Origin of the sequence: Serratia sp. FDAARGOS_506 (assembly GCF_003812745.1) — a bacterium.
Taxonomy (GTDB): domain Bacteria; phylum Pseudomonadota; class Gammaproteobacteria; order Enterobacterales; family Enterobacteriaceae; genus Serratia.
In genome coordinates this window covers 4,508,160-4,562,537 of sequence record NZ_CP033831.1, presented here as the reverse complement: position 1 = coordinate 4,562,537, position 54,378 = coordinate 4,508,160, and the positions used below count along the sequence as shown (strand labels likewise).

The following is a 54,378-nucleotide window of genomic DNA, read 5'->3' as shown; positions in this document are numbered from 1 at the left end:
GCGAAACGCTGTTTGCCGGAGTGCACGGCGCGCTGCTGGACGTCGCTGCCACGCTCGAGGGCCTGCGGCCGCAGCCCAGCGCCGGATCGCTGTGCGTCTCTGTCACGCATTCTTTCGCGGCGCTGTGGCTGGTGCCGCGCCTGGGGCGTTTTTACCAGGCGTACCCGCACTATCTGGTGCGATTGGAGGCCTGCGCCGAGGTGATCGATCTGCAGCAGGACGCCAGCGTGGACGTGGCGGTGCGCTACAGCCGCGCGCAGTATCCCGCGTTGCATCAGACGGCACGGCTGGAGGAAAGCTTTGGTGTCTACGCGGCGCCGGGGCTGGCCGCCGCCGAGCCGGAAAATCCGGTGCTGATTACCGTCAAGTGGGGGGATTCGGCGCTGTACGACAGCGGTTGGCGCGACTGGTGCCGGGCCGCCGGCGTGGATTGGTGGCAGCGCCATGCGGCGATGCGCAGCTACCATGAGGAGCATTACGCCCTGCAGGCGGCGGTGGCCGGTCAGGGGTTGGTGCTCGCCAGTTCGGTGATGGTGTCCGATATGGTGGACAACGGTCTGTTGGTCGCGTACCGGCCGGAGGTGCGCGTGCCGGGCGCTGCGTACAGCGTGCTGTGCACGCCGGGGCGCGAGCGGCATCCGCCGGTCAAGGCGTTTCTCGCCTGGCTGCAGCGGGAACTGCCGTATGGCACGAAATAAAAGTTTTACCGCCCTAAGGTGTGGGAATATCAGCGAACTTTTGTTTTAACTTCACTGCGAGAACCTATCATGAGCCAGCCAAGAACCTCCGATTACCCGATTGATGCGCAATTTATCGAGCGCTGGTCGCCGCGCGCGATGGCCAACGACGCCATCGACGATCAAACGCTGCTGAGCTTTTTTGAAGCGGCGCGCTGGTCGCCATCGGCCTACAACATTCAGCCGTGGCGCTTTGCCTACAGCAAGCACGGTTCCGACAGCTGGGAGAACTACCTGGAGTTCCTGATCGACTTCAACCGCGGCTGGGCGCAGCACGCCTCGGCGCTGGTGGTGATCGTCTCCAAAACCACCAGCCTGAACGGCGAACGGTGGGTGGACAACCCGACCCACGCGTTCGATACCGGCGCCGCCTGGGCCAGCCTGGCGCATCAGGCGCACCTGAAAGGCTGGTTGACTCACTGCATGAGCGGCATCCACCACGACAAGATCAAAGCGGCGCTGCAGCTGCCGGACGACTATGCGGTGCACGCCATGGTGGCGATCGGTAAACCGGGCGACAAGGCCCGCCTGCCGGATTTCCTGCAGGAAAAAGAGGCGCCGTCGGGCCGACTGCCGCTGGGCAAGACCGTCAGCGAAGGGCTGAATTTCACGCTGTGATTGCCCGCTTTCCCTCAGGCCCGCTTGGCGGGCCTTTTTTATGCGGCGAGTAAAACTTAGGGAGTATGTTCTCGTTCGCTTATTCGCTGTATATTTTGTTATATAGCGATGGCGTGATGAGGAGGAAACCGTGGGTGACCATTTTGGCAAAGGGCTGTTGGCGGGGCTAAAAGCGGAGAACCTGAAGCCGGAGACGGAGCTGTCGCGCTTTTGCTCCGACTACAAGCGCGGCTTTGTGCTCGGCTATGCGCACCATTTGGCGCAGCGCTGCGGCGACGAAAACCGGGCGGCGTTCGAAGCCGGGCAGCTTAGCCGCGCCTATGGCCTCGGCAGTGAGCCGATGAGCGAGTTCTTTTCCGGCGGCGACAGCCGGCTGGCGGAGAAGTTTTTCCGCGCCGGCTATAACCGGCCGACGCAGGGCTAGCACGGGCGGAGCGTCAGGCGGCGCTCAGCACCGCTACCATATACACGCACGGTTGGTCGCTCTGGTTTTCAAAGCGGCAGTCCGCCGGCGGGCCGAGCTCCAGGCAGTCTCCCTCGGCCATGTCATGGCGTGCGTTACCCTCGACAAAGACCAACTCGCCGGATAAGACCCAGATCAACTGGCGCTTGAAGGCATACACCGAAGCCGGCATCGGGATCGTCGCGCCGGCCGGCAGTTCGATACGCACCAGATCGAGCGGCAGATCGGTGCGCGGCGAAACGTGGAGCCGCACGTAGCCACTCTCCGGATCGACCCATACCGGCTGATCTTCCCGGCGCAGCAGCCGGCCTTCCTGCGTTTCCGCCCGGGCGATCAGCTTGGACATGCTGAGGCCGAACGCCCCCGCCAGCCTGCCCAGCAGCATCGCCGTCGGGCTGCTCTCGCCGCGCTCGATTTTGTGCACCATCGCTCGTGAAACGCCCGCCTGCTCGGCCAGATCGGACAGCGACCAGTGGCGCGCCTCGCGTTCAATGCGGATGCGTGCGCCGATCAGCTGATTTAGATTGTCTAATTTAATATTCATATCGTAGTATTATAGTGGACAATTGGCCGGGGTAAACCATGATTATACGAAATGCGACGCTCAACGATAGCGCGGCGATTGCCGCCATCTATAACGACGCGGTGTTGAACAGCACCGCCATCTGGAATGAACAAACCGTGGATGCGGCCAACCGCGCGGCGTGGATCGGCGAACGGCAGGCGGCGGGCTACCCGGTGCTGGTAGCGGTGAACGGCGCGGACGAGGCGATCGGCTATGCGTCGTTCGGCGACTGGCGCGCCTGGGACGGCTATCGCCATACCGTAGAACACTCGGTGTATGTCCATCAGGCGCATCGCGGTGAAGGGATTGGCAAAGCGCTGTTGATCGCCTTGATCGCACGGGCGCGGGAGATCGGCAAGCACGTGATGGTGGCCGGTATCGAATCCGGTAATCAGGCCTCCATTCAGCTGCATTTGGCGCTGGGGTTCCGCGAGGTGGGGCGCATGGAGCAAGTGGGCGCCAAATTCGGCCAATGGCTGGATCTGACTTTCCTGCAGCTGACGCTGGACGAGCGGGCGGCGCCGCCGGCGCGCTGATCCCGGGAGACAGGGCGATGAATATGCTATTGCTGCTGGTAGCGGCGGGAATGGGGCTGGTGGTGCAGAATCTGCTGATGGTGCGCATTACCGAAAGCGTCTCGACCATCCTTATCACGCTGGTGATCAACTCCAGCGTCGGTTTGCTGCTGCTGGTGGGGTTGCTGCTGGCCAAAAACGGCCTCGGCGCGGTGGCGGAAGTGACCGGCGCCGCCAGGTGGTGGATGTTGTTGCCGGGGCTGCTGGGATCGCTGTTCGTGTTCGCCGGCATTCTGGGTTACCAAAAACTGGGCGCGGCGACCACCATTTCGATCCTGGTCGCCAGCCAACTGTGCATGGGGCTGCTGGTGGACGTCTACCGCGCCGGCCCGGCGGCGCTGCGCGAGAATCTGCCGGCGCTGTTCGGCGCTCTGCTGCTGGTGGCGGGCGCTTATCTGGTGGCGAAACGCAGCTTTTGAGGGCGGCTGAAATGCAAAAAGCCCGCTCGGGTTTCCCTGAGCGGGCTTCTCTAAATTTGGCTCCTCTGACTGGACTCGAACCAGTGACATACGGATTAACAGTCCGCCGTTCTACCGACTGAACTACAGAGGAATCGTGTGAACGGGGCGAATAATAGCGGGGCGGTTGCGGCTTGTAAAGCGTGAAAACGCCCGATGCGTTCGTTTGCTGCAAGATTGCCCAACCTGCTGCTTTTTCTCGCTTTTGTCGCTTATCCCGCGCGCAGCGCCGGCGGATTGCCCGTTGTTCGGGGCCGTTGCCTGCCGATGGTGCAACGGCTGCCCTGCGCGGTGGCGCGCGCCGCCCGGCGAACGGCCGTTGATCGCCGTGTATCCCGCCTCTGTGGCCGTTTACCGACTCTGGCCCGGATCTTGCTGCGCTTGAATGACCGGATTTCGGCATTCTCAATTTAGCGGCTCGCTGGAGGCACTATGAATTTCAGACGTCTGAAGTACTTCGTGAAAATCGTCGATATCGGCAGCCTGACTCAGGCGGCGGAGGTGTTGCACATCGCCCAGCCGGCGCTCAGCCAGCAGTTGGCAACGTTGGAAGGGGAGCTGAAGCAACAGCTGCTGATCCGCACCAAGCGCGGCGTTCAGCCGACCGAGGCCGGCAACATTCTGTATGCCCACGCGCAGACCATTCTGCGCCAGTGCGAGCAGGCGCAGAGCGCGGTCAACAGCGCCGGGCAGGCGATGAGCGGCCAGGTTTCTCTCGGTCTGGCGTCGGGCAGCACTGCGGCGCAGCTGGCGCTGCCGTTGCTGCAGAGTCTGCGCGATCAGCAGCCGGGTATTCTGCTCAGCCTGCATGAAAACAGCGGCGCGGCGCTGGCCGGCCAGGTGGCCAACCAGACGTTGGACATGGCGATGGTCTACGGCGCTAAAATGCCCGCCGGTCTGCACGCCGTTGCGCTGATGCGGGAAGATCTCTATCTGGTGGCGACGCGCGCGGTGCCGCATCCCGGCAACAGCGTCGAGTTGCTGGACGTGGCGCGGCTTAACCTGTTCATGCCGCGCGAGGGGGATGCGGTGCGCAACCAACTGGAAGAGGCGATGGCGCTACGTAAATTGGCGATTAACGTGGTGGGGGAGATTGAGTCCTCGGGCGCGTTGAGCGCCGCGATCGCCGGCGGTCTAGGGGCGACCGTGCTGCCGGAGTCGGTGGCGCGCGCGATGATCGGCCCAGCGAAGGCCTGGATGGTGCGCATCAATGCGCCGACGATGTCGGTGCCGCTGTCGCTGTGCATGTCGAGCGAGCAGGCGCTCTCCGCTCCGGCGCTGCTGGTGAAAGACATGCTGCTGTCGATCGCCGGCGGCCGCAGCCAGGAGAAACGCGCGCTGGCGCTGGTGCGTTGAGGATAAAAATTACTGGTCAATTAAGCTTGATCGGCAATTTTTATCCCACCTGAGTGCGTTGTGTGCAGCTTTAATCGGCAGTTGGTGATGTGGGTCAGGGCCAACTCCCGAATTTCTGCCATCGGGAAAGTTTGATGTTAACTGCTTAAAAGACAATGAAAATGGCGGGGTGAGCACGATGTTTGGCGCCCTTGAAGACGCCGAGCGCAGGCATAGCGCATTAGGCGAAACCGCCATGGACGGCGGTTTCAGGTGAGACAGGCAGGGACGCCTGTCGCAGCCGGCCTCAATGCGCTATGGCGGAGGGAGGACAAATCTGCCGGGAGCAGATTTGAACGCTGCTTGCAGCGGCCCCGAAGGGGCGAGGCCCAGGGATGGGCTGAGTAACGTTGGCAAAGCCAACCGTCTGATTGGGCAAAGGCGCGGGTTGCAAGGGGCCGCGCTTACGGCCCCTTGTTCGGTCGAGGCACATGAGTTTCATGGCGCAACTTTTATTTATCGACCGAAACTCCACGAACAACTTCATAAGAACGCTAACTGGCAAACATTACGCCGCAGCGGGCCTGATATCCATTACCGGAACGGCGGCTCGTTGAAGGTGCGCAGCTTGCGCGAGTGCAGGCGATCGCCCTCGGCGCGCAGCAGGTCGATGGCGCAGATGCCGATCTGCAGGTGCTCGGAGATCGCCCCTTCATAGAAGCGGTTGGCCTGGCCCGGCAGTTTTATTTCGCCGTGCAGCGGTTTGTCGGAGACGCACAGCAGCGTGCCGTACGGCACCCGGAAGCGGTATCCCTGGGCCGCGATGGTAGCGCTCTCCATGTCGACCGCCACCGCGCGGCTGAGGTTGAAACGCCGCGCCGAAGCGGAATAGCGCAGCTCCCAGTTGCGATCGTCGGTGGTGACCACGGTGCCGGTGCGCAGGCGCTGTTTGACCTCTTCGCCGGGCATGCCGCTGACCATCTTGGTGGCGTCGTACAGGGCGCGCTGCACCTCGGCGATGCTCGGGATCGGGATATCCGGCGGCAGCACCGCATCCAGCACGTGATCGTCGCGCAGATAGGCGTGGGCCAGCACATAATCGCCGATCGACTGGCTTTCGCGCAGGCCGCCGCAGTGGCCGATCATCAGCCAGGCGCTCGGGCGCAGCACCGCCAGGTGATCGCAGATGGTTTTGGCGTTGGACGGGCCGACGCCGATGTTGATCAGCGTGATGCCCTGGCCAGTGCGCGAAATCAGGTGATAGGCCGGCATCTGGTGGTTTTTCCACGCCAGATCGGACACCGCCTGTTCGGGGGCGCTGGTTTCCGGCGTGATGTAGGTGCCGCCGGCGCTGGAGAGCGCGATGTACGGGCTGGCCGGATCGGCGATCTGGGCACAGGCCCAGCGCACGAACTCATCTACATAGCGGGTGTAGTTGGTGAACAGCACGAACGGCTGGAAGTGCTCCACCGGCGTACCGGTGTAGTGCCGCAGCCGCGCCAGCGAGAAATCCGCGCGCAGCGCATCGAAATGCGACAGCGGGAAATGGTTATCGGTGGTGTGGTACAGGCCGTCGGCGGTTTCGTCACCGATCTGCGCCAGCTCGGTGGTGGGGAAATGCTGCGCGATGCCGGCGCTCATCGAGCGATCGAGCGCCAGGCTGGAGCCGTCGATCACGTAAGGGAACGGGATCTCCTGCTGCGAAGGTGCCACTTCGATATGGGCGGCGTAATCGTGCTCCAGCATCGCCAGCTGTTCGGCCAGATAGTGGCGGAACAGCTGTGGACGGGTCACGGTGGTGCTGTAGCTGCCGGGATGGGTGAAGCGGCCGAAGGCGCGGGTTTTGCTCGGGCCGGATTGCTGCCCGTCCCAGCTGACGCGCAGTTCGGGATACACGAACAGCCCGGCGGCGCGCGCCTGCGCATCCGGCAGCGTGCCGTGGCTGATAAAGTCGCTGACCGCCTGACGCAGCGCGTCTACCGCGGCGTCATACAGGGCTTCCAGTTGATCGAGTGCCTGATCGGCGCTGAGGCCGCTGCGAGGTGGGGCATAGCTCATACTTTCTCCTTGGATGTCCCGGCTCTGTGGCGGGGTTGCGGCGTTTTACCGTCACAGGTTAGCCGAAGAAGGGCGTAAAAGCTTGGTCGAAATGACGGGCGCGGCAAAGAAAATACCGTGCCCGTGAGGGCGCGGGGATCAGGAGGCGGGGTCGGCCGCCTCGACCTTCAGCGAGACCAGGCCGATGCCCAGCTTCTTCGGCGTGAAACCGCCGCTGGCGCTCTCTTTCGGCTCGGTGGGGGCCGGCGGGGTTATGCTGATCTTCTGCGCGCCGCGCGGGTTGTCGAAGCGCAGGGTGACGGTGCTGTCCTGTTCGCCGAGCGACACGAAGCGCTCTTCGTCGCCGACGCGCACCGAAATCGGTTCGCCGACGTTATTGCCGTAGGCGCGGGCGCGCAGCACCAGATCGAAGGTGTGCGGCAGCGGATCGACGTAATCGATGTCGACTGCCGGCGCCAGGTTGGCGTCGGACCAGCGGCCCCACTCCTCGACGCCGGAAACGCCGGTGATGGCCTTCACCTGTTCCGGCATGCCGGGCAGCATGAACTCAATGCTGTCCGCCCGGTACTTCATCGCCGCGTCGTCCACCTGCAGGCGGGCGACGGCGTTTTGATAATCGGCGACGCTGTCGGCCGCCGGGGCGGTAAAGCCCACCTTGCCGCGGAAGCGTTCGCCGCTGGCCTGTACGATCTGCGGCGGTGAGGCCAGGGTGCCGGAGGCCACGCAGATGTCGGTGCTCAGCGCCAGCTGCGGCGCCCAGACCCGGCCGATCTCGTAGCATTTATCGACCCAGACGAATTTCTCCCCCGCGCCCAGCCCGGCCAGCTGTTTGCGCAGCGGGGTGGAAAGGTAGACGTTGAACATCGGTTCGATGCGGTTATCGCCCACCCGCAGAATGAACGGCACCTTGTAGGTGACACCGGAGAAGCTGAAGCTGCGCTGGCGCGTATCGACGCTGTAGTCGCTGATGCGGTTCGGCAGGCCCCACTGGTTGATCACCGCCGGTTTCCAGCCGTTGATCTTCTCTTCGATGTTCAGGAACACCGTAGACAGCGACGGCGCCGACAGGCTGCTGCGGCCAAGGCCGATGTAGTTGTCGCCGCCCATCACGTCCAGCACCGTGGCGCCGTTATCCAGCGTGCTGCGCTTCTCGTTGCGCTGTTCCGCCAGCGGCCGGGTGCCGTCGATGATGAAGAACAGATTGCGGCGCTTCTGTTTGGTCAGGATATCGTAGGCGGTGTTGTTCATCGCCAGATGATCGGAGGACACCACGATCACGGTATTGCTGAAATAGGGCGAGCGTTTGATCTTGTCGATCAACGCGGCGATGTGTTGCTGGCTGCAGGCCACCGCGCTCAGCGAGCGGTTTTCTTTATTCTGCCAGGCGTAACTTTTCTTGCTGCAGCCGGCGGAGATAAAGCCGTCCGGGTGATGGGTGTCGACGGTCAGGGTAAACAGCGAGAAGGGTTGGCGCTGCTTGGACAGCTCGACGAACTTGCCGTACACCACGTCCAACACGCTGTCGTCGTACCAGCCCCAGTCGTTTTTGTAGCTCGGATCGGCGACCTGTTCGCGCAGCTCTTTGAAGCCGTAAACGTAGTCGAAGCCGTGGGATTTCAGGAAGGTGTCTTTACCGGCGAACGCCAGCTCGGCGCCCTGATAGAAATAGTTGCTGTAGCCGGCGGCCTTCAGCACGTCGCCCAGGCAGACGTTCTCCGGGTAGAAGGTGGAGACCGCGCTGGAGGCGTTGCCGTCGAAGGGCGCGAACAGCGGAATGCCGCACTGCGAGGCGACCATGCCGGCGATGGTGTAACCGGTGCCCGGCAACTGCTGGGTGTTGCTGAAATCGATACTGTCTGCGCGCAGGGCGTTCAGCTCGTCGGCCAGGCCGGGAAACAGCTCGGTATCGAAGTAGGTGCGCTCCAGGCTCTCGGCATAGATGTACACCAGGTTCGGCCGCTTGCCCTGTACGGTCTTTTTCGGCGCTTTGTAGTAGGTGGTGAAATCGGCGGTATCGCCGACGATCTGGCTCTTGACCAGCAGCGAGATGTCCTGAAACGCCGGGGTGGTGCCGACCGAAAACAGCGCCAGCAGTACGGCGACGACGCTGTAGGCCACGCTGCTGCCTTTGGCCTTGCGGCGCAGCAGGCTGCGGGCCAGCACTGCGAAGATGAGCCCCAAGGCCGCCAGCAGGCCGATAAACGGCAGCACGTATTTGCTGATGCCCGCGCCTTTGAGGCTGCTGGTGACGGTGTAGATCACCGCATCGGTGATGCCGTCGCCGGTGAAGTAGTTGCTGGCGATCAGGATGACGTTCAGCACCAGATAGCTGCCGAGCAGCGTCAGCAAAATGGCGAACCACCAGCGGTTGGCGGCGGCCCGGGTGCGATAAATCAAAATTGACGCCAAAAAGAGAACAAACGAAACGACTGCTAATACCATCCGCCAAACCTTGTCTGATTGAAATAAAACCGTTGCTGCCCTGGTTTGCGCCGCCGAGCGTGCCGCAGCGCGAAAAGTGAAGGGTATAGCCTATTGCCGGCGGCGGAACAACGCGCGATCTCCCGCTACGGCCGACGAGCGGCGGCTATTGTACATTTTTATGACAATAGTGTGACGTTAATCACGCCGACGGCGGCCTCGGCGGCGAAAGCTTGCTGGTCGGAGGTTTCGCTCTACGCTTAATGAGCGCCACGACGGTGCGCCCATCAGCCATTCAGGAGGAAATATGCAGACGATTCCCGCCGCGGTACTCGACGATCTGGCCCCGCAAGGCGTGTTGCGCGCGGCGATCAACTACGGCAATCCGGTGCTGGCGCAGGCCGGGACCGGTGGCAAACCGCAAGGCGCTTCGGTGGAGCTGGCCGCCGCGCTGGCCCAGGAGTTGGGCGTGGCGCTCGAACTGGTCACCTATGACGCGGCGGGCAAGGTGTTCGCCGATCTGGACAGCGGCGCCTGGAACCTGGCGTTTATGGCCATCGAGCCGGTGCGCGCGGCGCAGATCGCCTTCAGTGAGCCGTACGTGATCATCGAGGGGACTTATCTGGTGGCGAACGACGCGCCTTACTTTGAGGTGGCGCAACTCGACAGGCCGGAGGTGCGCATAGCGGTCGGCCAGGGGGCGGCGTACGATCTGTTTTTATCGCGCACGCTGCAGCAGGCGCAGCTGGTGCGGGCGGCAACTTCCGCCGAGGCGATCGCGCTGTTTTTCGAACGCGGGCTGGAGGCAGCGGCCGGCGTGCGCCAGCCACTGCAGGCTGCTGCGGCCGCCCATCCCGGCTACCGGGTGCTGGAGGGACATTTCACCGCCATCCGCCAGGCGATGGCGGTGCCGCGGCAAAAAACGCAGGGCGCCGCCTACGTGAACGATTTTATCGAGCGCTGCAAAGCCAACGGGTTGGTGAAGGCGGCCTTGCAGCGCAGCGGCCAGGGCGAGGTGACGGTGGCGCCGCCGGCCGCCTCGGCGTGATCAGTTCAGCTCCACCGCGTACTGTTCTACCGGGGTGATTTTCTTGATCAGCTTGTTATCGAACAGGAACTGTTCGTAAGCCTGGTAGCGGGCCCGATCCAGCTTCGCCGGATCGCGCGCGAACAGCGGCAGGCTGGCTTGCCACGCCTGCTTGTTCAGCTCGGTATTCAGCTCCGGGTGCGCCTTGGCGAATGCCAGCCAGGTGTCCTGCGGGTGCGCATGCAGGTAGTCGCTGCCTTTCTTCAGCGCGGCGAGGAATTTGCGGATTTTCGGCTCGTTCACCGCATCGCGGTTGGCGACGATGATCAGTTCGTCGTAGGCCGGCACGCCGTAATCTTCGACGTTGAACACCACCGGCGTCTTACCCTGCAGCTTCAGCTCCAGCGCTTCGATGTTGCGGTAGCCGCCGATCACCGCATCGACCTGGCCCGCCAGCAGGGCGCTGGTCAGCTGGAAGTTGACGTTGATGAGCTTGATGTCCTGCGGTTTGAGGTGCTCGTGTTCGACCATGGTGGCCAGCGTCGCTTGTTCGATGCCGCTGACCGAGTAACCCACCGTTTTGCCTTTGAGATCCGCCGGTGAGGTGATGTTTTTATCCAGCGCGATCACCGTATTCAGCGGTGTGTTGATCAGCGTGCCGACCCGCATCAGCGGCAGGCCCTGATCGGCGAAGAAGTGCAGCTGCGGTTGATAGGTGATGGCGAGGTCTGCCTGTTTGGCGGCCACCAGCCGCGGCGGCAGCGCCGGATCGGACGGCGGCACGATCTTGACGTCCAGCCCTTCGGCCTTGAAGGCGCCGATCTGCTCGGCCACCATAATCGGTGCGTGATCGGGGTTGATGTACCAGTCGAGCACCAGCGTCAGCTTTTCGGCCGCGCCGGCCTGGCCGGTGATGGCGGCGCCCAGCAGCAGCCCGCAAACGGTTTGTTTGATCATGGTCGTTCCTTTATCCCTGGTTATGGTTGCAATCATCAGTCGTTTTCCGGCGCCCAGGCGATCAGGCGCCGCAGCAGCGCATCCACCGCAGTCCACAGCAGCACAGTCATCAGCACCAAAATAAACAGCGCGGCGAAGCAGATGTCGGTCTGCATACGCGCGTTGGCGTTAAGCATCACGTAGCCCAGCCCTTCGGCCGAGCCGACCCATTCGCCGATGATGGCGCCGATCGGCGCGACCGCGGCGGCCATGCGCAGGCCGGAACCGAAGGCCGGCAGCGCAGCCATCAGCCGCACGTGCCGCAGCTGCGCCCAGCGCGAAGCGCGCATCGTGCGCGCCAGATCGAGATAGTCGTTGTTGACCCGGCGCAGCCCGTCGAAGAAGGCCGACACTACCGGGAAGAAGATCACCAGTACCGCCATCGCCACCTTGGCGCTCATGCCGAAGCCGAACCACAGCACCAGCAGCGGGGCCAGGGCGAACACCGGTATCGCCTGGCTGGTGAGCACCAGCGGCATCAGCCAGCGCTGCAGGCGCGGCGAGAAGATCATGCACAGCGCAAGCGCGGCGCCGAGCAGTACGCCCAGCGCCAGCCCGCTGACGATTTCCGAAGCGGTGACCAGCGTGTGCCAGGCGAGATAGCTGCGCCCGTCCCATAGCGCCTGCGCCACCGCGCCCGGCGTGGGCAGCAGAAAGGCCGGAATGCCGCTTTGCACCGCCAACCACCACAGCAGCAGCAGGCCGGCAAACACCGTCAGCCCACGCCGCAGGCGGGTAAGCCCACGTTCTTTGGCGATATTCATTGCGCTGCCCTCACCAGCTGTTGGAGCAGTTCGGCCTGGCTTTTCAGCAGGTCGGCGTCATCCGGTGCGCGCGGCGGTTGCCCGCTGATGCGGTGGGTGTCGTCGAGGCCCAGCGGCCAGGGCGACAGCACCAGCAGCCGGTGGCTCAGGCGGCAGGCCTCCATCGGATCGTGGGTGATCAGCAGCACGGTGTTTTGCGCCAGCAGTTCGGCGGCCAGGCTCTGGATCTCGGCGCGGGTAATGGCGTCCAGCGCGGAAAAGGGTTCGTCCATCAGCACGATCGGCTGGCGTTCGTAGAGCGTGCGGGCGATGGCAGCGCGCTGGCGCATCCCGCCGGACAGCGAGGCGGGCAGGCTGCGGCCATGCGCGGCCAGGCCCACGCGCTCCAGCAGGTGTGCCGCCCACGCCCGGTCCGGTGTTTCGCCGCGCAGCCGCGAGCCGAGGGCGACGTTCTCTTCGATGGTCAGCCACGGGTAGAGCAGATCTTTTTGCCCCATATAGGCGATGCGCCCGGCGATCGGCTGGCCGTCGCTGCCGGCTACCGTGCCCGAGGTGGCCCGTTCCAGGCCGGCGATGATCTTCAGCAAACTGGTTTTGCCGGCGCCGCTGGCGCCGAGCAGGGCGACGAAGCTGCCGCCGGCGATGTCGAAGCTCAGCCGATCAAAGACGATTTTCTGACCGAAACGCAGGCTGAGATCCCGCACCTGAATGCCGGGCGGGAGAAGCGGGGAGGTCATGAGGCGTTCAGCCCCATCTGCCAAAAAGCCGATTCCAACTGGGTGGCGGTGGTGAAAATCTGCGCCAGCTCAGTGAGGCGGCTTTGCGCGCCACGCTGATGACCGACGGTCTCGAGCAGCTCGATGGCGGCACGCACGCCGGCCAGATAGCCCTCGTCGCCGTAGTTGCGGATCCAGGAGGCGTAAGGATTGCCCTCCATCTTGGTGGCGGGATCGTGCAGCAGCCGCAGGCCAATTTCGGCATAGCCGGCCACGCAGGGCAGCAGGCCGGCCAGCAGATCGAGGGCGTCGCCGGCATGGCCGATATCCAGCACGTAACGGGTGTAGTTCATGGTCTCCGCCGCTTCCGGCTGGGCGGCGATCTGCGCTTCGCTCAGCCCCCATTCGGCGCAGTAGGCCACGTGCAGCGGCAGTTCGGCGACGATGCCGTTAAGCGAGGCGGTGGCGGCGCGCATCTCCGGCAGGGTACGCAGCTTGCTGACCAGCAGCGCGTAGGCGCGGGCGAAGTGCAGCAGGAACAGGTAGTCCTGGGTCAGGTAGCGGCGAAAAGCGCGTTCGGGCAAGGTGCCGGCGGCGAGCTGCTGCAGAAACGGGTGCTCGACGTAGTCCTGCCAGTGGCTGCCGGCATGTTGGCGCAGCCGGCCGTAAAGACCGTTTTCGAACAGGGTGGTGATGGACATGGGACCTCCTTGAGTCAGTGGAGATCCGGGCACGCTGGGGTATGAACAGGCAACGGGTGAGAGCGTTGTTACCTAACCGTCCCTTCGCTGGCATGACCCAGATCAGGTTCAAAGGGTTCGGCTTGCGCCATCTCAGCCCGTAACAGGACACCCCTCGGAGCTGCTTGTTATACGACATTTGTTTTTTGATTACAATCGCCGGGCGGCGCGGCGGCAATCGGTTCGTTTAGTGCGATCGTGGGCGATTTTACTGGCGCAGAGCGCGCGCTTTTTGTCACTGTAGGCCGATGATTCTGCCTTTGAGGACGATTCCCGATGAAAAAGATTGGTTTTCTCTCGTTCGGCCACTGGTCGCCTTCCGCCCAGTCCGGCACCCGTTCCGCGGCGGATGCGCTGCTGCAGTCCATCGATCTGGCGGTCGCCGCCGAAGATCTGGGGGCGGACGGCGCCTATTTTCGCGTACACCACTTTGCGCGCCAGCTGGGATCGCCGTTCCCGCTGTTGGCCGCCATCGGCGCCAAAACCCAACGTATCGAAATCGGCACCGGCGTGATCGACATGCGCTATGAAAACCCGCTGTACATGGTGGAAGACGCCGGCGCGGCGGATCTGATCGCCGGTGGGCGGCTGCAGCTCGGCATCAGCCGCGGCTCGCCGGAGCAGGTGATCGACGGCTGGCGCTATTTCGGCTATGCCCCGGCCGACGGCGAGAGCGACGCGGACATGGCCCGCCGCCATACCGAAGTGTTCCTGGAAGCGCTGCGCGGTGAAGGGTTCGCCGAACCCAATCCGCAGCCGATGTTCCCGAATCCGCCCGGGCTGCTGCGGCCGGAGCCGTTTTCCGCCGGGCTGCGCGACCGCATCTGGTGGGGTGCCGGTTCGAACGCCACCGCCGTCTGGGCGGCGAAGCTCGGCATGCACCTGCAAAGTTCGACGCTCAAGAACGACGAGACCGGCGAACCTTTCCACATTCAGCAGGCCAAGCAGATCCGCGCCTACCGCGCCGCCTGGCAAGAGGCCGGCCATACGCACGAGCCGCGGGTTTCCGTGAGCCGCAGCATCTTCGCGCTGGTGGATCAGCGGGATCGCAACTACTTCGGCGGCGGTGGCAAGGAGGGCGATCAGCTGGGATATATCGACGCGCAGACCCGGGCGATCTTTGGCCGCAGCTATGCCGCCGAGCCGGACGAGCTGATAAAACAGCTGGCGCAGGACGAGGCCATCGCCGAAGCGGATACGCTGCTGCTGACCGTGCCTAACCAGCTGGGCGTGGAGTACAACGCCCACGTCATCGAATCGATTTTAACCCATGTCGCGCCGGCGCTCGGCTGGCGCTAAACGGAGGAGTGGCATGTCACGCATTTTCATTACCGGCTCGGTAGACGGGCTGGGCCGCGCCGCCGCGCAAACGCTGTTGGACGAAGGGCATCAGGTGATTTTGCATGCGCGTGAGCCCGGCCGTTTGGACGCGGTGCGCGATCTGCTGGATCGCGGCGCGCAGGCCGCGATCGGCGATCTGTCCGATGTGCAGCAGATCCGGCTGCTCGCCGAGCAGGTCAATCGCCTCGGCCGCCCGGACGCGGTGATCCACAACGCCGGTATGTTTACCGGGCCGCAGGTGATGCCGGTGAACGTGATTGCGCCTTACCTGCTGACGGCCCTGATCGAACGCCCCAAGCGCATCGTCTACCTGAGCAGCAGCATGCACTTTGACGGCGTGCCGGAACTGAACGGCGTAGACTGGCTCGGCGGCGCAGCCGGTTCCTATTCGGACAGCAAACTGTTCGTCACCGCGCTGGCCGCCGCCGTGGCGCGCCTGTGGCCCGGCGTCATCAGCAGCGCGGTCGATCCCGGCTGGGTGCCGACCAAAATGGGCGGCGCGGATGCGCCCGACGATCTGGCGTTGGGACATGTGACGCAGGTGTGGTTGGTGACCAGCGATGAGCCGCAGGCCCTGGCGACCGGCGGTTATTGGCACCATCAGCAACGGTTCGATCCCCATGCCGCGGTGCACGACGAGGCGTTTCAAACGGCGCTGCTGGCGCAGTTAGCGCGCGTCAGCGGAGTGAGCCTGCCGCAGGCTTGAATGGCTATTCCTTCCAGGCCCGTCGAGGTTATCGGCGGGCTTTTTTATGCCCGCAGGATGAACCGGCGAGGTTTTTCTTATACAGTGGCTGCATGACCTGTTTTGCTCGTTCTTCCTATTATCGCCATGCATACATTCCTGATTATCGTCCCTGAAGGGGGCATGCTGTTCGAAGCGGCGGGCATCGCCGATATCCTGATGCAGGCCAACCGTCTGAGCCCTGCCGAGGCGCCGCTGTATCAGATCGCGGTCGCCACCACGCAATCCCATCGGGTGATACACGGTCTGTCCGGGCTGAGCCTGTTGGCCGATCATCGCCTGGCGGATCTCGATCCGGCACTGCCGCGCGATACCGTCATCGTCGCCGGCAAAGGGGCGACCGAAGCAGAGGGCGCCCTGGTGGCGGATTGGCTGCGCCGGGCGGCCCCGCAGGCGCGCCGAATCGCCTCGGTCTGCGGCGGGGCTCTGCTGCTGGCCGAGGCCGGATTGCTGGACGGACGGCGGGCGACCACCCACTGGCGGCTGGCGGAAACGCTGCAGGCGCGCTTCCCGCGGGTGCAGGTCGAGAATGGCCCAATCTACGTGCAGGACGGGCCGATCTGGACCTCCGGCGGCGTCAGTTCCGGCTTCGACCTGACGCTGGCGCTGGTGGAAGACGACTATGGTTTCGTGCAGGCGCGCGAAGTGGCTCAGGATCTGGTGATGTTTCTGCGCCGCCCCGGCGGGCAGGCGCAGTTCAGCCGCTACCCGCTCAACCAGGCCAAATCGCCGGGCCCGATCCGCGATCTGCAGTCCTGGATCCTGGAAAACCTCGCCGACGATCTCAGCGTCGAACGGTTGGCCGAACGCGTGGCGATGAGCCCGCGCAACTTTACCCGCGTGTTCACCCGCGAGACGGGCATTTCTCCCGCCAAATTCGTCGAAGAAGGGCGGTTGCATACCGCCAGACAGCGCCTGGAGCAGAGTGCGCAAGGCATAGAGCAGATCGCCCTGGCTACTGGCTTTGGCAACGGCCTTAACCTGCGGCGGGTGTTTGAGCGAAAACTGCAGCTGACCCCGAGCGAATACCGCGAACGCTTTCATGCGCGCAATTTGGCGTAAATTGATTGGTAAGTGTCATTTACGCCGCTTCGGGGCAGGGCTAGAGTTGAGGCAAAGCCCATAACGAGGAGAGCATCATGGTGAGAGTTGGCATTAACGGCTTCGGCAGGATCGGGCGCAACGTACTGCGCGCGGCACTGGGTCGCAGCGATTTTGAAGTGGTGGCGATCAACGATCTGACGGACAGCAAAACGCTGGCGCACCTGCTGAAATACGACACGCTTTCCGGCACCCTGGCGGCCAAGGTGGAAGCCGGCGACAATCAGCTGCTGCTGGACGGCCGGCCGATTCAGGTGTTTTCGCAGCGCGATCCCGCCGAGATCCCCTGGAGCAGCGTGGGCGTGGACGTGGTGATCGAAGCGACGGGCTTCTTTACCGATAAAGCCAAGGCGGAAGTGCACATCACGCACGGCGGTGCCAAGCGGGTGATTATCTCGGCGCCGGCCAAAAACGACGACATCACCATTGTCATGGGGGTTAACGACCAGCTCTACGATCCGGCGCTGCATAAAGTGGTCAGCAACGGCAGCTGCACCACTAACGGGCTGGCGCCCGCCGCGCAGGTGCTGCATCAGGCCTTCGGCATCGAATACGGGCTGATGAACACCACCCACGCCTATACCAACAGCCAGGCGCTGCACGATCAGCCGGAAAAAGATCTGCGCGGCGCGCGGGCGGCGGCGGAGTCGATCGTGCCTTACTCCAGCGGCGCGGCCAAGGCGCTCGGCAAGGTGATCCCGGATCTCGACGGCCGCCTGACCGGTTACTCGCTGCGGGTGCCGGTGCCGGTGGTTTCCATCGTCGATTTGACGGTGACGCTGAAACGCCCGGCGACGGTGGAGGAGATTAACGCCGCTTTCCGCGCGGCGGCGGCGTCCGGCCCGCTGAAAGGGATCCTGGGCTACAGCGATGAACCGCTGGTGTCGAGCGACTATCGGGGCGATGCGCGTTCGTCGATCATCGACGGCCTGTCCACGCTGGTGATCGGCGGTAATCTGGTGAAAGTACTCGCCTGGTATGACAACGAGTGGGGCTTCTCCAACCGCTTGGTCGATCTGGCGCTGCTGATGGAAAAACGCGGGCTGTAAACGCCCAACAGCAAAAAGCCCGCTTAAGTTTCCTTAAGCGGGCTTCTCTAAATATGGCTCCTCTGACTGGACTCGAACCAGTGACATACGGATTAACAGTCCGCCGTTCTACCGACTGAACTACAGAGGAATCGTGTGAACGGGGCGCATGATATCCAGCGGCCCCGGGTGTGTCAACGCTAAATTGCCCCAGGCGGTGCGACTGCTCGGTATCTGAGCAATATACCCGTCAATCAGCCCATTGCGCGTCGTTTTCCGCCTGGGCGCGCAGCAGGCGCGCCAGCGGATCCTGGCGGTAGAAGCGGCAAAAGTGCTGGTACAGCGCCGGGAAGCGTTCGGCCAGCAGCTCGGGGGCGCTGAAGAAATACTCCGACAGCACGGCGAAGCACTCGGCCGCATCGGTGGCGGCGTAGGCATCCATGCTGGCGGCCTCTTCACCGACCATGTCTATCTCGTCCTGCAGGCTTTCCATCGCGGCGTGCAGATCGTGCTCCCAGGCGGCCACCTCGCGCAGCGGGATCGGCGGCACGCCGGTGGCAACGCCGCCGTTGCGCATATCCAGTTTGTGCACCGCTTCGTGGATCACCAGATTGAAACCGGAGAGATCGAAAGAGTCCTGCACGTCTTGCCAGTTGAGCACGATCGGCCCCTGTTCCCAACTCTGGCCCGACTGCACCACCGGCCCCGAGTGCACCAGGCCAATTTCGTCCTGCCATTCGTCTTCCACCACGAACGGCGTGGGGTAGAGCAAGATTTCATTGAAGCCGTCGAGGCATTCTGCGCCGAGCTCCAGCACCGGCAGGGCGAACAGCAGGGCGATGCGCGCCTGCATTTGCGAGGTGAGCTGCAGCCCCTGCAGCGGCACGATGCGCTTTTGCTGCAAGATTTGCCCGGCAACGGCCACCAGCCGCTGCCGCTCCTGCTCATTCAGCGGCGAGAGCAGCGGGATCGCCAACGCGTCCTGCCACTGGGCCTGAGTGTCTGCCTGGGGTTGAGAGGGTTGAGTCGCTTTCCACGGCCATTTAATCATCAGGTTGCTCGTAAACTCATCACTTGAACGTTCAGCGGTATGCTAATGCTGTAAAAATGCCGTAAAAGCGGGCATGATAGCAAGCGTTGTTAGGAGAGATGCCGGAGCGGCTGAACGGACCAGTCTCGAAAACTGGAGTAGGGGCAACTCTACCGGGGGTTCAAATCCCCCTCTCTCCGCCACTATTCAATCACTTACGAATAAATCTTTCAACGATCCCCATCACAGTAAAACCAGCGTTCCTATCGGCTGTCGTCCCTCATTTCCCTGTCCCGACGTTATCAAACCGTCTTTTCGTCTTACTCTTTGTTCTGCAGTGATCGCCACCCCGGTCTGCGCCGCTTTCCCGTTTTTACGCCTCCTGTCACGCGATGCGGTGTTGTACTGTTGCCCGCGGGTAAGGTAATTTGCTGATGGCAATGACGACTGACGCGGGGGCTAACGGGCATGAACGAGAAAATCGACTATCACATCGAGAAATACCATTTCGCGCCGCTGGATGAGGCCCCCAGGCTCGCGCACCAGTGGAGCGAGGTGCTGAACGAGTGCCGCGAGACGCAGGCCGGAGCGGAGGAGCGTCTGCGCATTGCGCTGCTCAACGTGGATTATGTGACCAGTTTTGAATTGCCTTTCCGGTTATTGCTGGTGCGGGCGCCGCAGCTGATCGCCGGAATACGTGAAGAGCTGCCGCTCAGCCAGAAGAATGTGGTGTTCAACGGCAAGCGTTTCGGCTGCGTCTACAGCCTGAAAAGTGATTTGAGCGGCGTGCCGGAGGCCTTTCAGTACAGCCTGTCGACCCGCATTCACCGCCGGGCGGCATCGGGCGTGGACGCGCTGCCATACCGGGAAATCGCCAAGGCGCTCAAGGCGCCGCGTGAGCGGCTCAGGTTGGCGCTCGAGCAAGGGCTGCCGGTAACGGCGCTGGACGGATTGTTCTGGTTCGGCATCCAGCGCATTGCCGCCGAGGTGCGCAGGCTAAGAAAAACCGGCATGGCGATCGTGACGGCGGAAACGGAGATCTTCGACACCCTGACCGGCACGACGCGCAAGGTTCCGGTGTACCGCCTGGCCGAGCGTTAATTGTCGTTTCAGCGGAAAGGAGGTTCATACCAGGAACCTCCTTAATCATGGTACCGCTTACCGATAGGCTTCATTGCGCGCAATCGCGTATTTCCCGCTGCCCAGCAGCAGGATGACGATCCCGCCCATAAAGAACACCAGTTCGTTTTCAATGCCCCAGGCACCGACGTCGGTGACGGTGAACACTTTACCGGTACCCACCATCAGAAACGCCACTACCAGCGTAAAGGCGTAAACCAGCGCGGCGGGGCGGGTGAACAGCCCCAAAATGATCAGTATGGGTGCCAGTATCTCCCCCACATACACGCCATAGGCGATGAAGGCGGGTAGCCCTTGCTCCTGCAACGCGCCGGCGATCCAGCCGACGCCATGCTGAATTTTCGCCACGCCGTGAAACAGCATCAGCCCGCCGAAGGTCAGTCTGAGCGCCAGCTTGCCCGCGTCCGGGCGATCAAAAAGGCGGGTGAATGCCGCATTCAGTGACTTAACCATGGCCTTTCCTCCTGAATAGGAATGATTTTTAATCAATATATCAGCCAGGTGAATGTGAAAGATGTCCTGGATCAGTAAAACGACGGGCTTTACGCTGAATCCTCGGGTGAAGTTTGGCGGGAATTTTGCCCGGCAACGCAGGCTGTCCCCGCGACCAAAATCGCGGTAAAATGCAGCAGTTGACCTTATCGCACGCCATCAGGCCGCCGTACTCGCTATGAAAATGCGCAAACCGCGCCGTCCGCCCGGGCGGTGGATATATTACATCCTGCATGAAGACATGCTGTGGCCCTGCCCGGTCAAATGGGAGTGGGAGAGCGGCTATAACGCCTGGCTGCCGTTTTACTATTCCCCCACGCTGGAGTTCGTTGCCGGCAACCCCGCCCGTGCCACCAAGGTCAGCAACGGTCGGCGCTAAGCGTGCTGCTCGCCTTGCTGCCCGGCATCCGCTCACCTAAGATCATTACATCACCCACAGGTTTCCGGGAGCTCCCATGTCTACTCTGTTTCGCACTTCTTTTTGCGGTGCGGTGGCGTTGCTGCTGCTTGCGGGTTGTCAGCAGACGGCGCATAAGCCGGCGCCGCCGCTGCAGGCGCAGTTGGATCATATCGCTTCGATGCTGGCCGGTGGGCACTTTCTGCGCGTGGACTGCGGGCGCAGCGATGTGCCGGACGATGTAAAACTGCAACGCACCGCGATGCGTGCGGCTCAGCACCGCGGCTGGGATACGCATGCGGCAGGGTATCGGCAGTTGCCGGCGCTCACCCAAGCGCGTTACCTGACTCTGCAGCAGGATAATCAGCTGCTGACGGACAAATGCGCCACGCTCAGCCGCAGTACCGCACGTTTTATCGCGGCGGCGCAGGCCGATCAGGAAGACTACATAGAGTAGCGTTGCGGTGAGCCCTTCGGGCGCTCGCCATGGGCGCCCAAAATTTCTTTGCAGGATAACGATTTATCGATCATCATTTGAAATGATGTTTCACTTTCATCCATCGAGCCCACCTTGAACCTGTATGCCGCACTGCGTCAGCGCGTGGAGAATACGCCCTGGTACGCCAAACGGAAAAGCTACCGCGTGCTGTTCTGGCGCGAGATCACGCCGCTGGCGGTGCCGATCTTTCTGGAGAACGCCTGCGTTCTGTTGATGGGGGTGCTGAGCACCTTTCTGGTGAGTTGGCTTGGCAAAGAGGCGATGGCCGGGGTGGGGCTGGCGGACAGCTTCAACATGGTGATCATCGCCTTTTTCGCCGCGGTAGATCTCGGCACCACCGTGGTGGTGGCCTTCAGCCTCGGTAAGCGAGATCGCCGGCGAGCGCGCGCGGCGGCGCGTCAATCGCTGGTGTTGATGACTGGCGTGGCGTTGCTGTTGGCGGCGGGCATTCATCTGGCGGGCGAGCCTATCATTGATGTGATCGCCGGTGCGGCCTCGCCGGAGGTGAAGGCGCTGGCGCTCTCTTACCTGCAGACTACGGTGTGGAGCTACCCGGCGGCGGCGATTGCGCTGATTGGCAGCGGCGCGTTGCGCGGTGCAGGCAACACCAAGATCCCGCTGCTGATCAACGGCGGTATGAATATTCTCAATATCATCATCAGCAGCATCCTGATTTACGGCATGCTCGGCTGGCACGGGCTGGGCTTCATCGGCGCCGGGCTGGGGCTGACGATTTCCCGCTATATTGGCGCGATCGCCATTCTCTATGTGTTGGCGATCGGTTTTAACCCGGCGCTGCACATCACGCTGAAAAGCTATTTCACGCCGCTGAAAATGAGCATCCTGTGGGAAGTGCTGGGTATCGGTATTCCCGCCAGCGTCGAATCGGTGCTGTTCAACGGCGGCAAGCTGTTGACGCAGATGTTCGTCGCCGGCATGGGCACCAACGTGATCGCCGGTAACTTCATCGCCTTTTCCATCGCTTCGCTGATCAATTTGCCGGGCAACGCGCTGGGCTCGGCCTCGACCATCATCGTTGGCCGGCGACTCGGCAAAGGTGAGATCGGCCAGGCGGAACGGCAGCTGCGTCATATTTTCTGGCTGTCGACCCTCGGGCTGACCGCCATCGCCTGGAGCACGGCGCCGCTGGCCGGGGTATTCGCCGCGTTTTATACCTCTCAGGATGACGTAAAGACGGTAGTGAAAACCCTTATCTGGCTCAACGCCGCCTTTATGCCGATTTGGGCCGCTTCCTGGGTGTTGCCTGCCGGGTTGAAAGGCGCGCGCGACGCCCGCTTCGCCATGTGGGTGACGATGCTGGGCATGTGGGGTTGCCGCGTGGTGGCCGGCTATGTGCTGGGCATCGAACTGGGCATGGGGGTGGTGGGCGTCTGGTTGGGGATGTTCCTCGATTGGGCGGTGCGTGGCGCTTTGTTTTACTGGCGAATGGTCAGCGGGCGCTGGCTGTGGAAATATCCGCGGGTCAAACGCCGGGAGGCCGGGTAACGCCATGCAGAGCGAACCTGGCGAGCCGGCCTCAGTATAAAAGCGTCATCGCGCTGAAGAACAGCAGCGTCAACGCAATGATGATGACGTTTTGCGTGGCTTTGCGTACCAGTTTGCCGGCGCTCAGGCGGCTGTCGATGACGTAAAGCAACGGCACCATCAGCAGCACGTAGGCGAACATCAACATGGCGGTAAAAGGCTGCACATTCATTCCGGCGGCTCCTGTGAGTCGTCATGGCCGATCAGGTGCACCAGCACGGCCTCTGTTTGATGGGGAAGCCCAACGAAGGGCGGATTGCCGGGGGGAGCCGGTTCGAACGACAGGCCGGCGCGCCGCGTCTTCACCGCCGCTTGCAGGATCTTCTTTTGGTGTCTTTGCGTGTGGTCGACCATGCGCCTCCGAATAGGGCCGCCCGCAGGCGGCCGACTGCCGTATTGCCCATTAAGATGGATAAGAATTGTGGGCCACTGCCAAGTCCACGCACCCATAATATTGCGAATGATAATTATTATCAATAATGAAAGTGAAAAAATTAAGGGTATTGCGGGTGGCGCATCAGGCGGGGTGTAAAAAGAAAAAGCACGCCTTGCGGCGTGCTTTGCGGGGTATTAGCGGTGGCGGTTACTTCTGATCGGGCAGCGCGTAAGCGACCACGTAGTCGCCCAGCTTGGTGCCGAAGGAACCATGGCCGCCGGCGAAGATCAGGACGTACTGCTTGCCGTTGACCTCATAGGTCATCGGCGTCGCCTGACCGCCGGCCGGCAAGCGCGCTTCCCACAGTTTTTCACCGTTGGTCACGCTGAAAGCGCGCAGATAGTTGTCTGCGGTAGCGCCGATGAAGAACACGTTACCGGCGGTGGTCACCGGGCCGCCCAGCATCGGCATGCCCATTTTAAACGGCAGCGGCAGCGGGGAGCTGTCGCGCACGGTGCCGATGCGTTTTTTCCACACGATGTCGTTGGTTTTCAGATCAACGGCGGAAATGTAACCCCAGGCCGGCTGTTTGCACGGCAGGCCGAACGGTGACAGGAATGGGTTCAGCGTGACGCCGAACGGCACGCCATACTGCGGCTGGATACCGGTTTCGGTGCCGCTGCCACCCTTGTCGCCTTCCGGCGGCTCAATCGGGTTGCCTGGGCCGCGTGGGATCAGTTTGGACACAAACGGCAGCGCGATCGGGTTGGCGATGGCGATTTCGCGATCGGTATCGACGGCCAGGCCGCCCCACTCGAACATGCCGAGGTTACCCGGGAACACCAGCGTGCCTTGCTCGGAAGGCGGGGTGAAGGTGCCTTCATAACGCAGGCTGTGGAACATGACGCGGCAGACCAGCTGGTCATAGATGGTCGCGCCCCACATGTCCGCACCGGTCAGTTTCTTCTCAGGACGGAAGGTCAGCTCGGAGAACGGCTGAGTCGGGGACAGACGATCGCCTTTAGCCGGCCCCTGCGGTACCGGTTTTTCCGGCGCCGGCACGACCAGTTCGCCGTTGGTGCGGTTCAGCACGAAGATGTTACCGGTTTTGGTCGGCACATAAATGACCGGCACTTTTTTACCGCTCTTGTCGGTAATGTCCGCCAGGGTCGGCTGTGCCGGCACGTCCATATCCCACAGGTCATGGTGTACCGTCTGATAGAACCAGGCCAGCTTGCCGGTGGAGGCGTTCAGCGCCAACAGGCCGCTGGCGTAGCGCTCCATTTCCGGGGTGCGGTTGCCGCCCCAGATGTCCGGTGTGGCGACGCCCATCGGCAGATAGACGATATCCAGCTTGGCGTCATAGGCGGCCGGTGCCCAGGAGTTAGGCGAGTTCGGCACGAAGTGATGCTCGTCCGCCGGGATGGCGTTCGGATCTTTCGCGCCCGGATCGAAGGCCCACAGCAGTTTGCCGGTGTTGACGTCGAAGCCGCGGATTACGCCGGATGGCTCGCGGGTGGAGTAGTTGTCGGTCACTGCGCCGGCGACGACGATCACTTTATCGGTGATCACCGGCGGCGAAGTCGGTTCATAGTGGCCCGGCGTCGCATACGGCATGTTGCTCTGCAGATTCAGCTCGCCGTTGTTGGCGAAGTCCGGGCACGGTTTGCCGGTTTCGGCGTCCAGCGCGAACAGGCGGCCGTCGTTGACCGGCAGAATGATGCGGCGCGCGCACATCGCCGGTGCGGCATTGCCGGCAGCGTCTGCAGCGGCAGCGGTTTCGTGGTAAGACACGCCGCGGCAGGTGATGTGCTGGAAGGTCGGGTTGTACTTCAGCTGCGGATCAAACTTCCACTTTTCTTTACCGGTAGCGGCATCCAGCGCAAACAGCTTCTGGTGCGGCGTACACATGTACAGGGTATCGCGGATCTTGATCGGCGTGACTTCGTTGGTGATCTCACCCGGATCGTTGGCGGTCTTCAGATCGCCGGTCTGGAAACGCCAAACCTCTTGCAGCTGGCCAACGTTTTTGTCGTTGATCTGGCTCAGCGGCGAGTAACGGGTGCCTTCCTGGGTGCGGCCATAGGCCGGCCAGTCGGCGGCGGTGGTGTCTTTAGGCTGTACCTGCGCGGCGTCGAGGGTGCCGTTGATCTCTTGCGGATCGTTGAACACGGCATAGGCCAGCGCAATGACGGTGATGACCAGCGCCGCGCTCAGCGCACCGTAGGCGAACTTGCCGTTGGCCACCAGCTTACGGTAGATAAACGGCAGTACCAGCCACAGGCCGAAGAAGAAGGTGACGTCCAGACGCGGCGTCAACGCCCAGAAGTCCGGGCCGACTTCCCACAAGGCCCAAACGGTGGTGCCCAACAGGAACACGGCATACAGCAGCAGCGCGGCGGCGCGGCGGCGGAACAGCAGCCAGGAGGTCGCCAGCAGCACCAGCCCGGCGATGATGTAATACAGCGAACCGCCCAACTTGGCCAGCCAAATGCCGCCGCCGAGCAGATAAAGCCCGCTCAGCGCGGCAAACAGCGCCGTTATGACGATAAGCGGCGATAGTGACGCTTTATTTTGCATAGCAATACCCTTACCAAAAATGAAAGTCCCCGATTTAGAGATTAAGCCAAATCGGAAAAAACACGCGGTTTCTCCCTAATATTTCAGCGGGAAGCCGCTAGGGTGACGTAAAACCCATCCCGTCTTTTAACCTTAAGGTGCTTTGCCTTATTCAAAGCGGTAAGACAAGGTGGCGCCGCCACCCCAGTTGCGACCCGGCGCCGGCTCGAAATAGCGGCCTTGGCCTTCGTTGACGATCACCGAACCGACGTAACGGCGATCGAACACGTTGTCTACCCGGCTGAACACGTCCAGCGCCCAGCGGTTCCAGGTAAAGCGATAACCGGCGTTTACGCCGGCCACGGTGTAAGAGGGGGCCTGCGCGCTGTTGGCGTCGTTGGCCTGAATGTCGCTCATGTAGCGCAGCTCTGCCCCGGCATGCCAGCCTTCCGGCGGCGCAAAGGCCAGCGAGGCGTAGCCCATGTTGCGCGCGATGCCCGGCAGGCGATTGCCGGCGGGGGTACAGCCGGATTTGCCGCACATTTCGCTGCGGTAGATGGCGTCCAGCAGCGTCCAGGCCATATGCAGGCGCCAGTCCAGCGCAAACTCTTGATCCAGCGCCAGCTCCAGGCCGCGCCGCCGGGTTTTGCCGGCGTTGGCGTAGGTAGTATTTGTGTATTGGCTTTTCGCCACCACCAGCTCGTTGTCGGTATCGGTCTGGAACAGGGCGGCGCTCACCAGGCCATTGCCGAGGCGCCGCTTGCTGCCCAGTTCGACGGTGTCGCTGGTGGACGGCTGCAGGCCGAGGTTGAGGCCTGGCTGGCCGTCAGGGCGATAGGAGAGTTCGGTGGTGGTGGGGGTTTCAAAGCCGCGGCCGGCGGAGAGATAGACGTTCCACGCCGGATTGATCTTGTAGTTGAGCGAGCCCATCGGCAGCCACTGGTGGTAGCGTTTGCTGCCGCTGTCGTCGCCGTTGCGCGGCGTGATGTAGTAGTCGGTCGAGTCGAAGCTGACCGTGCTGTAGCGCAGGCCGGCATCCAGCGTCCAGTGCGGCGTCAGTTGCCAGGAGGTTTGCAGGTAAGGATCCAGGTTCCAGATGCGGTTCTTCTCGTTGCGCCGCTGGTCGCCTTTCTCGCCGTAGTCCACTGTGCCGTCTCGCAGAATAAAGTTTTCGAACCCCTGGCGGCGTTCGGTCATGGTTTCATAATCCAGACCGCCGATCAGTGTTACCGGTAACGATGCGAGAGTATCCTCATGCTTCCAGCGAGTGTCAATGCCCTGATATTTTCTTTCCAGCACGATCACCCCGCCGGGATGGGCAGGATTAAGCTGTAGTTCTCTGCGAAACGATTGGTACTGCGTGGTGTGGCGCTCGCCGTGGTAGGCGGTCAGGGTCAGTTCGTCGCGCTCGCTCATCTGGCGTTGATAGCGCAGACCGGCCTGGGTCTGGTCGAGCGATTTGCGGGTGTTGAATTGATCCGCGCGCGGCGCCTGGCGTGGGTTGGCCTTCCATTCCGCCTCGGTCAGGCCGCCCGGATCGCCGGCGTCAATCGAGACGCTGTTGAACATCAGCGTCAGGGTGCTGACGTCGTCCAGCCGCACGCCGAGCTTGCCGTTGCCGAGGTTTTTCCGCGCGGCGCTGTGATCGCGGTAGCCCTGGGTGGTAAAGCGGGTGCCGGAGATGGCGTAGTTGACGTCGCCGGCCTGGGTACCGTCGCCGGTGGCGCCGGTCGCTTTCACCCCGTAGCGCCAGGTGTTGTCGCTGCCGAAATAGCCGCCGGCTTCCAGCGTCGGCGGCTGGGTGCCGGTTATCGTATCAACATTGATAACCCCGCCCGAGGCGTTGCCGTACAGCGCGGAATAAGGGCCGCGCAGCACCTCGATGCGTTCGACGGAATTGATGTCGATATTGGAGGTTTGCCCCTGGCCGTCGGGCATGGTGGCGGGAATGCCGTCGACGTACATGCGCACCCCGCGCACGCCGAACATCGAACGGCTGCCGAACCCGCGTATCGACATCTGCAGATCCTGCGCATAGTTTTGCCGATTTTGGATCTGCAGGCCCGGCACGCTGCCGAGGTTTTCCGACAGGTTAATCTGCGGCGCGGCGTTGCGCAGGGTTTCGCCGTCGATCACGCTGACGGAGACCGGCGACCCCAGCTCGGTCAATCCGGTGGGTTGCGCCATCACCACCAGGGTGTCGCTTTTTTCTTCATTATTTTCTGCCGCCAGTGCCTGGCTGGCGAACATAGGCTGTAGCAATAGCATTGCAGCCGGGGTAAGCACGGCGCTTTTCTTACTGGTCATGGAATAAATCTGCCACTGGTATTGAAAGGGAATCGCAGGTCGATTCAGAGTTAGCCATCTGTCGCTCCATCTACATGACGCTAAACGAAAAGGGTAAGGCATCCTGACGTCAGTATAGAGTATCTCGGGCAGGAACGTTCCCGGAAAAATCTTCAGTTCACAGCGGCGACTTACCGATTCATGAGCCTGGTTCATAAGCCCAAGCGTATTTCGCCCCATAGTCATGGCGGCGGTTGCGTTTTACAGTCATCACACCGGAGCGGCTCCGCGTCAGACGGGGCCGGTATCAATCAGCGGGAGAGTGAAGATGCAAACACGCAAGTTGGGGCGCGAAGGGCTGGAAGTTTCGGCGTTGGGATTGGGCTGCATGGGGCTGAGCTTTGGCTACGGCCCGGCCACCGACAAACGGCAGGCGATCGAACTGATCCGCGCTGCGGTTGACGAGGGGGTGACGTTCTTCGATACCGCCGAGATTTATGGTCCGTTCACGAACGAGGAGCTGCTGGGCGAAGCGCTGGCGCCGGTGCGCGATCGGGTCGTCATCGCCACCAAATTCGGTTTCGATCTGCCGCAGCCGGCGGGGCAACAGGTGTTGAACAGCCGTCCGGAGCATATTCGCCGGGCGGTGGAAGGTTCGCTGAAGCGCCTGCGGATAGAGACGATCGATTTGCTGTATCAGCACCGTGTCGATCCCGAGGTGCCTATCGAGGAGGTGGCCGGTACGGTGCAGCAACTGATTCGCGAAGGGAAAGTGAAGTACTTCGGCCTGTCGGAAGCCGGCGCGCAAACCATTCGGCGTGCCCACGCCGTGCAGCCGGTCACGGCGCTGCAAAGCGAATATTCGCTGTGGTGGCGCGAGCCGGAGCGTGAAATCTTGCCGACGCTGGCAGAGCTAGGCATCGGCCTGGTGCCGTTCAGCCCGCTCGGCAAGGGCTTTCTCACCGGCGCCATTACCGAGAACACCACCTTCGACAGCGGCGATTTTCGCAACGTGGTGCCGCGCTTCAGCGCCGAAGCGCGCCGGGCCAACCAGGCGCTGGTGGATGTGCTGGGGCAGATAGCGCAGCGCAAGGGCGTGACGCCGGCGCAGATCGCCCTGGCCTGGCTGCTGGCGCAGCAGCCGTGGATCGTGCCGATCCCGGGAACCACCAAGCGTCACCGGCTGGAAGAAAACCTCGCGGCGGCGGCGGTCGCGTTGGCAGCGGGCGAACTGGGCGAGATTGAGCGCGCGCTCTCCGCGATCGACGTGATCGGCGATCGCTATCCGGCGCATCTGCAGAAAAACGTCGGGCGTTAAGCCCCGCGTCGCAGCGCCTCAATCAGCAGCGCAAAGGCGGTGGTGTGCTGCCTGCGGCTCGGATAATAGAGGTAATAGCCGGGAAACGGCGGGCACCAGTCGTCCAGCGCCATCTGCAACCGCCCGTCGGCCAGCGGCTCGGCAACGGTGTCTTCCGGCACGAAGGCGATGCCGAGGCCGAGCTGCGCGGCATCGATCCGCTGGCGCAGGCTGTTGAAGGTCAGTTGCCCCTCCACCCGCACTTTAATCTCCCGGCCGTCGCGGGCAAATTCCCAGGCGTACAGCCCGCCGAGGGTGGGCAGGCGCATGTTGATGCAGCGATGGTTTTGCAGCGCTTGCGGCGTGGTGGGGCGGCCGTAACGGGTGAAATAGGCGGGGGAGGCGACGGGCACCATGCGCATGTCCGGCCCGATGCGCACCGCGACCATGTCCTTCGCCACTTGTTCTCCCAGCCGGATGCCGGCGTCGAAACGCCCGGCGACGATGTCGGTCAGGCTGTTATCGACGGTGATTTCCACGTTGATATCCGGGTAATCGACGAGAAAAGTGCGCAGCACCGGCCACAGCACCGCATCCACCGCGTGTTCGCCGGCGGTGATGCGGATATTGCCGGCGGGCCGATCGCGCATTTCACCCAGCGCATTCAGCTCGCTTTCAATCTCCGCAAAGCGCGGGCCAATGCTGTTGAGCAGCCGTTCACCGGCTTCGGTGGGGGCCACGCTGCGGGTGGTGCGCGTGAGCAAACGCAGCGCCAGGCGCTCTTCCAGCCCGCGAATGGCGTGGCTGAGCGCCGATTGGGAAACCCCAAGCTGCGCCGCCGCTTTGGTGAAGCTGCGCTCCCTGGCCACCATCAGGAAAGCGATCAGATCGTTAAAGTTTTCTTTCAACATACCGGCACCGGAGAGCAAGGTTAGGGCGCTGTCGCGCGTAGATTTATGAATTGAGCTCATAGCTCCTTGCGCATTTTACCCGCTAGTCGCTGGAAAAGCATGGCGCTATCTTGGCATTACTGACCCATGACTATCAGCGCCGGCGGTGAGAGCCGGTGCGGAGGACACTACAGATGAAAATACAACGCAGCGGTTCGATCCCTTCACAGCGCGGCCCGGCGGACTATTTTACCGGGCAGGTGCGTATCGACGCCCCGTTCGCCGGTGACGCGCCGGCCAGGGTGGGCGGCGCGACCGTCACCTTTGAACCCGGCGCGCGCACGGCATGGCATACGCATCCGCTCGGCCAGACGCTGATCGTCACCCAGGGGCGCGGGTGGATCCAAATGTGGGGCGAGACCACGCAGGAAATGCACCCCGGCGATATCGTCTGGATCCCGGCAGGCGTCAAACACTGGCACGGCGCGACGCCGGACACCGCCATGACCCATATCGCCATCGCCGAAGCCGTGAACGGCAGCCCGGTAACCTGGCTGGAGCCGGTCAGCGAAGCGGACTACCGGCAATAAGGCCGCTCAGGCCTCGTGGCTCCGCTCGCAAAACCGCAGGCGGTTGCCGAACGGATCGGTGAGGTTCAGCTCTTTGCCCCAGTCGACAACCTCCAACCCCGGCCGGGCGTAGCGGTAGTTCTTGGCCGTGAGCTCCCGGTGCAGCGCGTCGATATCGTGCACCGGAATGAAAAGGGCGGCGCCGGGCGTGCTGTCGCCGTGGTGTTCGCTCAGGTGCAGCGTCAATCCGGCACGGCTCACCTGCATGTACAGCGGCAGATCTTCGCTGAAACGGTGCTCCCACTCCAGCGTGAAACCGAGAAAGTCCAGATAAAACTCTTTGGCCTTGTCGACTGCAAAAATGCGCAGGATCGGAATGGCGGGGGAGAAGGTGATCATCGTCGATCTCACGGTTACGTTAGCGGCAGCCGATATGGATATCGACCGCCTCGGGGCCGGTATAGGCTTCGAAGTCGGTCAGGAAGCAGCGTTCGATTTCCGGGTGTTGCTCAAAGTAGGCCCAGATGGCTTGCCAGCCTGCGATGACCGCCGCCGGCATGGCGCCACGGGCCTGGAACACCAGATAGCGGCCGGGTTGGATGTGCAAACCATTCTCTGCCGCGTTGCCGGCGGTAACGTCAAACGGCCCGCTGGCGTCGGAGGCGTAGTTGGAGTAGACCCCATAGACCGGCGTGGCGGGCGAGGTGGCGAAAAAGTCTGACCACAGCGCCGGGATTTTTGCCGTCTCGGGCCGAGTTTCGTCCTGATTGGTGGTTCTGACCGTTTGGCCGGCGACGTAAAAGCCGGGCAGCTGTACCGAGAGGGGGTGCATAGCGGAAATTCCTTTTAATTAAGCGCTTGAACGAGAGGCCTAAAGGTAGCAAAGGCTTCCCGGATCCGCCAGACAGGGCCCCCGCAGACGCGGAGGCCGATCGCATCAAGCGCCCAAACCGCCAAGGCACAGGTATTTGATCTCGAGATAGTCCTCGATGCCGTATTTTGAGCCTTCGCGGCCCAAACCGGAGTGTTTCATGCCGCCGAATGGTGCCACCTCGGTGGAAATCAGCCCTTCGTTGATGCCGACGATGCCGTACTCCAGCGCTTCGGCCACGCGCATCACCCGGCCGATGTCGCGGCTGTAGAAGTAAGCGGCCAGGCCGAACGGCGTGTCGTTGGCCAGTTCGATAGCTTCCGCCTCCTGGCTGAAGCGGATCAGGGGCGCCACCGGGCCGAACGTTTCCTCGCGGAAGATTTTCGCCGTGCGCGGCACGTCGGTCAGGATGGTCGGGGTGAAGAAATTGCCGCCCAGCGCGTCAGGCTTGCCGCCCAGCAGCACCGAGGCGCCGTGCTCGACGGCGTCGGCGATATGCTCGCGCACTTTCTCCACCGCGTCCGGGTTAATCAACGGGCCGATGGTGACGCCGTCATCCAGGCCGTTGCCGACTTTCAGCTTGGCGACGGCGGTTTTCAGTTTGGCGGCGAAGGCGTCGTACACGCCGTCCTGCACCAGAAAACGGTTGGTGCAGACGCAGGTCTGGCCGGCGTTGCGGTATTTCGAGGCGACCGCGCCGGCCACGGCGGCGTCCAGATCGGCGTCGTCGAACACGATAAACGGCGCGTTGCCGCCCAGCTCCATGCTGGTTTTCTTGATGGTGGGCGCACACTGGGCCAGCAGCTGCGCGCCGACTTCGGTGCTGCCGGTGAAGGAGAGTTTACGCACGTCCGGGTTGGAAGTGAGTTCGCCACCGATACCCTTGCTGGGGCCAGTGATCACGTTGCACACCCCGGCGGGCAGCCCGGCGCGCTCCGCCAGCACGGCGATCGCCAGCGCCGAGAACGGGGTTTGGCTGGCGGGGCGGATCATCCCGGTACAGCCCGCCGCCCAGCCGGGGCCGGCTTTACGGGTGATCATCGCCGCCGGAAAGTTCCACGGGGTGATGGCGGCGAACACGCCGATCGGCTCTTTCTGCACGATGATGCGCCGGCCCGTCTGGGGCTGCGGAATGGTGTCGCCGTAGACCCGCTTGCCTTCCTCGGCGAACCATTCGATAAAGGAGGCGGCATAGGCGATTTCACCGCGGCTTTCGGCCAGCGGTTTACCCTGTTCCGCCGTCATGATGCGCGCCAGATCCTCCTGATTTTCCATCATCAGCTCAAACAGCCGCCGCAGTTTGCCGGCGCGCTCTTTGGCGGTCAGCGCACGCCAGGCGGGCAGCGCCTTTTTGGCGGCGGCGATGGCGTGCGCGGTTTCTTCGGCGCCGAAGGCCGGCACATGGCCGACCAGCTCGCCGTTGGCGGGATTATGGATGGCGATCGCGTGGCCTGCTTTGGCCGGCAACCATTGCCCGTCGATGTAATTAGCCTCGCGGAACAGCGTGGGATCCTTAAGGGTAGCGCTGATACTGGTGCTCATTGGTCTCTTCCTTTGCTGAGTTCAACAGAATGGTCTTTCCCATATGGCTACCCTTTACCCTAGCAAAGTTTGCCACCGCCGTTTGCCACCGTGGCGACAAGATGAGCGTTTTCTTCATGCGCACCTTCTGTACAAAAAATATCCGCCGTCGGGCCGATACTGAAAGAGCAGGCATATGACCCTTTTCGATGTGATTAAAAGGAGTGTGCGAATGATGAAATCAGTGGACAGACATCTCGCGGCCTACGGTAGCGAAATGGATTTTTTGGCGTCGAGCATCGCCCTGATGGAATGGCAGGGGCGGCAGATTGACGCCGGGCAGGTGGCCGGCAATATGTCGGAACAGCAAAGCCGCCTGTTCTTTGCGCGGTTGAGTTATTTTCGACAGCTTTATCAGGCCGCAGCGGCGGCCGAACACAGCCTGTAATTTCCTGATTCAGCCCCGCCGCAGCGGGGCTTTTCATTTCAGCGGTGCCACACTCCGGTCGCCAGCGTCGCCGGCGAATACTCCAGATCGCGCCCCCGCCACGGTAGCGCCGCCGCAAAGCGCCAGGCGCGGTGAACGTCAAACCGCCAATAGCGTTCCGCCCCTTCAACGCCAGGATCCCCTTCCGCCTGCCAGAGGATCTGCGTTTTTCCTTGCAGATGCAGCACGTCGCCGCGATCGAAATCGATGAACAGCAGGGCCGCCCGCGGTTCGGCCAGCAGATTGCCCAACGTATTCATATAGCGGTTGCCGCGAAAGTCCGGCATCCACAGCGTGTCGCCTTCCAGATGGATAAAGCCGGGGCGCCCGCCGCGATGGGAAATATCGACGCCGCCCTGCGCCAGTTCCAGATGCGCACCGCTGGCGACGAAGCTGGTGTCCGCGGTGCGGATCAGCGCCTGCGCCGCCGCATCCAGCGTAGCTAAATGCTCAACCGGCTGTGGTCGACTTTCCACCGGGTAGAGTTCGCGGCGCTGAATGTATTGCGGGCAGTTGCCGAAGCTTTGGTGAACGACGATCTCCACCCGGTTTTTGTCGATGCGGCCGACGGTGCCGTTGGCGCGGTTGCGCCGCCGGTTGCTGAAGTCGAGCCCGAGCGCGCCGACCGGTTTGCCTGGCAGTAACAGCGCCTGAGCGGGATCGTCGCTGCGGCGCGGCGCGCTGATGCGCAGGTGCGTGTCGTCAGGCGTGCGTAAGAATCCGGGCGGACCGCTGAACAGGGTGGCGATGGGCCAGCCCTGGTTGTCCAGGGTAGCGACGAACAGGTAGGGCAGCGCGGCGAAAAACGCACGGTGCTGATCCGGCATTGCGGGGTAAATGCCGCCGCCCACGCGATCGAAACCGGCCAGCGTCTGCGCGCGCAGCTCATCGGGGTGGAAACGTTGCGGGAGCATGGCGTCAGCTCGCCGCCGGTACCGGCAGGGCCGGCATGGCAAAGAAGCCCGGCAGTTCAGCGATGCGCGCCAGCCAGCGGCGTATGGCGGGGTAAGGCGCCAGCGAAATGCCGCCTTCGGCCGCGACCGCCACATAGCTGTAGCAGGCCAGATCGGCGATGGTCGTCTGTTCGCCGGCCAAATAGCCGCGCTCGCTCAGGTGCTGTTCCATCTGCGGCAGAAAACGATCGCTGATTGCCCGCGCCGTCTGATAATCCTCCGGCACGGCGAACTGGGCGATCAGCCGGCAGGAGGCCGGGCCGTAGCGGACTTCGCCGGCGGCTTTGGAAAGCCAGGCCTGCACCCGCGCCGCCGCCACCGGCTGTTCCGGCAGCCAGTGGCTGTCCGGCGCATAGCGTTTCACCAGATAGACCAAAATGGCGTTGCTGTCGGCCAACGTCAGATCGCCGTCCTGCAAGACCGGGATCTGGCCGAACGGGTTGAGCCGGCGAAAGGCCGCGCTCTGCCGCACGTCCGCCGAAGCTTCTACCCATTCATAGGGCAGCGCCAGCATGCGCAGCAGCAAGGCCACGCGGTGAACGTGGCCGGAAAGCGGGGTGCCGTAGAGTGTGATGGTGGACATGACGTCTCTCCTCAGTGCTTTTTTTTCAGCATACTCTTGCGATAAGTGAGCGGAATCCGGCAATGTGGAAATTGATAATTTCATTTTTCGGAAGAGTCTATGGATCGGTTAGACGAGTTGGCCATCTTCGTGGCGGTGGTGCAGCAGGGCAGCCTCGCGGCGGCCGGGCGTAAACTGCGGCGTTCGGCGCCGGCGATCACCCGGGCGATCGCCGCGCTGGAACAGCGGTTCGGCACCCGGCTGGTGGAGCGCACCACCCGGCGGCTGGCGCCTACCGAAGCGGGCATGCGGCTGCTGGAGCGCGCGCAGCAGCTGCTGCAGGATTATCAGGCGGTGGTGCAGGATACCGCCGCAGCGCAGCTGAGCGGCTTGCTGCGCGTCACCTCGCCGGTACAGTTCGGCCGCCGATACGTGGCACCGGTAGTGATGGCGTTCCTCGATGACTACCCGCAGATGCAGATCGAAATGGTGTTGAACGATCGCAATCTCGATTTGATCGACGAAGGGTTGGATATTGCGGTGCGCATTGGCCATCTGCAGGACTCTTCGCGCGTGGCGCGGCGGCTGGGGCAGGTCAGCCGGGTGACGGTCGCCAGTGCGGATTACCTGGCGCGCTGCGGCGAGCCATTCTCACCGGCGCAGTTGGCGGAGCATGCCACCATCGTCGGCACCCAGCGGCCGTCGCTGCGCGAATGGCGCTTCGGCCCGCAGGAAAACGGCGAACGGGTGCGCTTGGCCCCCAGGCTGTTACTGAACGATGTGGAAGCGCAGCTGCAGGCGGTGCGCGCCGGTAAAGGTATCGCCCGGTTGCTTTCGTATCAGGTGGCGGACGATTTGGCCACCGGCACGCTGGTGCGGCTGCTGGCGGATTATGAACCGTTGCCGATGCCGGTGCAGCTGGTGGCGCAGCAGGCGCAGCGCATGCCGCTGAAGGTGCGCGCCTTTTGGGATTATGCGCTTGAGCGGCTCGGTGCACTGCCGCAAATTCAGCCGGAAGGCTGGGGGGAAATAAGCGCAAAAAGTTTCATGGGTTAAACTTTTTTATCGCCTGTGTCGTTTTATTTTACCGGACGCGTATTGCTGATACGCCCGTCTTGACATTAATGTTGTCGGTGCTAATAGTTAATTCATATTTTAAATAATAAACGAAGTTTAATATATGAAACACCTTGCGGGAAGTTATGACAATGGCGCCACGGTGGATAATGAAGCCGCTATTTTGACTTCATTTCAAACCCGCAGCGCGGCTATTTATAGTCAGGAAAAACATGAAAAGAATATTGCGTATGGCGAAAGCGAACGCGAAACGGTTGATTGGTTCTATTCTGCAAAGCAGCACCAGGGAACGTTAATTTTTATTCACGGCGGCTATTGGCAATTCTGCGATAAGGCGGATTTCGCCTTTATCGCCGCCGGGCCGTTGGCGCAGGGCTTTGATGTGGTGCTGGTGGAATATGCGCTGGCGCCGGCGGTTAATCTTGATGTTATTTGTCGCCAGGTGGGGGCGGCACTTGATGCTATTCAGCGCCGTCTGCCGCCGCACTATGCCCATCCGGTGCATCTGTGTGGCCATTCCGCCGGCGGGCATCTGGCGGCGTTTTGGCAGCAGCATGCGTTGGTGGATGCGGTCTTTCCCATCAGCGGTTTGTTCGAACTGGCGCCGCTGCAAGAGAGCTATGTCAACCGGGCGCTGCAGCTGACCGCGCGGCAGATTGAAACGCTCAGCCCGGCGCGCCGGCTGCCGGCGCGCAGTAAACCGCTCACGCTGTATTACGGCGCGGCTGAACTGCCGGAACTGATCGGGCAATCGCAATACTATCATGCGGCGCTGCGTCAACGCGGGTTACCGGTCGATTTGGTCGCGGTGCCCGGCGCTAATCATTTCACCATTCTGGATGCGTTGTTCGCCGCCGATGGCGCGCTGCTCCGCCAACTTGACCACCACGGGAACCACTGACATGCGCGAGATCGTAGAGACCGGGCTGCCGGATATCGGCCAGCCTTTTTCCTGGGCCACCCGGGGCGGCGGCATGCTGTTTACCGCTCACGGCCCGGTGCGGGCGGACGGCAGCATTGAGACCGGCGCGCCGGAGCAACAGATTGCGTTAACCTTCGATAACCTGGCGCAGACGCTGAAGGCGGCGGGCAGCCACAGCGATAAGGTGCTGCAGGTGATCGTTTATCTCACCGACGTCAACGACGTTAAATTGCTCGATGATATTTACCGGAAATACTTTAATTATCCTTATCCCAACCGCTCCACGGTTATTGTCGAGAAATTAGTGGTTCCGGGAATGAAAATAGAAATTACCGTCAGCGCTATCGCTTGATTTAATTTCTCATTAAGTCCGTCTTCATATTAATTCAATAACGAATTAAGGATGCGTCATGTTTAAACAGATTGCACCTTCTGCAGCCGATCCTATTATGTCGCTGATGGAAGCTTATTTGCAGGATCCCAATCCGAAAAAAGTGAATTTAGGCATTGGGCTCTATTATGACCGGCACGGGAATATTCCACTCATGCAGGCGGTTGAAGCCGCCGAGCAGCGGTTGCTGGCGCTGCGTCGCCCGCACGGCTATCCGCCGATCGAAGGTTCGCTGCAGTTCGCTCGCTTGGTGCAGGCGCTGCTGTTCGGCGAGCAGCAGGCTGACGAGATCGCCACGGTTCAGACCGTCGGCGGCTCCGGAGCGCTGAAGCTGGCTGCAGATTTTTTGCACCACTTTCTGGCGCGCGGTGACATTTGGGTTTCCGATCCCACCTGGGCCAATCATTGGGCGATTTTCGAAGGCGCCGGGCTGCGGGTGAACACCTATCCTTATTTTGACGAAGCGGCGGGCGGCCTGCGTTTCGCCGCCATGCTCGACGTGCTGGACAGCCTGCCGTCCGGCAGCGTAGTCCTGTTGCATCCTTGCTGTCATAACCCGACCGGCACCGATCTGACGGCGGAGCAGTGGCGCGCCACGCTCGCCGTGCTGCAGCGGCGTAAGCTGCTGCCGCTGTTCGATATCGCCTATCAGGGCTTTGGCGACGGGCTGGAGGAGGATTGCTTTGCGTTGCGCGAAGCGCTGAAAACCGATCTGCCGTTTTTGGTCTGCAACTCGTTTTCCAAAAATGTGGCGCTGTACGGCCAGCGGCTGGGCGCGCTGTCGGTGCGCTGCGCCGATGCGGAAAACGCCGCCAACGTCAAAGGCGCGTTAAAGACGCTTATCCGCCGCAGCTACTCCTGCCCGCCGACGCACGGCAGCCAAATTGTGGAAACCCTGCTCGGCGACGCCGAACTCGGTGAGCTTTGGCGCAATGAGCTGGCGGAAATGCGCGTGCGCATCAAGCAGATGCGTGAACAGCTGGCCGCAGGCCTGGCACAGGGCGGTTCTTCGCTGGATCACCGGCGCATACGCGATCAGCGCGGCATGTTCAGCTATACCGGTCTGAACGAGGCGCAGCTGCAGACCCTGCGGCAACGCTACGCCATCTATCTGGTTTCGCCCGGCCGCATGTGCCTGCCAGGGCTTAACCCCGGCAATATCGATTACGTGACCGCCGCCATTCTCGACGTCACCCGTACCGCCTAACTTCGCTCGGGAACACAGCCATGCCACAGATGAATGATTTTGAGCATATCGCTCGCCGTCAGGGCGGGTTGAACAAGCATCTTACCGCCGGGCAGATGTCGATGCTGGCGATCGGCGGCGCCATCGGCACCGGGCTGTTTCTCGGCAGCGCCTACGCCATTCAGATGGCGGGGCCGTCGGTATTGCTGAGCTACCTGATCGGCGGCGTCATTGCGCTGTTGTTGATGGGCAGCCTGGCTGAAATGACCTCCGAACACCCGACGCCCGGTTCGTTCGGCGACTATGCTGAATTCTACCTCGGCCCGCTGTTCGGTTTTCTGGTGCGCTATTCCTATTGGTCTTGCGTGGTGCTGGCGGTGGGCACCGAAGTCACCGCCATCGGCATGTACATGCAGTTCTGGTTCCCTGCGACGCCGACCTGGCCGTGGGTGCTGCTGTTCTCGGCGGCGGTGATCGTCGTCAACGTGATCGGCGTGAAGTCGTTCGGCCAGGTGGAATATGCGCTGTCCACCGTCAAAGTGACGGCGATCGTGGCGTTCATTCTGATCGGCATCGGCATTCTGGCGTTCTCGGGCAACCCGGCCTACGGCCTGCGCAACCTGACCGCCGGCGGCTTTATGCCGTTTGGCGTCAAGGGCATGTGGTTCGCGGTGATCGTTTCCATCTTCAGTTACCTGAGCATAGAAATGATCGCGGTGGCCGCCGGCGAGGCAAAGAATCCGGTGATTGCGGTGAAGGCGGCGTTCAAGGGCACCATCGTGCGGCTGTTTATCTTCTACATGCTGTCGATCGCCCTGATGCTGGCCATCGTGCCCTGGCGCCAATCCGGCACCGGCGAAAGCCCGTTCCTGATGGCGATGAACGTGATCCATCTGCCCGCCGCCGCCGGTATTTTCAACTTTATCGTGTTGGTGGCGGCGCTGTCGGCGATGAACAGCCAGCTGTATATCACCACCCGCATGATGTTCTCGCTGTCGCGTGCCGGACAGGCGCCGGCGGCGTTGGGCCGCGTCAGCCGGCGCGGTATTCCGGTCAATGCCCTGGCGATGTCGTGCATCGGTATCGTGGTGTCTATCGTGCTGAGCCTGGTGGCGCCGGAAACGTCGTTTGCCGCCATGATGTCCATTTCGGTATATGGTGCCTGCTTTACCTGGCTGATGATTTTCGTCACTCACCTGTTTTTCCGCCGCCGACATCGGCAGACCCACCTGAAATTCCGCATGTGGGGGTTCCCCTATACCACCTTGCTGGGCGCCGGGCTGATGGCGGCGCTGATGATCTCGACCGCTTTTACCGAATTCTTCCGCATGACGCTGTGGTTCGGTATTCCATTCACCTTGCTGCTGGTGGTGGCCTACCGCTTCCAGAGCCGCCGCACGCCTGCGCCGTCGCCACTCAAGGCGCCGGAGGTGGAGTAATGCGGGGGAGGGGCTGAGGCGAGGCGTGCCTCAGCCCCGGGGATTAAAGCTGGCTTTTTGGGATCAGGTGGTCACCGAAGCTCAGACGTTGGCGGCCCGGTTCGATTTCGGTTAGCGGCGCCACTTCGTGCAGCGAGGATTTGCAGCGCTGTACCAGATCTTGATACTCGCGGGTGCCGGCGATCTTCCAGGTGAGTTCCTGTTCGGTCAGATCGCGCAGCACGCGCGCCGGGCTGCCGACCACCAGTTTGTTGGCTTCGATCACCGCCGCGGCTTTGACGAACGCCATCGCGCCGACGATGGTGTTCTCGCCGATCTCCGCGCCGTCCATTACCACCGCATTCATGCCTACCATCGCGTTGCGGCGAATGCGGCAGCCGTGCAGGATGGCACCATGCCCGATATGGCCGTCTTCTTCCACCACCGTGTCCTGCTGCGGGAAGCCGTGCATCACGCAGTTGTCCTGAATGTTGGCGCCGTCGCAAATCACCAGGCGGCCAAAATCGCCGCGCAGGCTGGCATTCGGGCCGATGTATACGTGCTTGCCGACGATCACGTCACCGATCAGCACCGCCGTCGGGTGCACGTAACTGCTGGGGTCAACGACCGGCGTCAGGCCGTCAATCTGATACACAGGCATAGCGTGAGTTCCTTAATATGTAGGGTCGCGTGGCAGGCCGCCGAAGCGCCGATAGTAGCCGGCGGCCGGCGCGGGCAGGGCGCCGATGGTGGTTTCCGCCAGCGCGCTGACGTACTCCGTCGCGGCGCGATCGACCTGCTGATAGAGATTGATGCACAGATTGCGGGCGATCTGGCCCTCCCACTGCGCGGGCAGCAGCGCGTCCGGCAGCATCGGATCTTTCAACACCACGCGACGGAAGAAGTGAATCAATAATAGCTTAATCTGAAAACAGCGCAGCGGCGTCAGCGCTGCCGGATCGACTTCGCGCAGCAGCGCCATCAGCGGCCGAAAGGAGACGATAAACTCGTGATAGCCGGCCGCCACCTCGCTGAGTGACCAGCAATCGGCCACCAATTTCTGCAGGGTTTGCTCGGAGCGGTTATAGGGATAATCGGCGCGGAAGTAAATCACCTGCTCACTGGCGTTCAGCTCGCCAAGCAGCGCCGTCACGTCGGTCTGCGCATGGGTGGGGGCGGCCATCAGGTTGTTGCCGATCTGCCCGAACCCGAGCCAGCCCAACTCTTTTTTCAGTCGCGCGCGCTCGTTTTTTTCGGCACTTTCCAGCAGCAGCAACTCCCACTTGCCGTCCCAGGCAGGCTGCTCGCGCAGATAGATTTTCGATTCGGCATGGCGGAACTGGCGCATCCCTTGCTCGGTCACGCGGTAGAAGCTGCGGCGGCCTATTTTCTCCACCGCCAGCCAACCCTCTTTCTGCAGGCGGAACACCGAGGTGCGCACGAAGCGATCGCCGAAGCCGAAGGCCTCCAGCAGCGCGCTCAGGCTGCCGAGCCACACTTCGCCGCCGCGATGGCTGAGCGCGTCGCCGTACAGCGAAATGATCAGCGAGGTGCCGCTGATCGGCTGCGCGTCGACGGCATGGCGAATGAACTCATCCAGTTTATGTTCCATATTTTTCCATGGGTTAGCCTTCGATGAGCCATAACATTACGCCTAATTTGGGGCGGCGTCATCCGTGACGCCGTGCGCCTCAGCGCGGCCGCAGATCGATCACGCGCTGCGCTTTGCCTTCCGAGCGCGGAATATCGCCGCAGTTGGCGATGCTGACGTCGGTGCTGACACCCACGATCGATTTGATGTGGTGGCGCAGCTGGTGGCAGATGTCGCAACGTTGTTGATGGCTGAGGCTGAGCGCCGACTCCTTGAGCTCGACGCGCACCGCCAGCGTGTCCAGGTGGCCGCTGCGGCTGACCTGCAGCTGATAGTGCGGCGACAGCTGCTCGAACTGCATAATTTGCTCTTCCACCTGCGACGGGAAGACGTTGACGCCGCGGATGATCAGCATGTCGTCGGAGCGTCCGGTGATCTTGCCCATGCGGCGCATTTGGCGCGCATCGCCCGGCAGCAGCCGAGTGAGATCGCGGGTGCGGTAGCGGATCACCGGCAGCGCCTCTTTGGTCAGGGTGGTGAACACCAGTTCGCCGTGTTCGCCGTCCGGCAGCGCAATGCCGGTTTCCGGGCAGATGATCTCCGGCAGGAAGTGGTCTTCCCAAATGGTAGGGCCGCCGCCGCTTTCCAGACACTCCATCGCCACGCCCGGCCCCATCACTTCCGACAGGCCGTAAATATCCAGTGCTTTGATGCCCATGCGGGTTTCGATTTCGTGGCGCAGGGCTTCAGTCCAGGGTTCGGCGCCGAACACGCCGAGCCGCAGCGAGCAGCCACGCGCGTCGCCGCCCATTTTGCGCTCCAGCTCGTCGATCAGCGTCAGGCAATAGGACGGCGTCACCATGATGATGTCGGGTTTGAAATCGAGGATCAGCTGCGCCTGGCGTTCCGTCTGGCCGCCGGACATCGGGATCACCGTTGCGCCAAGCCGCTCTGCGCCGTAGTGCGCGCCCAGGCCGCCGGTGAACAAGCCGTAGCCGTAGGCGACGTGCACCTTGTCTTTGGCGGTGGCGCCGCCGGCGCGCAGGCAGCGGGCGACGATATCGGCCCAGTTATCGATGTCGCGCTGGGTGTAGCCCACCACCGTCGGGCGGCCGGTGGTGCCCGAGGAGGCGTGGATGCGCACCACCTGCTCCATCGGCACCGCGAAGGTGTCGAACGGGTAGTTGTCGCGCAAGTCCTGCTTGGTGGTGTAGGGGAAACGCGCCAGATCGCTCAGCTGTTTGAGATCGTCGGGGTGCACACCGGCCTGGTCGAACTTGCGTTTGTACATCGGCACATTGTCGTAGGCGTGGTGCAGCGTCCACTTCAGACGCGCCAGCTGCAACGCTTCAATCTCATCGCGCGAGGCGAATTCGATCGTTTCGAGGGGCTGTGGATTTATTGTCATGGTTAGCCTCAGGGGTCAGACACGCTCAATGATCATGGCGATGCCTTGGCCGACGCCGATGCACATGGTGCAAAGCGCGTAGCGGCCGGCTCGCCGTTCCAGTTCAAACAGGGCGGCCAGCGCCAGGCGCGCGCCGCTCATGCCCAGCGGATGCCCCAGGGCGATCGCGCCGCCGTTGGGGTTGACCTGCGGGGCATCGTCCGGCAGGCCAAGCTGGCGCATCACCGCCAACGCCTGGGCGGCGAACGCTTCGTTCAGTTCGATGACGTCCATCTGCGCCAGGCTCAGCCCGGCGATTTCCAGCACCTTGCGGGTGGCCGGCAGCGGGCCGATGCCCATCAGCCGTGGCTCCACGCCGCAGGTGGCGGTGGCAACGATGCGCGCGCGCGGCGTCAGTCCCTGGCGTGCCGCCATCGCTTCGGAGGCGACTATCAGGGCTGCTGCACCGTCGTTCAGGCCCGAGGCGTTGCCGGCGGTGACGCTGCCGGGCTGACGGAACGGGGTTTTCAGCGCCTGCAGCTGATCAAAGGTGGTGTCGGGGCGCGGGTGTTCATCCTGGCTGAACAGGGTGACCGCGCCTTTTTTGCCGGTGAGGCTGACGGGGGCAATTTCCTGCGCCAGGTGGCCCAGCGCCTGCGCCCGTGCGGCGCGCTGCTGGCTGCGCAGCGCAAAGGCGTCCTGATCGGCGCGGCTGATGTTGAATTGCGCCGCGACGTTTTCGGCGGTCTCCGGCATTGAATCGGTGCCGAACTCGGCCTGCATCCGCGGATTGACAAAGCGCCAGCCGAGGGTGGTGTCGTACAGCTGTGCCTGGCGGCTAAAGGCGCTGTCGGCTTTACCCATCACCAGCGGTGCGCGGGTCATCGATTCCGCGCCGCCCGCCAGCAGCAGCCCGGCATCGCCGGCTTTGATGCTGCGCGCCGCCATCGCCAGTGCATCCAGGCCCGAACCGCACAGGCGGTTCACCGTGGTGCCGGAAACGCCGACCGGCACTCCGGCCAGCAGCAGCGCCATGCGTGCCAGGTTGCGGTTGTCTTCCCCGGCCTGGTTGGCACAGCCGAGGATCACGTCGTCCAGCTGCGCCCAATCTACCTGCGGATGGCGTTCCAACAACACGCGCAGCGGCAGGGCGGCGAGGTCGTCGGCGCGCACCTGGGCCAGTGCGCCGCCATAGCGGCCAATCGGGGTGCGCACGCCGTCGCAGATAAATGCCTGATTCATGCCTGATCTCCTAAAATGCTGTGGCCGAGGCGGTGCGCACGGCCGCGGAACCAGGCGACGGTTTTGCCCCGTTGGTTAACGATTTCGACGTCATACAGCCCGGTGGCTTTACCCTGATGGCGTACCGCCGCACTGGCGGTGAGGCGATCGCCGGCCAGCGCCGGGCGGACGAAGTCGATGCTGCAGCCGGAGGCCACCGCCGCCAGCCCCTGGCTGTTGCAGGCGTAGGCGAAGGCGGTGTCCGCCAGGCTGAACAGCTGGCCACCGTGGCAGGTCTGGTGGCCGTTGAGCATCTGCGGGCCGACGGTCATGCTGACCTGAGCGTACCCGGCGTCGACGGCATCGATGTGCATGCCCATCGCCTGAGCGCAGGTATCTTGCTGGAACATCTGTTCGGCGCAGCGCTGAGCCAGCGCGCGCGGCGTATTGGCATTCATCGTTCGGCTCCTGGGAAAGAGGCGGGGGAAGCATAGCGGCGCAGCAGCGGCATCGGGCGATAGCGCGCTTCGCCGTAATAGCGTTGCAGGTTTTCCAGCGTCGTCAGAATGTGGCGCCAGCCGAGCGAGGCACCCCAGGCCAGCGGGCCGCGCGGATAGTTGACGCCGTGCAGCATCGCCAGATCGGTATCTTCGGCGCCGGCGACGCCTTTGTTCACCACGTCGAGCGCTTCGTTGGCCAGCATGGCCAGGGTGCGCATCGTCAGCAGGCCGGGGTAATCCGGCAACGGAATGACCTGCTTGCCGAGGGACTGCAGCAGGCGAATCGCTTTGGCATTGTGTTGCGCACCGTTTTGCGCCGCGCAGCTGATGGCGATGGCGGAGGCGTGCGCATAGTCGGCACAGAGATCGAACAGCACGACGGGCGTTCCACGTTCGTCGGCCAGTTGGCCGGCGGTTTTACCATTGGTTAACATCAGTGTAACGTCGTCGATCGTGACGTGCGGGCTGGTCTGGCCGGGTTGTTTGATCGCCCCCGCATTTTCGATCAACAGCTGCGCCAAATCGGCCAGCGAAGACCAGTCGCCGTGCAGCGTAACGCGTTGCGGCAGGGCGCCCTGCGCCGGTGGCGCAAAAGCGATCTCGGCGGTGGATCGCGGTGCGTCGTAGCGGTAGAAACCGCGGCCGGACTTGCGGCCGAGATGCCCGGCGGCCACCAGCTCCTGCTGCACCAGTGAGGGGGTGAAGCGTGGATCCTGATAGAAGGCCTGATACACCGATTCGGTCACGGCGTAATTGACGTCCTGGCCGATCAGATCGGTCAATTGCAGCGGGCCCATGGCGAAACCGCCGGCGTCGCGCAATACCGCGTCCAGCGTGGCGGCATCGGCCACCCGTTCCTCCAGCGCGCGCAGGGTTTCGGCATAGAACGGCCGCGCCACGCGGTTGACGATGAAACCCGGCGTCGAGCGGCACACGACGCTCTGCTTGCCCCAGCGCTGCGCCAACGCCTGCAGCGCGGTGAGGGTCTCGGCACCGGTCTCCAGGCCGCTGACGATCTCTACCAGCTTCATCAGTGGAGCCGGGTTGAAGAAGTGCAGCCCGGCCATGCGTGCCGGGTGCTGCAGTGCCCCGGCGATGGCGGTGATCGACAGCGAAGAGGTATTGCTGGCGAACAGCGTCGTGGGCGAGCAGAGCGCCTCCAGATCGCGGAACAGGCCCTGTTTGATCGCCAGATTTTCCGCCACCGCTTCAATTACCAGTGTGCAGTCGGCCAACTGCTCGAGCGAGTCGGCGCGTTCGAGGCGCGCCAGCAGCGCTTCGGTGGTTGCGGCGTCGGCCTTGCCGCCGTCCACCCGTTGCCGCAGGCGGCGAGTGAGCTCGTCGATCGCGCGCTGGGCGGCTGCGGGCGCGATATCGAACAGCCGCACCGGGTGGCCGGCCGCGGCGGCCACCTGGGCGATACCGATGCCCATGGTGCCGGCGCCGATCACCGCTACCTGGCCGTTAAGAAGGGACGCGTTCATGGCTATTTCCCGCTGAAGTTTGGCGTGCGTTTGGCAAAGAACGCGCTGACGCCTTCGCGATAGTCGTCGCTGCGGCCGCCCAGGCGTTGCAGATCGCGCTCCAGATCGAGCTGCTGGTCGAGGCTGTTGGTGGCCGAACTGTAGATGGCTTTCTTGATCAGCCCCAGGCCATAGGTCGGCTGGGTGGCCAGATGGCGCGCCAGCGTTTGCGTGCGGTCGGCCAATTCATCCGCCGGCACCACCTGCCAGATCATGCCCCACTCCAGCGCCTGTTGAGCGCTGATTTTGTCACCCAGCAAGGCCATGCCCATCGCGCGGGCGTGGCCTGCCAGCCGCGGCAGGAACCAGCTGCCGCCAGAGTCAGGCACCAGCCCCAGACGGCAGAACGACTGAATGAAGCTGGCGTTGTCGGCGGCGATGACGATATCGCACGCCAGGGCCAGCGCGGCGCCGGCGCCGGCCGCCACGCCATTGACCGCACAGACCACCGGCTTCGGCAGGGCGGTCAGACGACGGATCAGGGGGTTATAGAAACGTTCGACCGACAGGCCGAGATCCGGCGCCTGTTGATCGGCACTGACGTTGCGATCGTTGAGATCCTGCCCGGCGCAGAAACCGCGCCCGGCGCCGGCGATCAGCAGGCAGCGCACGCTGTCGTCGCGCTCGGCTTGCGTCAGCGCTTCGCTCAGTTGGCGATGCATCTCGTCGTTAAAGCTGTTGAGCCGGTCCGGCCGGTTGAGGGTCAGCGTCAACACGCCGGCGTCGAGATGGCTGAGAATCAATGCGTTGTCCATAAATCAGCGCCCCTGATAGTTTGGCGTACGTTTTTCGAAAAAGGCGGCGATGCCTTCGCGGCGATCGTCGGTGGCGGCCAGGGTGACGAACTGCTGACGCTCCATCGCCAGCCCCTGGCTAAGGCCGACTTCCTCGGCCTGTTTCAGCGCCTGTTTGGCGGCGCGCAGCGCCAGCGGCGCCTGACGGCTGATGCGATCGGCAATCTGTTGCGTGCGTTCCAGCGTCAGGGCATCGATGCACACTTCGCTGATAAGGCCGGCCTGCAGCGCGGTGCGGGCGTCGATGGCTTCGCCGGTCAGCACCATCTGGCTGGCGCGTGACTTGCCGACGCAGCGGATCAGGCGCTGGGTGCCTCCGGCTCCCGGCATCAGGCCGAGGGTGATCTCCGGCAGGCCGAAGCGGGCGCTTTCGCCGCCGATGACGATGTCGCAGGCCAGCGCCAGCTCGCAGCCTGCGCCCAGCGCATAACCGTTCACCGCCGCCAGCAGCGGCTTGCTGAACTGCGCCAGACGCTGCCACAGCTGCGGGCGATGATCCGCCAGCGCGGCCGGCAGATCCTGCTGTTGCAGTTCGCGCAGATCGGCGCCGGCGGCGAAGAAACGCGATGCGCCGGCGATCACCACGGCGCCCACGCCGCTGTCTGCGTCGGCCTGCTCCAGGCGGGTAACCAGCTGTTCCAGGCACGGCGTGCTCAGGGCGTTACGCGCCTCCGGGCGATGCAGCGTTAGCGTGACCACGCGGTGCTGCTGCTGATGCAAAATAAAAGGGGTGTCCATCACGGCTCCTAGACGTCGAAGTCCAATACCACGCCGTCGCCTTTCGGCCACGACTGGCAGCTCAATACGTAGCCCGCCGCCAGCTGATCCGGCTCCAGGCTGTAGTTGACGCCCATCTCCACCTGGCCGGCCTTCAGGCGGCATTTGCAGGTGGCGCATACGCCGCCTTTGCAGGCGTAGGGCAGGTCGGCGCCCTGACGCAGCGCGGCGTCGAGAATACTGTCGTCCTGTTCGCCGACCTCGATATCCAACCGGCGGCCGTCGAGCAGGATCGCCACCCGAGTGGCGTTGCGATCGCTGCTGCTTCGCGGGCGGGCGGCCAGGCCGCTGGTGTTGAAGCGCTCACTGTGGATGTGATTGGCCGGTACGCCGGCCTGTTCCAGCACGGTTTGTGCATCGTCCATCATCGATTCGGGCCCGCAGATAAAGGCGTGGTCATAGTCGCGAAAATCCAGCAGAGCACCGCCGATCGCCGTCAGGCGTTCACGGTCGATGCGGCCGCTGAGCAGCGGGCTGTCGAGGCTCTCCTGGCTGAACAGGTACAGCTGCTGAAAACGCTGCGGGTAGCGGTTTTTCAGATCCGACAGCGCCTCTTTAAACATCATCGAACGGCTGTTGCGGTTGCCGTAGATCAGGGTGAAGCTGCTGCCCGGTTCGAGCTGCAGCGTCGCCTTGATGATGGACAGCATCGGCGTGATGCCGGAACCGGCGGCGATCGCCAGGTAGTTGCCGTGGCACTCCGCCTGCGGCTGATAACCGAAGCGCCCCTGCGGCACCATTACCTCCAGTGCGTCGCCGACCTTTAGCATGCGGTTGACGAAGCCGGAGAAGCGCCCCTGATCGATCGCCTTCACGCCGATCTGCAGCAGGCCTTCCTGCGGTGAACTGCAGATGGAATAGCAACGCCGCAACTCTTCGCCGTTGACCAAGGCTTTGAGTGTCAGGTGCTGGCCGGGGGTATAGCGGTATTGGTGTTGCAGCTCTTCGGGCACCCGCAGGGTGATGGCTACGGAGTCCGGCGTTTCGCGCTCGATGGCGGCGACGTTCAGGCGATGGAAGACCGTCATGGTGTCAGCGCTCCTATATGCATTTGAAATAATCGAACGGTTCCCGGCAGTCGCAGCAGCGGTACAGCGCTTTACAGGCGGTGGAGCCGAACTCGCTGATCTTTTCGCTGTGGGTGCTGCCGCAGCGCGGGCAGGCTACCGGGCCGTGGGCGTGCGGCCGATCGCAGGTGTGGCCCTGCGGTGGCGCTACGCCGTATTGCCGCAGCCGCTCGCGGGCGTCGGCGTTCATCCAGTCGGTGGTCCAGGCCGGGCTGAGGCGAATGTCCACCTGCACCGGGCTGAAGCCGGCGGCCGCCAGCCGCTGCTCGATGGCGTTGAGCAGAAATTCGGTGGCGGGGCAGCCGGAATAGGTTGGGGTGAAGGTCACGCGCCAGCCGGCGCCGTCGCGTACTACGTCGCGCACCATGCCCAAATCGGTGATCGACAGCACCGGCAGCTCGGGATCGCTGATCTGTTGCAGGCAGTGCCAAATTTGCGGAATTTCGGCGGGTTGCAAACGAGTGACGTTCATCTCAGCCTCCTACCATTGACCATTTGGATAGGCGCGTTGCAGGAACTGCATCTCCGCCAGCAATGGGCCGAGGTGTTCGCTGTGCCGGCCTTGCTTGCCGCCGTGCCGGAACGCCTGCTCGGCAGGCAGTGCCAGCGTCGCCTGGCGCAGTGTCTCTTCCACCTGCGCTTGCCAAGGGGCCTGCAGTTCGCGCGGATCGACGGCGATGCCTTGTTCCGTCAGTTCCAGCTCCAGCGCGTCGGCGTGGAACAGTTCGGCGGTGAAGCGCCACAGGTTATCCAGCGATTGCTGGATCTTGCGGTGGCTGACGTCGTTGCCGTCGCCCAGGCGGACCATCCAGCCGTGGCTGAAGCGCAGGTGATAATCGGCTTCCTTCAACGACTTGGCGGCGATGGCGGCGATCTGCGCATCGCGGCTGCGGCTCAGCGCCTGGTGCAGCTGTACGTGGTAGGCATCGAGCAGGAACTGGCGCACCAGCGTGTCGTTGAAACCGCCGTTCGGCTGCTCTGCCAGCAGCAGGTTATGAAACTGGCGTTCGTCGCGGCCAAAGGCCAGGCTGTCTTCACTGCAGGGCGGGCCGGCCAGTTCGGCGGCGTACCCCAGAAAGTTGCGCGCCTGGCCGAGCAGATCGAGCCCGATGTTGGCCAGCGCCAGATCGATTTCCAGCTCGGGCGCGTGGCCGCACCAGGCGCACAGGCGCTGGGCGAGGACCAAAGGCGTGTCGCCCTGGCGGAGCAAATAGCTGATGCGCGGATCGTTAACCGTCATGGTCGCCTCTACATGTTCTTGATGCCGTCGGGAATGGTGTAAAACGTCGGATGACGGTAGATCTTGTCTTCGGACGGATCGAAGAACGCGCCGCGATCTTCCGGTTGCGAGGCGATCAGATGGCGCGACTGCACCACCCAGATCGAGCATCCTTCGTTGCGGCGCGTGTAGGCATCGCGGGCATTTTCCAGCGCCATTTGGTCGTCGGCGGCGTGCAGGCTGCCAACGTGGCGATGCGCCAACCCTTGTTTGCTGCGGATAAACACTTCATACAGCGGCCATTCAACGTGGCTCATGATCTCGGTTCCTTATGTTGGCTATGCGGCGGAGGCGGCGTTTTTCGCGGCGTGGGCCATGGCGCCGTCGCGCACCCAGGCGCCGTCTTCCCAGGCGCGGCGTTTGGCCTGCAGGCGCTCGTGGTTACATTGGCCGCGCCCTTTGATCACTTCATGCAGCTCGCCCCAGTCGATTTCGCCGAAGCGATAGTGGCCCGCGGCGGCGTCCCAGTGCAGATCCGGATCCGGCGCCGTCATGCCCAACGCCTCAAGCTGCGGTACGGTGTTGTCGACGAACTTCTGCCGCAGCTCATCGTTGCTGTGGCGTTTGATCTTCCACGCCATGCTCTGGGCGCTGTGGGGGGAATCGGCATCGCTCGGGCCGAACATCATCAGCACCGGCCACCAGAAGCGATCGATGGCGTCTTGCAGCATGGCGCGCTGCGCGTCGTTGCCGTTGGCCATCGCCATTACCGCCTCGTAGCCCTGGCGCTGATGGAAGCTTTCCTCTTTGCAGATCTTCACCATCGCCCGCGCATAGGGGCCGTAGGACGCGCGGCACAGCGCCACCTGATTGACGATGGCGGCGCCGTCGACCAGCCAGCCGATCACGCCGATATCCGCCCAGTTGAGCGTGGGGTAATTGAAGATAGAGGAGTACTTCATCTTGCCGTCGAGCATCTTTTGGTAGATATCCTGGCGCGAACAGCCGAGGGTTTCGGCGGCGCTGTAGAGGTACAAACCGTGGCCGGCTTCATCCTGCACTTTGGCCAGCAGCACCGCCTTGCGGCGCAGCGTGGGGGCGCGCGTTAGCCAGTTGGCTTCCGGCAGCATGCCGATGACTTCCGAGTGGGCGTGTTGGCCAATCTGCCGAATCAAGTTCTGACGGTAGGCGTCCGGCATCCAGTCTTTGGCCTCAATGGCGATATCCGCCGCGATCTTGTCGTCGAAATGCTGCTGATACTGTGCGTCAGTTGTCATGCTTGCCTCTTGGTGATTCGTATTTTTCACATTAAACATAAAAATGTGAATCACTTTAACTAACCATAAGGCTACAAACTGATAACAAAAAGATCAAACGTAATTCATGTGGTTTTGCGAGGTTACTCACAAGATGTTTTGTTAATTTATTGATTTTATTTTACAAATAAAGTGATTAACTCTTGGTGTATGGCCTATAAAACGGTCTGCAAACGCCTTTTGTTCTCTTTTTGTTAAAAATTGGTTTGGCGCTGACTGGCGTTTATGTGATACGTAATTAAGCTATAGGGTGAAAATTTATGAATTTTGGAGGACGCATGCAGCAGTTACACAGTTATCTTTCTGGCGCCTGGGTATACGGGCAGGGAGAAGGGCGCGAGATCCGCCATGCCGTGACCGGCGAAGCGCTGTACCAGGTCTGCTCCGACGGCTTGCCGTTGGCGGCGAGTCTGAGCTATGCGCGCAGCCATGGCGGCCCGGCGCTGGCGAACATGACGTTCCAGCAGCGTGCTCAGATGTTGAAAGCGGTGGCGAAACACCTGCTGGCGCACAAAGAGGCGCTGTATCAGATTTCCTACCAAACCGGCGCGACGCGCAGCGACGGTTGGGTCGATATCGAAGGCGGCATTGCCACGCTGTTCGCCTATGCCGGCATGGCCGGCCGCGATCTGCCGGATGATACGCTGTGGCCGGAAGACGAGCTGATCCCGCTGTCGAAACAGGCACAGTTCGCCGCTCGTCATGTACTGACCTCGCGTCCCGGCGTGGCGTTGCATATTAACGCTTTCAACTTCCCGTGCTGGGGCATGCTGGAAAAACTGGCGCCGACCTGGCTGGCGGGCATGCCGGCCATCATCAAGCCGGCCACTGCCACCGCACAGCTGACGCAGGCGATGGTTCGGCTGATCGTCGACAGCGGGCTGGTGCCGGAAGGGGCGCTGCAGCTGGTTTGCGGCGGCGTCGGCGACATGCTTGCCCACCTGGATTACCAGGATGCGGTGACCTTTACCGGCTCGGCGCAGACCGGGCAGCGGCTGCGGGCACACCCGCGCCTGTTGGAAAAATCGATCGCGTTCACCATGGAGGCGGACTCGCTCAACTGTTGCGTGTTGGCGGAAGACGTGACGCCGGAGATGCCGGAGTTTGCGCTGTTTATCAAAGAAGTGTGCCGTGAAATGACCGCCAAGGCGGGGCAGAAATGCACCGCGATCCGCCGCATCATCGTGCCGACGGCGCAGGTGGCGGCGGTGCGTCAGGCCTTGTTGCAGCGCCTGGCGGGGGTAACGGTGGGGGATCCACAGCTGGAGCAAGTGCGCATGGGGGCGTTGGTCAGCCACGAGCAGCGTGATGATGTGCAAAGCAAGGTGGAGTTCCTGCTGCGCAATGGCTGCGAGCCGTTGTGCGGTGCGGCGCTGGATAAGCTGGAGGTACTGGGCGACGGCGCACGTGGCGGGGCATTTTATCCCCCGACCCTGCTGTATTGCGCCGATCCGTTCACCCATCAGGCGGTGCACGGCATCGAGGCCTTCGGGCCGGTGGCGACGCTGATGCCGTATGCGGATACCGAGCAGGCGATCGCGTTGGCGTTGCTGGGGCAGGGCAGCCTGGCGGGCTCACTGGTAACCGCCGATCCGGCATTGGCCAAGCGCTTCATTCGCGCGGCGGCCTGCGCCCACGGCCGCATGTTGATTTTGGATGAACAGGCGGCGGCGGAATCCACCGGCCACGGTTCGCCGTTGCCGATGCTGGTGCACGGCGGCCCGGGGCGCGCCGGCGGCGGTGAAGAGTTGGGCGGGCTGCGCGCGGTGAAGCACTATATGCAGCGCACGGCGATCCAGGGCAGCCCAGCGATGCTGGCGGCCATTGGCGGCGAATGGGTACGCGGCGCGCCGGTCGCCGAGCATCCGGTGCATCCGTTCCGGAAATACTTTGAGCAGTTGCAGCTGGGGGACAGCCTGTTGACCGCGCGGCGCACCGTGACCGAAGCGGACATCGTCAACTTCGCCTGCCTGAGCGGCGACCATTTTTACGCGCACATGGACAAGATCGGCGCCGCCGATTCGCTGTTCGGCGAGCGGGTGGCGCACGGTTACTTTGTGGTGTCCGCAGCGGCCGGGCTATTTGTCGACGCCGCCGTCGGGCCGGTGATCGCCAACTACGGCATGGAAAATCTGCGCTTTATTGAACCGGTGAAAATCGGCGACACCATTCAGGTGCGGTTGACCTGCAAAAAGAAAATCCGCAAGCCGCAGAAAACCGCCGAAGATCGCCCGCACGGCGTGGTGGTGTGGGATGTACAGGTGTTGAATCAGCAGCAGCAGCCGGTGGCGCTGTACAGCATTCTGACGCTGGTGGCGCGCCAACAGGGGGATTTCGAGGCGTAATGGCGCGTTTGCCGCCGCCGGCAATCCCGGCGGCGGCAGGCCATTCAGATCAACGGCTGACCGCGCAGCTGTTCCAGCACTTTCAGCGGTGAACGCTGTGGATCCTGCATTTTATTGACCGGCAACAGGAAGGTTTGTTCCAGCATAAACTGGCCGCCCATCGCGGCATGGGGCGTTTGATCCGAGAAGCAAATCCAGCTGCTGCCCGGCGGGAACGCCAGCGCCAGCTGTGGGCCTCGCTGCTGATAATCGCCGTCGGCCTTCATGGCGTCATGCAACTGCAGCATAAGGTGGTCATAATGGCTGCGGCGGCTTTTGGTGATGCGCACTTGATGCTGCAGCCAGCTGCTTAACGCCGAATAGCGAGCCAGACGCGGCATAAAACGTTCCGCCAGCTCAGGAAAAGGTTCACCGACGCGCCATTGGCGATTTTCACCGTGCGGATTGATATTGGTGAAAATACGCAGAATGCGTTCGCCGTA

At 62.8% G+C, this 54,378-nt stretch carries 57 protein-coding genes, 3 tRNA genes and 1 riboswitch (2 of these 61 running past the window's edge); of the genes, 25 read left to right on the top strand and 35 right to left on the bottom strand.

Annotated features, from left to right (window positions below; genetic code table 11):
• The 3 genes from EGY12_RS22110 to EGY12_RS22100 form a co-directional block, all read left to right on the top strand.
• Window positions 1-698: the 3' portion of a LysR substrate-binding domain-containing protein gene (locus EGY12_RS22110; RefSeq protein ID WP_123895382.1), read on the top strand. It extends 193 nt beyond the left edge of the window; only the last 698 of its 891 coding nucleotides appear in the window; its start codon lies off the left edge, out of view; it ends in the stop codon at window positions 696-698.
• Window positions 699-767: 69 nt separating this feature from the next.
• Complete coding sequence (locus EGY12_RS22105; protein WP_107226466.1) at window positions 768-1,355, top strand: nitroreductase family protein; 588 nt, start codon at window positions 768-770, stop codon at window positions 1,353-1,355.
• 130 nt (window positions 1,356-1,485) lie between these two features.
• Window positions 1,486-1,779, top strand: coding sequence for a DUF2623 family protein (locus EGY12_RS22100; protein WP_038878018.1), 294 nt, complete (start codon window positions 1,486-1,488; stop codon window positions 1,777-1,779).
• Between the two features lie 13 nt (window positions 1,780-1,792).
• Here the strand turns inward: EGY12_RS22100 and EGY12_RS22095 are convergent, their stop codons facing one another.
• Window positions 1,793-2,362, bottom strand: coding sequence for an XRE family transcriptional regulator (locus EGY12_RS22095; protein ID WP_123895381.1), 570 nt, complete (start codon window positions 2,360-2,362; stop codon window positions 1,793-1,795).
• A gap of 38 nt (window positions 2,363-2,400) precedes the next feature.
• On the opposite strand from EGY12_RS22095, the gene EGY12_RS22090 reads away from it, so the two are divergent.
• Window positions 2,401-2,919, top strand: coding sequence for a GNAT family N-acetyltransferase (locus EGY12_RS22090; RefSeq protein ID WP_055313291.1), 519 nt, complete (start codon window positions 2,401-2,403; stop codon window positions 2,917-2,919).
• A 17-nt stretch (window positions 2,920-2,936) separates the two neighbouring features.
• The gene (locus tag EGY12_RS22085; RefSeq protein WP_123895380.1) at window positions 2,937-3,377 is read left to right on the top strand and encodes a DMT family transporter; all 441 of its coding nucleotides are present in this window, start codon (window positions 2,937-2,939) and stop codon (window positions 3,375-3,377) included.
• Window positions 3,378-3,434: 57 nt separating this feature from the next.
• Here EGY12_RS22085 and EGY12_RS22080 read toward each other — a convergent pair.
• Window positions 3,435-3,510: transfer RNA gene (locus EGY12_RS22080), tRNA-Asn, on the bottom strand.
• 338 nt (window positions 3,511-3,848) lie between these two features.
• On the opposite strand from EGY12_RS22080, the gene nac reads away from it, so the two are divergent.
• On the top strand, window positions 3,849-4,772 hold the full coding sequence (gene nac, locus EGY12_RS22075; RefSeq protein ID WP_123895379.1) for a nitrogen assimilation transcriptional regulator NAC: 924 nt from the start codon (window positions 3,849-3,851) through the stop codon (window positions 4,770-4,772).
• Window positions 4,773-5,345: 573 nt separating this feature from the next.
• On the opposite strand, the gene EGY12_RS22070 is transcribed toward nac, so the two are convergent.
• Window positions 5,346-6,809, bottom strand: coding sequence for an AMP nucleosidase (locus tag EGY12_RS22070; protein WP_047730314.1), 1,464 nt, complete (start codon window positions 6,807-6,809; stop codon window positions 5,346-5,348).
• 138 nt (window positions 6,810-6,947) lie between these two features.
• Window positions 6,948-9,251, bottom strand: coding sequence for a phosphatidylglycerol--membrane-oligosaccharide glycerophosphotransferase (gene opgB / locus EGY12_RS22065; protein WP_123895378.1), 2,304 nt, complete (start codon window positions 9,249-9,251; stop codon window positions 6,948-6,950).
• Window positions 9,252-9,537: 286 nt separating this feature from the next.
• Here opgB and EGY12_RS22060 point away from each other — a divergent pair, with 286 nt between their 5' ends.
• Complete coding sequence (locus tag EGY12_RS22060) at window positions 9,538-10,278, top strand: transporter substrate-binding domain-containing protein (RefSeq protein WP_123895377.1); 741 nt, start codon at window positions 9,538-9,540, stop codon at window positions 10,276-10,278.
• Here the strand turns inward: EGY12_RS22060 and EGY12_RS22055 are convergent, their stop codons facing one another.
• The 4 genes from EGY12_RS22055 to tenA are packed head-to-tail and all read right to left on the bottom strand — an operon-like array spanning window position 10,279 to window position 13,434.
• On the bottom strand, window positions 10,279-11,214 hold the full coding sequence (locus EGY12_RS22055) for an ABC transporter substrate-binding protein (RefSeq protein ID WP_123895376.1): 936 nt from the start codon (window positions 11,212-11,214) through the stop codon (window positions 10,279-10,281).
• A gap of 35 nt (window positions 11,215-11,249) precedes the next feature.
• On the bottom strand, window positions 11,250-12,017 hold the full coding sequence (locus EGY12_RS22050; protein WP_123895375.1) for an ABC transporter permease: 768 nt from the start codon (window positions 12,015-12,017) through the stop codon (window positions 11,250-11,252).
• Window positions 12,014-12,754, bottom strand: coding sequence for an ABC transporter ATP-binding protein (locus tag EGY12_RS22045; protein WP_123895374.1), 741 nt, complete (start codon window positions 12,752-12,754; stop codon window positions 12,014-12,016). Before EGY12_RS22045 ends, EGY12_RS22050 begins: the two co-directional genes overlap by 4 nt.
• Window positions 12,751-13,434: a thiaminase II gene (gene tenA / locus EGY12_RS22040; RefSeq protein WP_123895373.1), complete on the bottom strand. Its 684-nt coding sequence runs from the start codon at window positions 13,432-13,434 to the stop codon at window positions 12,751-12,753. Before tenA ends, EGY12_RS22045 begins: the two co-directional genes overlap by 4 nt.
• 62 nt (window positions 13,435-13,496) lie before the next feature.
• A riboswitch (TPP riboswitch) is annotated at window positions 13,497-13,599 on the bottom strand.
• A gap of 150 nt (window positions 13,600-13,749) precedes the next feature.
• Between tenA and EGY12_RS22035 the strand changes: the two genes are divergently transcribed.
• The 4 genes from EGY12_RS22035 (at window position 13,750) to gap (ending at window position 17,709) form a co-directional block, all read left to right on the top strand.
• Entirely contained in the window at window positions 13,750-14,772 is a 1,023-nt protein-coding gene (locus EGY12_RS22035) for an LLM class flavin-dependent oxidoreductase (RefSeq protein WP_123895372.1), read from the top strand.
• A 13-nt stretch (window positions 14,773-14,785) separates the two neighbouring features.
• A complete protein-coding gene (locus EGY12_RS22030) occupies window positions 14,786-15,520 on the top strand; it encodes an SDR family NAD(P)-dependent oxidoreductase (protein WP_123895371.1) in 735 nt (244 codons plus the stop codon).
• A gap of 126 nt (window positions 15,521-15,646) precedes the next feature.
• Window positions 15,647-16,621, top strand: a complete 975-nt coding sequence (locus EGY12_RS22025) for a GlxA family transcriptional regulator (RefSeq protein WP_123895370.1) — start codon at window positions 15,647-15,649, stop codon at window positions 16,619-16,621.
• 77 nt (window positions 16,622-16,698) lie between these two features.
• On the top strand, window positions 16,699-17,709 hold the full coding sequence (gap, locus tag EGY12_RS22020) for a type I glyceraldehyde-3-phosphate dehydrogenase (protein WP_123895369.1): 1,011 nt from the start codon (window positions 16,699-16,701) through the stop codon (window positions 17,707-17,709).
• 54 nt (window positions 17,710-17,763) lie between these two features.
• Here the strand turns inward: gap and EGY12_RS22015 are convergent.
• Both EGY12_RS22015 and mtfA read right to left on the bottom strand, forming a co-directional pair.
• Window positions 17,764-17,839: transfer RNA gene (locus EGY12_RS22015), tRNA-Asn, on the bottom strand.
• Window positions 17,840-17,938: 99 nt separating this feature from the next.
• Complete coding sequence (mtfA, locus tag EGY12_RS22010) at window positions 17,939-18,739, bottom strand: DgsA anti-repressor MtfA (protein ID WP_107226460.1); 801 nt, start codon at window positions 18,737-18,739, stop codon at window positions 17,939-17,941.
• Window positions 18,740-18,831: 92 nt separating this feature from the next.
• On the opposite strand from mtfA, the gene EGY12_RS22005 reads away from it, so the two are divergent.
• Window positions 18,832-18,921: transfer RNA gene (locus tag EGY12_RS22005), tRNA-Ser, on the top strand.
• A 265-nt stretch (window positions 18,922-19,186) separates the two neighbouring features.
• Window positions 19,187-19,819, top strand: coding sequence for a helix-turn-helix domain-containing protein (locus tag EGY12_RS22000; RefSeq protein ID WP_123895368.1), 633 nt, complete (start codon window positions 19,187-19,189; stop codon window positions 19,817-19,819).
• Window positions 19,820-19,876: 57 nt separating this feature from the next.
• On the opposite strand, the gene EGY12_RS21995 is transcribed toward EGY12_RS22000, so the two are convergent.
• Window positions 19,877-20,311 (bottom strand): DoxX family protein, encoded by a 435-nt coding sequence (locus EGY12_RS21995; RefSeq protein WP_123895367.1) that lies wholly within the window; start codon window positions 20,309-20,311, stop codon window positions 19,877-19,879.
• 217 nt (window positions 20,312-20,528) lie between these two features.
• Between EGY12_RS21995 and EGY12_RS21990 the strand changes: the two genes are divergently transcribed.
• The 3 genes from EGY12_RS21990 to EGY12_RS21980 all read left to right on the top strand — a co-directional run bounded on the left by EGY12_RS21990 (window position 20,529) and on the right by EGY12_RS21980 (window position 22,752).
• Window positions 20,529-20,729, top strand: coding sequence for a hypothetical protein (locus EGY12_RS21990; RefSeq protein WP_019453451.1), 201 nt, complete (start codon window positions 20,529-20,531; stop codon window positions 20,727-20,729).
• A gap of 76 nt (window positions 20,730-20,805) precedes the next feature.
• The gene (gspS, locus tag EGY12_RS21985) at window positions 20,806-21,204 is read left to right on the top strand and encodes a type II secretion system pilot lipoprotein GspS (protein WP_123895366.1); all 399 of its coding nucleotides are present in this window, start codon (window positions 20,806-20,808) and stop codon (window positions 21,202-21,204) included.
• 114 nt (window positions 21,205-21,318) lie between these two features.
• A complete protein-coding gene (locus EGY12_RS21980) occupies window positions 21,319-22,752 on the top strand; it encodes an EmmdR/YeeO family multidrug/toxin efflux MATE transporter (RefSeq protein WP_123895365.1) in 1,434 nt (477 codons plus the stop codon).
• A 31-nt stretch (window positions 22,753-22,783) separates the two neighbouring features.
• On the opposite strand, the gene EGY12_RS21975 is transcribed toward EGY12_RS21980, so the two are convergent.
• The 4 genes from EGY12_RS21975 to pqqU all read right to left on the bottom strand — a co-directional run bounded on the left by EGY12_RS21975 (window position 22,784) and on the right by pqqU (window position 28,033).
• Window positions 22,784-22,963, bottom strand: a complete 180-nt coding sequence (locus EGY12_RS21975; RefSeq protein ID WP_038872213.1) for a hypothetical protein — start codon at window positions 22,961-22,963, stop codon at window positions 22,784-22,786.
• Window positions 22,960-23,145, bottom strand: coding sequence for a hypothetical protein (locus EGY12_RS21970; RefSeq protein WP_123895364.1), 186 nt, complete (start codon window positions 23,143-23,145; stop codon window positions 22,960-22,962). Before EGY12_RS21970 ends, EGY12_RS21975 begins: the two co-directional genes overlap by 4 nt.
• 229 nt (window positions 23,146-23,374) lie before the next feature.
• Window positions 23,375-25,747: a glucose/quinate/shikimate family membrane-bound PQQ-dependent dehydrogenase gene (locus EGY12_RS21965; RefSeq protein WP_123895363.1), complete on the bottom strand. Its 2,373-nt coding sequence runs from the start codon at window positions 25,745-25,747 to the stop codon at window positions 23,375-23,377.
• A gap of 147 nt (window positions 25,748-25,894) precedes the next feature.
• Window positions 25,895-28,033, bottom strand: coding sequence for a TonB-dependent receptor PqqU (gene pqqU, locus EGY12_RS21960; protein WP_371415382.1), 2,139 nt, complete (start codon window positions 28,031-28,033; stop codon window positions 25,895-25,897).
• A 307-nt stretch (window positions 28,034-28,340) separates the two neighbouring features.
• Here pqqU and EGY12_RS21955 point away from each other — a divergent pair, with 307 nt between their 5' ends.
• Window positions 28,341-29,330, top strand: a complete 990-nt coding sequence (locus EGY12_RS21955; protein ID WP_123895362.1) for an aldo/keto reductase — start codon at window positions 28,341-28,343, stop codon at window positions 29,328-29,330.
• On the opposite strand, the gene EGY12_RS21950 is transcribed toward EGY12_RS21955, so the two are convergent.
• Window positions 29,327-30,220, bottom strand: a complete 894-nt coding sequence (locus tag EGY12_RS21950) for a LysR family transcriptional regulator (protein ID WP_123895652.1) — start codon at window positions 30,218-30,220, stop codon at window positions 29,327-29,329. The two genes, EGY12_RS21955 and EGY12_RS21950, sit on opposite strands and share 4 nt — an antisense overlap.
• A gap of 173 nt (window positions 30,221-30,393) precedes the next feature.
• On the opposite strand from EGY12_RS21950, the gene EGY12_RS21945 reads away from it, so the two are divergent.
• A complete protein-coding gene (locus EGY12_RS21945) occupies window positions 30,394-30,789 on the top strand; it encodes a cupin domain-containing protein (protein WP_123895361.1) in 396 nt (131 codons plus the stop codon).
• A 6-nt stretch (window positions 30,790-30,795) separates the two neighbouring features.
• Here the strand turns inward: EGY12_RS21945 and EGY12_RS21940 are convergent, their stop codons facing one another.
• The 3 genes from EGY12_RS21940 to gabD all read right to left on the bottom strand — a co-directional run bounded on the left by EGY12_RS21940 (window position 30,796) and on the right by gabD (window position 33,181).
• The gene (locus EGY12_RS21940; RefSeq protein WP_172962974.1) at window positions 30,796-31,164 is read right to left on the bottom strand and encodes a glyoxalase superfamily protein; all 369 of its coding nucleotides are present in this window, start codon (window positions 31,162-31,164) and stop codon (window positions 30,796-30,798) included.
• Window positions 31,165-31,186: 22 nt separating this feature from the next.
• Window positions 31,187-31,600 carry a GyrI-like domain-containing protein gene (locus EGY12_RS21935; protein ID WP_123895359.1) on the bottom strand — a complete coding sequence of 138 codons (414 nt, stop codon included), beginning with the start codon at window positions 31,598-31,600 and terminating at the stop codon, window positions 31,187-31,189.
• Between the two features lie 105 nt (window positions 31,601-31,705).
• Complete coding sequence (gabD, locus tag EGY12_RS21930; protein ID WP_123895358.1) at window positions 31,706-33,181, bottom strand: NADP-dependent succinate-semialdehyde dehydrogenase; 1,476 nt, start codon at window positions 33,179-33,181, stop codon at window positions 31,706-31,708.
• 211 nt (window positions 33,182-33,392) lie between these two features.
• Here gabD and EGY12_RS21925 point away from each other — a divergent pair, with 211 nt between their 5' ends.
• Window positions 33,393-33,608, top strand: a complete 216-nt coding sequence (locus EGY12_RS21925; RefSeq protein ID WP_049201387.1) for a glycogen synthesis protein — start codon at window positions 33,393-33,395, stop codon at window positions 33,606-33,608.
• Between the two features lie 38 nt (window positions 33,609-33,646).
• Here the strand turns inward: EGY12_RS21925 and EGY12_RS21920 are convergent, their stop codons facing one another.
• Together EGY12_RS21920 and EGY12_RS21915 are read right to left on the bottom strand one after the other, a co-directional pair.
• Window positions 33,647-34,561 carry a pyridoxamine 5'-phosphate oxidase family protein gene (locus EGY12_RS21920; protein ID WP_123895357.1) on the bottom strand — a complete coding sequence of 305 codons (915 nt, stop codon included), beginning with the start codon at window positions 34,559-34,561 and terminating at the stop codon, window positions 33,647-33,649.
• A gap of 4 nt (window positions 34,562-34,565) precedes the next feature.
• Entirely contained in the window at window positions 34,566-35,183 is a 618-nt protein-coding gene (locus EGY12_RS21915; protein ID WP_123895356.1) for a glutathione S-transferase family protein, read from the bottom strand.
• Window positions 35,184-35,282: 99 nt separating this feature from the next.
• Between EGY12_RS21915 and EGY12_RS21910 the strand changes: the two genes are divergently transcribed.
• From EGY12_RS21910 to EGY12_RS21890, 5 genes are all read left to right on the top strand, one after another.
• Complete coding sequence (locus EGY12_RS21910) at window positions 35,283-36,218, top strand: LysR family transcriptional regulator (protein ID WP_123895355.1); 936 nt, start codon at window positions 35,283-35,285, stop codon at window positions 36,216-36,218.
• A gap of 124 nt (window positions 36,219-36,342) precedes the next feature.
• Window positions 36,343-37,140, top strand: a complete 798-nt coding sequence (locus EGY12_RS21905; RefSeq protein ID WP_123895354.1) for an alpha/beta hydrolase — start codon at window positions 36,343-36,345, stop codon at window positions 37,138-37,140.
• Window position 37,141: 1 nt separating this feature from the next.
• Entirely contained in the window at window positions 37,142-37,513 is a 372-nt protein-coding gene (locus EGY12_RS21900; RefSeq protein ID WP_060420560.1) for a RidA family protein, read from the top strand.
• Window positions 37,514-37,571: 58 nt separating this feature from the next.
• Window positions 37,572-38,759 carry an amino acid aminotransferase gene (locus EGY12_RS21895; protein WP_123895353.1) on the top strand — a complete coding sequence of 396 codons (1,188 nt, stop codon included), beginning with the start codon at window positions 37,572-37,574 and terminating at the stop codon, window positions 38,757-38,759.
• A gap of 20 nt (window positions 38,760-38,779) precedes the next feature.
• Window positions 38,780-40,177: an amino acid permease gene (locus tag EGY12_RS21890; protein ID WP_123895352.1), complete on the top strand. Its 1,398-nt coding sequence runs from the start codon at window positions 38,780-38,782 to the stop codon at window positions 40,175-40,177.
• 43 nt (window positions 40,178-40,220) lie between these two features.
• On the opposite strand, the gene paaY is transcribed toward EGY12_RS21890, so the two are convergent.
• The 13 genes from paaY to paaA form a co-directional block, all read right to left on the bottom strand.
• Window positions 40,221-40,817, bottom strand: coding sequence for a phenylacetic acid degradation protein PaaY (paaY, locus tag EGY12_RS21885; RefSeq protein ID WP_123895351.1), 597 nt, complete (start codon window positions 40,815-40,817; stop codon window positions 40,221-40,223).
• Window positions 40,818-40,829: 12 nt separating this feature from the next.
• Window positions 40,830-41,768, bottom strand: a complete 939-nt coding sequence (gene paaX, locus EGY12_RS21880) for a phenylacetic acid degradation operon negative regulatory protein PaaX (RefSeq protein WP_123895350.1) — start codon at window positions 41,766-41,768, stop codon at window positions 40,830-40,832.
• Between the two features lie 79 nt (window positions 41,769-41,847).
• Window positions 41,848-43,155: a phenylacetate--CoA ligase PaaK gene (gene paaK / locus EGY12_RS21875; RefSeq protein WP_123895349.1), complete on the bottom strand. Its 1,308-nt coding sequence runs from the start codon at window positions 43,153-43,155 to the stop codon at window positions 41,848-41,850.
• A 15-nt stretch (window positions 43,156-43,170) separates the two neighbouring features.
• The gene (gene pcaF / locus EGY12_RS21870; RefSeq protein WP_038872173.1) at window positions 43,171-44,376 is read right to left on the bottom strand and encodes a 3-oxoadipyl-CoA thiolase; all 1,206 of its coding nucleotides are present in this window, start codon (window positions 44,374-44,376) and stop codon (window positions 43,171-43,173) included.
• Complete coding sequence (gene paaI, locus EGY12_RS21865) at window positions 44,373-44,813, bottom strand: hydroxyphenylacetyl-CoA thioesterase PaaI (RefSeq protein ID WP_033635105.1); 441 nt, start codon at window positions 44,811-44,813, stop codon at window positions 44,373-44,375. Before paaI ends, pcaF begins: the two co-directional genes overlap by 4 nt.
• Complete coding sequence (locus tag EGY12_RS21860; RefSeq protein WP_123895348.1) at window positions 44,810-46,339, bottom strand: 3-hydroxyacyl-CoA dehydrogenase; 1,530 nt, start codon at window positions 46,337-46,339, stop codon at window positions 44,810-44,812. Before EGY12_RS21860 ends, paaI begins: the two co-directional genes overlap by 4 nt.
• Before the next feature lie 2 nt (window positions 46,340-46,341).
• On the bottom strand, window positions 46,342-47,133 hold the full coding sequence (gene paaG, locus EGY12_RS21855; RefSeq protein WP_123895347.1) for a 2-(1,2-epoxy-1,2-dihydrophenyl)acetyl-CoA isomerase PaaG: 792 nt from the start codon (window positions 47,131-47,133) through the stop codon (window positions 46,342-46,344).
• A 3-nt stretch (window positions 47,134-47,136) separates the two neighbouring features.
• Complete coding sequence (gene paaF / locus EGY12_RS21850; protein ID WP_123895346.1) at window positions 47,137-47,910, bottom strand: 2,3-dehydroadipyl-CoA hydratase PaaF; 774 nt, start codon at window positions 47,908-47,910, stop codon at window positions 47,137-47,139.
• An 8-nt stretch (window positions 47,911-47,918) separates the two neighbouring features.
• Entirely contained in the window at window positions 47,919-48,977 is a 1,059-nt protein-coding gene (gene paaE, locus EGY12_RS21845; RefSeq protein ID WP_123895345.1) for a 1,2-phenylacetyl-CoA epoxidase subunit PaaE, read from the bottom strand.
• Between the two features lie 13 nt (window positions 48,978-48,990).
• Window positions 48,991-49,488: a 1,2-phenylacetyl-CoA epoxidase subunit PaaD gene (gene paaD, locus EGY12_RS21840; protein ID WP_123895344.1), complete on the bottom strand. Its 498-nt coding sequence runs from the start codon at window positions 49,486-49,488 to the stop codon at window positions 48,991-48,993.
• A gap of 9 nt (window positions 49,489-49,497) precedes the next feature.
• Window positions 49,498-50,256, bottom strand: coding sequence for a 1,2-phenylacetyl-CoA epoxidase subunit PaaC (gene paaC / locus EGY12_RS21835; RefSeq protein WP_123895343.1), 759 nt, complete (start codon window positions 50,254-50,256; stop codon window positions 49,498-49,500).
• Between the two features lie 8 nt (window positions 50,257-50,264).
• Entirely contained in the window at window positions 50,265-50,552 is a 288-nt protein-coding gene (paaB, locus tag EGY12_RS21830; protein WP_004935173.1) for a 1,2-phenylacetyl-CoA epoxidase subunit PaaB, read from the bottom strand.
• 21 nt (window positions 50,553-50,573) lie between these two features.
• The gene (paaA, locus tag EGY12_RS21825; RefSeq protein WP_253722888.1) at window positions 50,574-51,512 is read right to left on the bottom strand and encodes a 1,2-phenylacetyl-CoA epoxidase subunit PaaA; all 939 of its coding nucleotides are present in this window, start codon (window positions 51,510-51,512) and stop codon (window positions 50,574-50,576) included.
• A 317-nt stretch (window positions 51,513-51,829) separates the two neighbouring features.
• Here paaA and paaZ point away from each other — a divergent pair, with 317 nt between their 5' ends.
• Entirely contained in the window at window positions 51,830-53,896 is a 2,067-nt protein-coding gene (gene paaZ, locus EGY12_RS21820; protein ID WP_123895341.1) for a phenylacetic acid degradation bifunctional protein PaaZ, read from the top strand.
• 44 nt (window positions 53,897-53,940) lie between these two features.
• Here the strand turns inward: paaZ and EGY12_RS21815 are convergent, their stop codons facing one another.
• On the bottom strand, window positions 53,941-54,378 hold the 3' portion of the coding sequence (locus EGY12_RS21815) for a Kdo hydroxylase family protein (protein WP_123895340.1). The gene runs 456 nt beyond the window's last position; 438 of the gene's 894 nt are visible here — the last part of the coding sequence; its start codon lies beyond the right edge, outside the window; it ends in the stop codon at window positions 53,941-53,943.

Bases quoted from the DNA above. Each gene is read 5' to 3' on its own strand.
- EGY12_RS21860 (WP_123895348.1), bottom strand. From the start codon at position 46,339: ATGAACGCGTCCCTTCTTAACGGCCAGGTAGCGGTGATCGGCGCCGGC.
- EGY12_RS21970 (WP_123895364.1), bottom strand. From the start codon at position 23,145: ATGGTCGACCACACGCAAAGACACCAAAAGAAGATCCTGCAAGCGGCG.
- paaB (WP_004935173.1), bottom strand. From the start codon at position 50,552: ATGAGCCACGTTGAATGGCCGCTGTATGAAGTGTTTATCCGCAGCAAA.
- paaY (WP_123895351.1), bottom strand. From the start codon at position 40,817: ATGCCTGTGTATCAGATTGACGGCCTGACGCCGGTCGTTGACCCCAGC.
- tenA (WP_123895373.1), bottom strand. From the start codon at position 13,434: ATGTCCATCACCACCCTGTTCGAAAACGGTCTTTACGGCCGGCTGCGC.
- pcaF (WP_038872173.1), bottom strand. From the start codon at position 44,376: ATGAATCAGGCATTTATCTGCGACGGCGTGCGCACCCCGATTGGCCGC.
- paaZ (WP_123895341.1), top strand. From the start codon at position 51,830: ATGCAGCAGTTACACAGTTATCTTTCTGGCGCCTGGGTATACGGGCAG.
- EGY12_RS21935 (WP_123895359.1), bottom strand. From the start codon at position 31,600: ATGCACCCCCTCTCGGTACAGCTGCCCGGCTTTTACGTCGCCGGCCAA.
- paaE (WP_123895345.1), bottom strand. From the start codon at position 48,977: ATGACGGTCTTCCATCGCCTGAACGTCGCCGCCATCGAGCGCGAAACG.
- mtfA (WP_107226460.1), bottom strand. From the start codon at position 18,739: ATGATTAAATGGCCGTGGAAAGCGACTCAACCCTCTCAACCCCAGGCA.
- EGY12_RS22025 (WP_123895370.1), top strand. From the start codon at position 15,647: ATGCATACATTCCTGATTATCGTCCCTGAAGGGGGCATGCTGTTCGAA.
- EGY12_RS22045 (WP_123895374.1), bottom strand. From the start codon at position 12,754: ATGACCTCCCCGCTTCTCCCGCCCGGCATTCAGGTGCGGGATCTCAGC.
- EGY12_RS21915 (WP_123895356.1), bottom strand. From the start codon at position 35,183: ATGTCCACCATCACACTCTACGGCACCCCGCTTTCCGGCCACGTTCAC.
- EGY12_RS22030 (WP_123895371.1), top strand. From the start codon at position 14,786: ATGTCACGCATTTTCATTACCGGCTCGGTAGACGGGCTGGGCCGCGCC.
- EGY12_RS21925 (WP_049201387.1), top strand. From the start codon at position 33,393: ATGATGAAATCAGTGGACAGACATCTCGCGGCCTACGGTAGCGAAATG.
- EGY12_RS21895 (WP_123895353.1), top strand. From the start codon at position 37,572: ATGTTTAAACAGATTGCACCTTCTGCAGCCGATCCTATTATGTCGCTG.
- EGY12_RS22105 (WP_107226466.1), top strand. From the start codon at position 768: ATGAGCCAGCCAAGAACCTCCGATTACCCGATTGATGCGCAATTTATC.
- EGY12_RS22035 (WP_123895372.1), top strand. From the start codon at position 13,750: ATGAAAAAGATTGGTTTTCTCTCGTTCGGCCACTGGTCGCCTTCCGCC.
- EGY12_RS22085 (WP_123895380.1), top strand. From the start codon at position 2,937: ATGAATATGCTATTGCTGCTGGTAGCGGCGGGAATGGGGCTGGTGGTG.
- EGY12_RS21965 (WP_123895363.1), bottom strand. From the start codon at position 25,747: ATGCAAAATAAAGCGTCACTATCGCCGCTTATCGTCATAACGGCGCTG.
- paaC (WP_123895343.1), bottom strand. From the start codon at position 50,256: ATGACGGTTAACGATCCGCGCATCAGCTATTTGCTCCGCCAGGGCGAC.
- EGY12_RS21995 (WP_123895367.1), bottom strand. From the start codon at position 20,311: ATGGTTAAGTCACTGAATGCGGCATTCACCCGCCTTTTTGATCGCCCG.
- nac (WP_123895379.1), top strand. From the start codon at position 3,849: ATGAATTTCAGACGTCTGAAGTACTTCGTGAAAATCGTCGATATCGGC.
- paaD (WP_123895344.1), bottom strand. From the start codon at position 49,488: ATGAACGTCACTCGTTTGCAACCCGCCGAAATTCCGCAAATTTGGCAC.
- gabD (WP_123895358.1), bottom strand. From the start codon at position 33,181: ATGAGCACCAGTATCAGCGCTACCCTTAAGGATCCCACGCTGTTCCGC.
- paaI (WP_033635105.1), bottom strand. From the start codon at position 44,813: ATGAATGCCAATACGCCGCGCGCGCTGGCTCAGCGCTGCGCCGAACAG.
- EGY12_RS22060 (WP_123895377.1), top strand. From the start codon at position 9,538: ATGCAGACGATTCCCGCCGCGGTACTCGACGATCTGGCCCCGCAAGGC.
- EGY12_RS21950 (WP_123895652.1), bottom strand. From the start codon at position 30,220: ATGTTGAAAGAAAACTTTAACGATCTGATCGCTTTCCTGATGGTGGCC.
- opgB (WP_123895378.1), bottom strand. From the start codon at position 9,251: ATGGTATTAGCAGTCGTTTCGTTTGTTCTCTTTTTGGCGTCAATTTTG.
- paaF (WP_123895346.1), bottom strand. From the start codon at position 47,910: ATGGACACCCCTTTTATTTTGCATCAGCAGCAGCACCGCGTGGTCACG.
- EGY12_RS22090 (WP_055313291.1), top strand. From the start codon at position 2,401: ATGATTATACGAAATGCGACGCTCAACGATAGCGCGGCGATTGCCGCC.
- EGY12_RS22070 (WP_047730314.1), bottom strand. From the start codon at position 6,809: ATGAGCTATGCCCCACCTCGCAGCGGCCTCAGCGCCGATCAGGCACTC.
- EGY12_RS22095 (WP_123895381.1), bottom strand. From the start codon at position 2,362: ATGAATATTAAATTAGACAATCTAAATCAGCTGATCGGCGCACGCATC.
- EGY12_RS22050 (WP_123895375.1), bottom strand. From the start codon at position 12,017: ATGAATATCGCCAAAGAACGTGGGCTTACCCGCCTGCGGCGTGGGCTG.
- EGY12_RS22000 (WP_123895368.1), top strand. From the start codon at position 19,187: ATGAACGAGAAAATCGACTATCACATCGAGAAATACCATTTCGCGCCG.
- EGY12_RS21900 (WP_060420560.1), top strand. From the start codon at position 37,142: ATGCGCGAGATCGTAGAGACCGGGCTGCCGGATATCGGCCAGCCTTTT.
- EGY12_RS21890 (WP_123895352.1), top strand. From the start codon at position 38,780: ATGCCACAGATGAATGATTTTGAGCATATCGCTCGCCGTCAGGGCGGG.
- EGY12_RS21955 (WP_123895362.1), top strand. From the start codon at position 28,341: ATGCAAACACGCAAGTTGGGGCGCGAAGGGCTGGAAGTTTCGGCGTTG.
- paaA (WP_253722888.1), bottom strand. From the start codon at position 51,512: ATGACAACTGACGCACAGTATCAGCAGCATTTCGACGACAAGATCGCG.
- EGY12_RS21975 (WP_038872213.1), bottom strand. From the start codon at position 22,963: ATGAATGTGCAGCCTTTTACCGCCATGTTGATGTTCGCCTACGTGCTG.
- paaX (WP_123895350.1), bottom strand. From the start codon at position 41,768: ATGGAACATAAACTGGATGAGTTCATTCGCCATGCCGTCGACGCGCAG.
- EGY12_RS21945 (WP_123895361.1), top strand. From the start codon at position 30,394: ATGAAAATACAACGCAGCGGTTCGATCCCTTCACAGCGCGGCCCGGCG.
- EGY12_RS22055 (WP_123895376.1), bottom strand. From the start codon at position 11,214: ATGATCAAACAAACCGTTTGCGGGCTGCTGCTGGGCGCCGCCATCACC.
- gap (WP_123895369.1), top strand. From the start codon at position 16,699: ATGGTGAGAGTTGGCATTAACGGCTTCGGCAGGATCGGGCGCAACGTA.
- EGY12_RS21990 (WP_019453451.1), top strand. From the start codon at position 20,529: ATGAAAATGCGCAAACCGCGCCGTCCGCCCGGGCGGTGGATATATTAC.
- paaK (WP_123895349.1), bottom strand. From the start codon at position 43,155: ATGACAATAAATCCACAGCCCCTCGAAACGATCGAATTCGCCTCGCGC.
- EGY12_RS21905 (WP_123895354.1), top strand. From the start codon at position 36,343: ATGAAACACCTTGCGGGAAGTTATGACAATGGCGCCACGGTGGATAAT.
- gspS (WP_123895366.1), top strand. From the start codon at position 20,806: ATGTCTACTCTGTTTCGCACTTCTTTTTGCGGTGCGGTGGCGTTGCTG.
- EGY12_RS21910 (WP_123895355.1), top strand. From the start codon at position 35,283: ATGGATCGGTTAGACGAGTTGGCCATCTTCGTGGCGGTGGTGCAGCAG.
- pqqU (WP_371415382.1), bottom strand. From the start codon at position 28,033: ATGACCAGTAAGAAAAGCGCCGTGCTTACCCCGGCTGCAATGCTATTG.
- paaG (WP_123895347.1), bottom strand. From the start codon at position 47,133: ATGGACAACGCATTGATTCTCAGCCATCTCGACGCCGGCGTGTTGACG.
- EGY12_RS21920 (WP_123895357.1), bottom strand. From the start codon at position 34,561: ATGCTCCCGCAACGTTTCCACCCCGATGAGCTGCGCGCGCAGACGCTG.